This is a genomic window from Arthrobacter sp. 05T47 (assembly GCF_056395825.1).
The window spans coordinates 57672-114375 of sequence record NZ_JBFTKG010000005.1 but is presented as its reverse complement, the minus strand read 5'-3'; the positions used below and the strand labels follow the sequence as shown (position 1 = coordinate 114375).

General features: G+C 66.7%; 52 protein-coding genes and 1 tRNA gene (1 of these 53 running past the window's edge). 35 read left to right on the top strand and 18 right to left on the bottom strand.

The annotated features are described in order from the left end of the window. Window positions 1-174: 174 nt before the first annotated feature. From AC1DEY_RS06750 to AC1DEY_RS06740, 3 genes are read right to left on the bottom strand one after another with little or no spacing between them, the layout of a single operon-like run. A complete protein-coding gene (locus AC1DEY_RS06750) occupies window positions 175-918 on the bottom strand; it encodes a hypothetical protein (protein WP_476867270.1) in 744 nt (247 codons plus the stop codon). A gap of 43 nt (window positions 919-961) precedes the next feature. Next, complete coding sequence (locus AC1DEY_RS06745; RefSeq protein ID WP_476867269.1) at window positions 962-1693, bottom strand: hypothetical protein; 732 nt, start codon at window positions 1691-1693, stop codon at window positions 962-964. Next, window positions 1690-2436 carry a hypothetical protein gene (locus tag AC1DEY_RS06740; protein WP_476867268.1) on the bottom strand — a complete coding sequence of 249 codons (747 nt, stop codon included), beginning with the start codon at window positions 2434-2436 and terminating at the stop codon, window positions 1690-1692. The genes AC1DEY_RS06745 and AC1DEY_RS06740 overlap by 4 nt, the downstream gene beginning before the upstream one ends. Before the next feature lie 277 nt (window positions 2437-2713). Between AC1DEY_RS06740 and AC1DEY_RS06735 the strand changes: the two genes are divergently transcribed. Beyond that, window positions 2714-4381: an ABC-F family ATP-binding cassette domain-containing protein gene (locus tag AC1DEY_RS06735; protein ID WP_476867267.1), complete on the top strand. Its 1668-nt coding sequence runs from the start codon at window positions 2714-2716 to the stop codon at window positions 4379-4381. Next, window positions 4378-6291 (top strand): ABC transporter ATP-binding protein, encoded by a 1914-nt coding sequence (locus AC1DEY_RS06730; RefSeq protein WP_441409930.1) that lies wholly within the window; start codon window positions 4378-4380, stop codon window positions 6289-6291. The genes AC1DEY_RS06735 and AC1DEY_RS06730 overlap by 4 nt, the downstream gene beginning before the upstream one ends. Before the next feature lie 72 nt (window positions 6292-6363). Here the strand turns inward: AC1DEY_RS06730 and AC1DEY_RS06725 are convergent, their stop codons facing one another. The 3 genes from AC1DEY_RS06725 to AC1DEY_RS06715 form a co-directional block, all read right to left on the bottom strand. Then, entirely contained in the window at window positions 6364-6783 is a 420-nt protein-coding gene (locus AC1DEY_RS06725) for an NUDIX hydrolase (RefSeq protein ID WP_476867266.1), read from the bottom strand. Next, window positions 6780-7301, bottom strand: a complete 522-nt coding sequence (locus AC1DEY_RS06720) for a DUF6314 family protein (protein ID WP_476867265.1) — start codon at window positions 7299-7301, stop codon at window positions 6780-6782. The genes AC1DEY_RS06725 and AC1DEY_RS06720 overlap by 4 nt, the downstream gene beginning before the upstream one ends. A 1-nt stretch (window position 7302) precedes the next feature. Continuing rightward, window positions 7303-7375, bottom strand: a tRNA-Arg gene (locus tag AC1DEY_RS06715). An 84-nt stretch (window positions 7376-7459) separates the two neighbouring features. Here AC1DEY_RS06715 and AC1DEY_RS06710 point away from each other — a divergent pair. Then, on the top strand, window positions 7460-8281 hold the full coding sequence (locus AC1DEY_RS06710; protein WP_476867264.1) for a DUF998 domain-containing protein: 822 nt from the start codon (window positions 7460-7462) through the stop codon (window positions 8279-8281). Window positions 8282-8376: 95 nt separating this feature from the next. On the opposite strand, the gene AC1DEY_RS06705 is transcribed toward AC1DEY_RS06710, so the two are convergent. Continuing rightward, entirely contained in the window at window positions 8377-9972 is a 1596-nt protein-coding gene (locus AC1DEY_RS06705) for a chitinase (RefSeq protein ID WP_476867263.1), read from the bottom strand. 519 nt (window positions 9973-10491) lie between these two features. On the opposite strand from AC1DEY_RS06705, the gene AC1DEY_RS06700 reads away from it, so the two are divergent. From AC1DEY_RS06700 to AC1DEY_RS06690, 3 genes are read left to right on the top strand one after another with little or no spacing between them, the layout of a single operon-like run. Continuing rightward, the gene (locus tag AC1DEY_RS06700) at window positions 10492-12525 is read left to right on the top strand and encodes a glycosyltransferase family 2 protein (protein WP_476867262.1); all 2034 of its coding nucleotides are present in this window, start codon (window positions 10492-10494) and stop codon (window positions 12523-12525) included. After that, window positions 12522-13049 carry a DUF7793 family protein gene (locus tag AC1DEY_RS06695; RefSeq protein WP_476867261.1) on the top strand — a complete coding sequence of 176 codons (528 nt, stop codon included), beginning with the start codon at window positions 12522-12524 and terminating at the stop codon, window positions 13047-13049. Before AC1DEY_RS06700 ends, AC1DEY_RS06695 begins: the two co-directional genes overlap by 4 nt. Then, the gene (locus AC1DEY_RS06690; RefSeq protein WP_476867260.1) at window positions 13039-14568 is read left to right on the top strand and encodes a putative bifunctional diguanylate cyclase/phosphodiesterase; all 1530 of its coding nucleotides are present in this window, start codon (window positions 13039-13041) and stop codon (window positions 14566-14568) included. Before AC1DEY_RS06695 ends, AC1DEY_RS06690 begins: the two co-directional genes overlap by 11 nt. 163 nt (window positions 14569-14731) lie before the next feature. On the opposite strand, the gene AC1DEY_RS06685 is transcribed toward AC1DEY_RS06690, so the two are convergent. Beyond that, the gene (locus AC1DEY_RS06685; protein WP_164468567.1) at window positions 14732-14881 is read right to left on the bottom strand and encodes a hypothetical protein; all 150 of its coding nucleotides are present in this window, start codon (window positions 14879-14881) and stop codon (window positions 14732-14734) included. Between the two features lie 209 nt (window positions 14882-15090). Here AC1DEY_RS06685 and AC1DEY_RS06680 point away from each other — a divergent pair, with 209 nt between their 5' ends. Beyond that, the gene (locus tag AC1DEY_RS06680) at window positions 15091-16116 is read left to right on the top strand and encodes a hypothetical protein (RefSeq protein WP_476867259.1); all 1026 of its coding nucleotides are present in this window, start codon (window positions 15091-15093) and stop codon (window positions 16114-16116) included. A 181-nt stretch (window positions 16117-16297) separates the two neighbouring features. Here the strand turns inward: AC1DEY_RS06680 and AC1DEY_RS06675 are convergent, their stop codons facing one another. Beyond that, window positions 16298-16948, bottom strand: a complete 651-nt coding sequence (locus AC1DEY_RS06675; protein WP_476867258.1) for a hypothetical protein — start codon at window positions 16946-16948, stop codon at window positions 16298-16300. Between the two features lie 102 nt (window positions 16949-17050). On the opposite strand from AC1DEY_RS06675, the gene AC1DEY_RS06670 reads away from it, so the two are divergent. From AC1DEY_RS06670 to sucD, 4 genes are all read left to right on the top strand, one after another. Further along, window positions 17051-17905, top strand: a complete 855-nt coding sequence (locus AC1DEY_RS06670; protein WP_441409938.1) for an inositol monophosphatase family protein — start codon at window positions 17051-17053, stop codon at window positions 17903-17905. Window positions 17906-18170: 265 nt separating this feature from the next. After that, on the top strand, window positions 18171-20696 hold the full coding sequence (gene pcrA, locus AC1DEY_RS06665; protein ID WP_476867302.1) for a DNA helicase PcrA: 2526 nt from the start codon (window positions 18171-18173) through the stop codon (window positions 20694-20696). Window positions 20697-21095: 399 nt separating this feature from the next. Beyond that, entirely contained in the window at window positions 21096-22265 is a 1170-nt protein-coding gene (sucC, locus tag AC1DEY_RS06660; RefSeq protein ID WP_441409939.1) for an ADP-forming succinate--CoA ligase subunit beta, read from the top strand. 12 nt (window positions 22266-22277) lie between these two features. Then, window positions 22278-23180, top strand: a complete 903-nt coding sequence (gene sucD, locus AC1DEY_RS06655) for a succinate--CoA ligase subunit alpha (protein WP_018776033.1) — start codon at window positions 22278-22280, stop codon at window positions 23178-23180. Between the two features lie 200 nt (window positions 23181-23380). On the opposite strand, the gene AC1DEY_RS06650 is transcribed toward sucD, so the two are convergent. Both AC1DEY_RS06650 and AC1DEY_RS06645 read right to left on the bottom strand, forming a co-directional pair. Continuing rightward, on the bottom strand, window positions 23381-23863 hold the full coding sequence (locus AC1DEY_RS06650; RefSeq protein ID WP_476867257.1) for an SRPBCC family protein: 483 nt from the start codon (window positions 23861-23863) through the stop codon (window positions 23381-23383). Next, window positions 23860-24222: an ArsR/SmtB family transcription factor gene (locus AC1DEY_RS06645; RefSeq protein WP_441409941.1), complete on the bottom strand. Its 363-nt coding sequence runs from the start codon at window positions 24220-24222 to the stop codon at window positions 23860-23862. The genes AC1DEY_RS06650 and AC1DEY_RS06645 overlap by 4 nt, the downstream gene beginning before the upstream one ends. Window positions 24223-24482: 260 nt before the next feature. Here AC1DEY_RS06645 and AC1DEY_RS06640 point away from each other — a divergent pair, with 260 nt between their 5' ends. The 9 genes from AC1DEY_RS06640 (at window position 24483) to AC1DEY_RS06600 (ending at window position 35115) form a co-directional block, all read left to right on the top strand. Beyond that, window positions 24483-24887 (top strand): tautomerase family protein, encoded by a 405-nt coding sequence (locus AC1DEY_RS06640; RefSeq protein ID WP_476867256.1) that lies wholly within the window; start codon window positions 24483-24485, stop codon window positions 24885-24887. Between the two features lie 215 nt (window positions 24888-25102). Beyond that, entirely contained in the window at window positions 25103-26107 is a 1005-nt protein-coding gene (gene iolC / locus AC1DEY_RS06635) for a 5-dehydro-2-deoxygluconokinase (RefSeq protein WP_476867255.1), read from the top strand. After that, the gene (locus AC1DEY_RS06630) at window positions 26104-27114 is read left to right on the top strand and encodes a Cgl0159 family (beta/alpha)8-fold protein (protein WP_476867254.1); all 1011 of its coding nucleotides are present in this window, start codon (window positions 26104-26106) and stop codon (window positions 27112-27114) included. The genes iolC and AC1DEY_RS06630 overlap by 4 nt, the downstream gene beginning before the upstream one ends. Before the next feature lie 39 nt (window positions 27115-27153). Further along, complete coding sequence (gene iolD, locus AC1DEY_RS06625; protein ID WP_476867253.1) at window positions 27154-29082, top strand: 3D-(3,5/4)-trihydroxycyclohexane-1,2-dione acylhydrolase (decyclizing); 1929 nt, start codon at window positions 27154-27156, stop codon at window positions 29080-29082. 37 nt (window positions 29083-29119) lie between these two features. Then, window positions 29120-30652 (top strand): CoA-acylating methylmalonate-semialdehyde dehydrogenase, encoded by a 1533-nt coding sequence (locus AC1DEY_RS06620; protein WP_441409946.1) that lies wholly within the window; start codon window positions 29120-29122, stop codon window positions 30650-30652. Between the two features lie 89 nt (window positions 30653-30741). Then, entirely contained in the window at window positions 30742-31653 is a 912-nt protein-coding gene (locus AC1DEY_RS06615; protein WP_476867252.1) for a sugar phosphate isomerase/epimerase family protein, read from the top strand. Window positions 31654-31669: 16 nt separating this feature from the next. After that, a complete protein-coding gene (locus AC1DEY_RS06610) occupies window positions 31670-32683 on the top strand; it encodes a Gfo/Idh/MocA family protein (protein ID WP_476867251.1) in 1014 nt (337 codons plus the stop codon). An 81-nt stretch (window positions 32684-32764) separates the two neighbouring features. Then, window positions 32765-33640: a sugar phosphate isomerase/epimerase family protein gene (locus tag AC1DEY_RS06605; protein WP_476867250.1), complete on the top strand. Its 876-nt coding sequence runs from the start codon at window positions 32765-32767 to the stop codon at window positions 33638-33640. Then, window positions 33637-35115, top strand: a complete 1479-nt coding sequence (locus tag AC1DEY_RS06600; protein WP_476867249.1) for a sugar porter family MFS transporter — start codon at window positions 33637-33639, stop codon at window positions 35113-35115. Before AC1DEY_RS06605 ends, AC1DEY_RS06600 begins: the two co-directional genes overlap by 4 nt. Window positions 35116-35221: 106 nt before the next feature. On the opposite strand, the gene AC1DEY_RS06595 is transcribed toward AC1DEY_RS06600, so the two are convergent. Beyond that, window positions 35222-35671, bottom strand: a complete 450-nt coding sequence (locus AC1DEY_RS06595; protein ID WP_441409951.1) for a MarR family winged helix-turn-helix transcriptional regulator — start codon at window positions 35669-35671, stop codon at window positions 35222-35224. Between the two features lie 179 nt (window positions 35672-35850). Here AC1DEY_RS06595 and AC1DEY_RS06590 point away from each other — a divergent pair, with 179 nt between their 5' ends. Next, window positions 35851-37080: an MFS transporter gene (locus AC1DEY_RS06590; RefSeq protein ID WP_476867248.1), complete on the top strand. Its 1230-nt coding sequence runs from the start codon at window positions 35851-35853 to the stop codon at window positions 37078-37080. Window positions 37081-37107: 27 nt separating this feature from the next. Here AC1DEY_RS06590 and iolB read toward each other — a convergent pair whose 3' ends face one another. Beyond that, the gene (gene iolB / locus AC1DEY_RS06585) at window positions 37108-38004 is read right to left on the bottom strand and encodes a 5-deoxy-glucuronate isomerase (protein WP_476867247.1); all 897 of its coding nucleotides are present in this window, start codon (window positions 38002-38004) and stop codon (window positions 37108-37110) included. A 149-nt stretch (window positions 38005-38153) separates the two neighbouring features. Next, window positions 38154-38894 (bottom strand): GntR family transcriptional regulator, encoded by a 741-nt coding sequence (locus AC1DEY_RS06580; protein WP_476867246.1) that lies wholly within the window; start codon window positions 38892-38894, stop codon window positions 38154-38156. 346 nt (window positions 38895-39240) lie between these two features. Here AC1DEY_RS06580 and AC1DEY_RS06575 point away from each other — a divergent pair, with 346 nt between their 5' ends. Genes AC1DEY_RS06575 through AC1DEY_RS06550 form a run of 6 tightly spaced genes read left to right on the top strand, consistent with a single transcriptional unit; the run spans window position 39241 to window position 45225 of the window. Next, window positions 39241-40239, top strand: a complete 999-nt coding sequence (locus tag AC1DEY_RS06575) for a substrate-binding domain-containing protein (protein WP_441409955.1) — start codon at window positions 39241-39243, stop codon at window positions 40237-40239. Window positions 40240-40292: 53 nt separating this feature from the next. Continuing rightward, entirely contained in the window at window positions 40293-41342 is a 1050-nt protein-coding gene (locus AC1DEY_RS06570; RefSeq protein ID WP_441409956.1) for an ABC transporter permease, read from the top strand. A gap of 13 nt (window positions 41343-41355) precedes the next feature. Further along, window positions 41356-42273, top strand: coding sequence for an ATP-binding cassette domain-containing protein (locus AC1DEY_RS06565; RefSeq protein WP_441409957.1), 918 nt, complete (start codon window positions 41356-41358; stop codon window positions 42271-42273). 32 nt (window positions 42274-42305) lie between these two features. Next, the gene (locus tag AC1DEY_RS06560; RefSeq protein WP_476867245.1) at window positions 42306-43409 is read left to right on the top strand and encodes a Gfo/Idh/MocA family oxidoreductase; all 1104 of its coding nucleotides are present in this window, start codon (window positions 42306-42308) and stop codon (window positions 43407-43409) included. Beyond that, window positions 43409-44194, top strand: coding sequence for a TIM barrel protein (locus AC1DEY_RS06555; RefSeq protein ID WP_476867244.1), 786 nt, complete (start codon window positions 43409-43411; stop codon window positions 44192-44194). Before AC1DEY_RS06560 ends, AC1DEY_RS06555 begins: the two co-directional genes overlap by 1 nt. Then, entirely contained in the window at window positions 44191-45225 is a 1035-nt protein-coding gene (locus AC1DEY_RS06550; protein WP_476867243.1) for a Gfo/Idh/MocA family oxidoreductase, read from the top strand. Before AC1DEY_RS06555 ends, AC1DEY_RS06550 begins: the two co-directional genes overlap by 4 nt. A 104-nt stretch (window positions 45226-45329) precedes the next feature. Here AC1DEY_RS06550 and AC1DEY_RS06545 read toward each other — a convergent pair whose 3' ends face one another. Next, a complete protein-coding gene (locus AC1DEY_RS06545; RefSeq protein WP_476867242.1) occupies window positions 45330-46103 on the bottom strand; it encodes a gamma-glutamyl-gamma-aminobutyrate hydrolase family protein in 774 nt (257 codons plus the stop codon). 39 nt (window positions 46104-46142) lie between these two features. On the opposite strand from AC1DEY_RS06545, the gene AC1DEY_RS06540 reads away from it, so the two are divergent. The 4 genes from AC1DEY_RS06540 to AC1DEY_RS06525 all read left to right on the top strand — a co-directional run bounded on the left by AC1DEY_RS06540 (window position 46143) and on the right by AC1DEY_RS06525 (window position 49734). Next, window positions 46143-46610 carry an SRPBCC family protein gene (locus AC1DEY_RS06540; RefSeq protein WP_476867241.1) on the top strand — a complete coding sequence of 156 codons (468 nt, stop codon included), beginning with the start codon at window positions 46143-46145 and terminating at the stop codon, window positions 46608-46610. A gap of 42 nt (window positions 46611-46652) precedes the next feature. Continuing rightward, complete coding sequence (locus AC1DEY_RS06535) at window positions 46653-47360, top strand: FadR/GntR family transcriptional regulator (RefSeq protein WP_476867240.1); 708 nt, start codon at window positions 46653-46655, stop codon at window positions 47358-47360. 192 nt (window positions 47361-47552) lie between these two features. Continuing rightward, complete coding sequence (locus AC1DEY_RS06530) at window positions 47553-48929, top strand: MFS transporter (RefSeq protein ID WP_476867239.1); 1377 nt, start codon at window positions 47553-47555, stop codon at window positions 48927-48929. Window positions 48930-48957: 28 nt separating this feature from the next. After that, on the top strand, window positions 48958-49734 hold the full coding sequence (locus AC1DEY_RS06525) for an SDR family NAD(P)-dependent oxidoreductase (protein WP_476867238.1): 777 nt from the start codon (window positions 48958-48960) through the stop codon (window positions 49732-49734). Between the two features lie 121 nt (window positions 49735-49855). Here AC1DEY_RS06525 and AC1DEY_RS06520 read toward each other — a convergent pair whose 3' ends face one another. Both AC1DEY_RS06520 and AC1DEY_RS06515 read right to left on the bottom strand, forming a co-directional pair. Further along, window positions 49856-50791 carry a matrixin family metalloprotease gene (locus AC1DEY_RS06520; RefSeq protein WP_476867237.1) on the bottom strand — a complete coding sequence of 312 codons (936 nt, stop codon included), beginning with the start codon at window positions 50789-50791 and terminating at the stop codon, window positions 49856-49858. Continuing rightward, window positions 50791-51978, bottom strand: coding sequence for a VIT1/CCC1 transporter family protein (locus AC1DEY_RS06515; RefSeq protein ID WP_476867236.1), 1188 nt, complete (start codon window positions 51976-51978; stop codon window positions 50791-50793). Before AC1DEY_RS06515 ends, AC1DEY_RS06520 begins: the two co-directional genes overlap by 1 nt. 259 nt (window positions 51979-52237) lie before the next feature. Here AC1DEY_RS06515 and AC1DEY_RS06510 point away from each other — a divergent pair, with 259 nt between their 5' ends. Next, window positions 52238-52474, top strand: a complete 237-nt coding sequence (locus tag AC1DEY_RS06510; RefSeq protein ID WP_476867235.1) for a hypothetical protein — start codon at window positions 52238-52240, stop codon at window positions 52472-52474. Window positions 52475-52524: 50 nt separating this feature from the next. Here the strand turns inward: AC1DEY_RS06510 and AC1DEY_RS06505 are convergent, their stop codons facing one another. Continuing rightward, window positions 52525-54048 carry a sodium:solute symporter family protein gene (locus tag AC1DEY_RS06505; RefSeq protein ID WP_476867234.1) on the bottom strand — a complete coding sequence of 508 codons (1524 nt, stop codon included), beginning with the start codon at window positions 54046-54048 and terminating at the stop codon, window positions 52525-52527. 285 nt (window positions 54049-54333) lie between these two features. Here AC1DEY_RS06505 and AC1DEY_RS06500 point away from each other — a divergent pair, with 285 nt between their 5' ends. From AC1DEY_RS06500 to AC1DEY_RS06490, 3 genes are all read left to right on the top strand, one after another. Continuing rightward, window positions 54334-54909: a helix-turn-helix domain-containing protein gene (locus tag AC1DEY_RS06500; protein WP_028275626.1), complete on the top strand. Its 576-nt coding sequence runs from the start codon at window positions 54334-54336 to the stop codon at window positions 54907-54909. A gap of 88 nt (window positions 54910-54997) precedes the next feature. Next, on the top strand, window positions 54998-55777 hold the full coding sequence (locus tag AC1DEY_RS06495) for a hypothetical protein (RefSeq protein WP_476867233.1): 780 nt from the start codon (window positions 54998-55000) through the stop codon (window positions 55775-55777). Window positions 55778-56016: 239 nt separating this feature from the next. Further along, window positions 56017-56704, top strand: partial view of an ammonium transporter gene (locus AC1DEY_RS06490; RefSeq protein WP_476867232.1) — the 5' portion only. Its footprint extends 716 nt past the window's final position; only the first 688 of its 1404 coding nucleotides appear in the window; its start codon is at window positions 56017-56019; the stop codon falls past the right edge of the window.

The window sequence follows — 56704 nt, the reverse complement described above, 5'->3', positions numbered from 1 at the left end:
AAAACGCCGTTAAGCAGGCTGAGTGGGAGCGGTCCTTGCGGACCGCTACCACTCATCCCCCCAATGGCGCTTGGACGACTGCCTCTGCTTCGCACGGCTGACTTCCGTACACGAAGCGATTGCCGCTTTCACACATTCATGATTCTTTCACGGTCTAATGATTTTGTGAATGGCCTACCCGTTGTTCTTGCGCAATGTTGCGCGAGCGTTACCAGTTTTCTTTGCGGCGAGCCCGGAAGCCCAGAACAGTCCCAGGCCCAGGACATACCCCAGGACGGCCGAATAGTTGATGGTTTGCTGCACGAGGATCCAGTCCTCCGGGGCAAAGGAGGCGGGGAAGCTCAAGGCTGTGGCGAGGGCGCCCATGCACGTCATGACTGCCCCGGCACGCACCAGCCGCGGCAGGGGGCTTCTGGCGGTGGCCAGCAATGCCGGGAGCAGGGCCAGGGAGACGAAGGCGGGATACGTGCGGCCGGCCGCGGCGTAGAACGGCGCCAGGGCGGCGTTGTGTCCACCGTTGTCGGTGATGCCCAGCATGCCGACCGAGGACCCGCGGGTGTCCATAAGGAAGAAAATTACCGCCACTGCGGCAGCGCTGAGGGCCAGGGCCCAGCCCCCGGCCGGGCCCGCAATGAGGCGGTAGCCGCGACCGTCTGCCAGTCCTTTCGCGACGCGCAGACCGACCAGCAGGACCGCCGCGAACACGAGGAAACGCAGGAGCAGGTGGGCAAGGTTCCATCCCCCCAGAGCCGCGTCGATTGCCTCATAGGGGCCGGGGACCGAGAGCAGGCTGCACAGGGTCGCAAGGAACAGGATCCAGAAAACGGTCCTGTTCCGCCCGTGGATCGCATCCGGGACGCGGAGGAGGAACACCACGGAACAGATGATCAGCGTCCCCCATTGGAGGGTTGCAATCATTCCGGGTACCCCCACATGGCTCGCCTGCCCAGCCGAACGACTCTCAGGTCAGGCCAGCTTGCTTCTTAGTCGCCCGCATAGCAAGCGCCTTCGCCAGCCAGATCAAGGAAAGCCCAAGGACCAGGCACAGAACGGCCGAGTAGTTGAGGACGAACCGCATGAATCCGAGTGACGGGGGAATGACCGGGGACAGAAGGCTCAAGGAAATAGCCACGGTACCCAGCGCCAGCAACCCCGCGCTGAACCGCACCAGGGCCGGGAGGCCGCTGCGGAGGGTCCGCACCATCGCCGGAAACAGGGCCAGGGTTATGTACGCCGGATAAAGCCGCCCGGCGGCCCCGTAATACTCCACCAAGGCGGCATTGCGCTCATCCTTGGCGAACACCGTGACCAGCCCCGCCGAGGATCCGGCGGTGTCCATCATGAGGAAGACCGCTACCACCACAGCCGAGGCGGCTACGGCGACCGCGATGCCGACAGGGCCGGTGATCAGCCGCAGGGCGTCGTCCGCGCTGAATCCCCGGGCCACCCGGAACCCCAGGAAAAAGATGGCGGCGAAAATGACGAAGCGTAGCACGAGATTGGCGACGTTCATGCCTCCGAGGGCTCGGTCCACGGCCACATAGGGCGCCTCGATGCTGAGCAGGATCGCCAGGGTCATGAGCGCGAAGATGGAGAACAGGGACCGGTTCTGCCCACGGAGGGCGTACGGCAGGCGGGCCAGCGTGACCACGCAGCACACTGCCAGCGTGGCCCACTGCAGGATCGCGATCATCCGAGGTTCTCCCAAATTTTTTCTGTTTGTGCCTGCTCGTGCTCCTGGCGCCGCAAGGACTTTCCGAGCGCCTGGAGCCGCTCTCCGGCCAGGGCGCTAAGGTCTCCGTCGGAGAGGGAATCCAAGGCGGCCTGCTTCGCCCCCTGCGTCCAGCCGGCCTCTTCCTCGGTTATCAGGCCCGTGGCGACGAACCCGCCCGTGAATCCTACGCCCGCCGCGCGGGCTGTCGCGACCGCCAGTTCGGGGGACAGCCTGTTGGCGGTGAGCTGGGCCGAGTAATTTTGCGGCGCCACGCCGGTGGCGGCAGAAACCCGGTGACGCAACTCACCGTCGTCGATCGCGTCCACCCAGTTCCGGACTGATGTGGCATGCGGGGCGGGGGACAGTGCGCGGGTCATGGAGCTGCCGTGGTCACCATAGCCGCCGTACGCGGGGGAGGAGCGTGAAATGACGGCGCGCAGCAGATCCATGGTGGCCACCTGGCTGACGAGTTCGGCCGGGGTTGGCGGCTGCGGCGCGGTGGCCAGCTCGGCATAGTGGTCGAAGGACGCCAGTTCCGCCAGCGGACTTAGATCCAGGGCCCGGCTGATGCTGACCAGGGTGGTTTCGGCCACCTTCCCGCGCACCAGCTGCTGGGCAAATGTGGTGCGCTTGATGCCGGAAATCCTGCAGATATCGGCCGTGCTCTCCGTCGGAGCAACGCGATGAAGCCAGAGTTGGAACGCCTTAGCGGGTAATGGCATCTATGGCTTCCTGCGGAGTCGATGGGCAGTGTGGGTACTGGCACTCGGTGGGGCAGCGGCGGTCGAGGCGGGAGATGGCGGCGGTGTGGCGCAGCGGGCTGGGATTTTACGTGAGGTCCTAATTCAACTATGCTAAATGGTCGAACCCGCTGGTCCGTACACCCCCCAAGTCCGGACCGGCGGGTTCTTCTATGCCCGGCTGCTTTTCGGCCTGCCGGGACGGGCGGGTTCTGCCCGTCGGGGCGGTCCGTTTGGGCCGCAGTGAGAGGATGAACTAATGACTGCAACCCTTGTTGCCAAGGACCTTTCCGGTGGTCACGATCACCGCACCCTCTTCTCAAAGCTGTCCCTGACCGTAGCTCCCGGTGACGTAGTGGGCGTCGTCGGCGCCAACGGTGCCGGCAAGTCCACGCTGCTGCGCCTGCTCGCCGGCGTCGACGAACCTCAGGAAGGCACAGTAAGCCTGGCCCCGGCCGACGCCTTTGTGGGCTGGCTGCCGCAGGAACACGAGCGGATTGCCGGCGAAACGGTCGCCGGCTACATCGCCCGGCGCACGGGCTGCGCGCAGGCCACCCTGGAAATGGAGTCCACCGCAGAAGCACTGGGCTCCGGCGCTCCCGGCTCCGACGACGCCTACTCGCTGGCTTTCGACCGCTGGATGGCCTCCGGCGCAGCCGACCTGGAAGACCGCATCCCGCCGGTCCTGGCGGACCTTGGCCTCGATGTGGGGCCCGACGCCGGAATGACCGGCCTGTCCGGCGGCCAGGCGGCCCGCGTGGCGCTCGCCGCGCTGCTCCTGAGCCGCTTCGACGTCGTACTGCTGGACGAGCCCACCAACGACCTGGACCTCAACGGCCTGGCCAAGCTGGAGGCGTTCGTGCAGGGACTGCGCGGCGGCGTCGTCCTGGTCTCCCACGACCGCGAGTTCCTCTCCCGCTGCGTCACCACGATCGTGGAGCTGGACCTGGCGCAGAACTCGGTGGCGGTCTACGACGGCGGCTACGAGGCGTACCTGGAGGAACGCGCCGTCGCCCGCCGGCACGCCCGGGAACGCTACGAGGAGTACGCCAACACCAAGGCCGACCTCGTTTCCCGGGCCCGGACCCAGCGCGAATGGAGCTCCCAGGGCGTCCGGAACGCCATGAAAAAGAACCCGGACAATGACAAGATCCGGCGGGCGGCCAGTACCGAGTCCTCCGAAAAGCAGGGCCAGAAGGTCCGGCAGATGGAGTCCCGCATCGCCCGGCTCGAAGAAGTCGAGGAACCGCGCAAGGAATGGCAGCTGCAGTTCAGCATCGGGGCGGCCCCCCGGTCCAGCTCGGTGGTGGCCACCCTGCGGGGCGCCGTCGCGCAGCAGGGCGGGTTCACCCTGGGCCCGGTGAACCTGCAGCTGAACGCGGGCGAACGGATCGGGATTACCGGCCCCAACGGTGCCGGCAAATCCACCCTGCTCCGGCTCCTGCTCGGCGTCCAGCAGCCCGACTCCGGCGATGCCTCCATGGGTGCGTCCGTGGCCATTGGGGAGATCGACCAGGCACGCGGCCTGCTGGCCGGCGATCTGCTGCTGGGCGACGCCGTCGAGGCCGTCCTGACGGAGCAGACTCCGGCGGAAGTGCGCACCCTGCTGGCCAAGTTCGGCCTCAAGGCCGATCACACCAACCGGCCCGTCGACTCCCTGTCTCCGGGGGAGCGGACCCGGGCCGCCCTGGCGCTGCTGCAGGCCCGCGGCGTGAACCTGCTGGTGCTGGACGAACCCACCAACCACCTCGACCTGCCCGCCATTGAGCAGCTCGAGGAAGCCCTCGACAGCTACGACGGCGCGCTGCTGCTGGTCACCCACGACCGCAGGCTGCTCGAAAACGTCCGCCTGGACGCCCGCTGGAACGTCGAAAGCGGCGTCGTCACCGAACTGCACGCCGATGCCCCGAAAGGCAGCACCACATGAGCATGGACCGGGTCGCCTGGAGCTCCCTCTACAACATCACCCGCGCCTCCAGCGGGTCCAAGCCGTTCTCCAAGGAGACGCTGAAGCGCGTCTTCAGCTTCGCCCGCCCGCACCGCGGCAAGCTGATCGCCTTCGTGCTGCTGTCCATTGTGATGGCCTTCCTGGCTGTTGCCACCCCGGTCCTCGCCGGGCAGGTGGTCGACGAGATCATCGCCCATGCCGAGGCCTCCACAGTGATCTGGCTTGCTGTCCTGATCGCCATTGTGGCGGTGGCCGAGGCGGGGCTGGGCCTCGTGACCCGCTGGCTGTCCTCCACCATCGGTGAAGGCGTGATCGTGGACCTGCGCACCAAGGTCTTCGACCACGTCCAGAAAATGCCGATCGCCTTCTTCACAAGGACCCGGACCGGGGCCCTGGTCAGCCGGCTGAACAATGACGTCATAGGGGCGCAGTCGGCCTTCGCCGGCACGCTCTCGGGCGTGGTCAGCAATGTCGTGGCCCTCGCCCTGACCCTTGCGGTGATGCTCAACAAGTCCTGGCTCGTGACGGTGCTCGCCATGATCCTGCTGCCGATCTTCCTGATCCCGGCCCGCCGAATGGGCTCCAAGCTGGCCGACCTGCGGCGCGAAGCCGCCGAACACAACGCCACCATGGGAACCCAGATGACCGAGCGCTTCTCCGCGCCCGGCGCCACCCTGGTCAAGCTCTTCGGCCGCCCCGACGAGGAATCCCGCGAGTTCGCCCTGCGGGCCGGCCGGGTCCGGGACATCGGTGTCCGCACCGCCATGCTGCAGTTCACCTTCGTCACGGCGCTGACTCTGGTCTCGGCCCTGGCCCTGGCGCTGGTCTACGGCCTGGGCGGCTGGCTCGCGCTGGCCGGGCAGCTGAACGCGGGCGACGTCGTCGTGCTGGCACTGCTGCTCACCCGCCTCTACGCGCCGCTCACGGCCCTCTCGAGCGCGCGGGTGGAGGTGATGAGCGCCCTGGTCAGCTTCGAGCGTGTCTTTGAGATCCTGGACCTCAAGCCGCTCATCCAGCAGAAGCCAGACGCCGTGGCCTCCCCGCCCGGTCCGCTCTCGGTGGAGTTCGACGACGTCCGCTTCGCCTACCCCTCGGCGGACAAGGTCTCGCTGGCCTCCCTGGAGGACGTGCTGACCCTGGACACCCGCGGCGGCGAGGAAGTGCTGCACGGCATCAGCTTCCGGGTGGAGCCCGGGCAGACGGTGGCCCTGGTCGGCTCTTCCGGCGCGGGCAAGTCCACCATCGCCCAGCTCCTCTCGCGCCTGTACGACGTCGACTCCGGCGCGGTCCGCTTCGGCGGCACCACGCCCGGCACGGACGTGGACGTCCGCGACCTCACGTTCGACTCGATGCGCGCGACCCTCGGCATGGTGACGCAGGACGGCCACCTGTTCCATGAGAGCATCGCCTCCAACCTGCGCCTGGCCCGCCCCGAGGCCACCGACGAGCAGATGTGGGATGCGCTGCGGCGCGCCCGGCTCGAAGACATGATCCGGTCCCTGCCCGAGGGCCTGGACACGGTGGTGGGGGAGCGCGGCTACCGGCTCTCCGGCGGCGAGCGGCAGCGCCTGACGATCGCGCGCCTGCTCATCGCGCAGCCCCGGGTGGTCATCCTCGACGAGGCCACCGCCGCGCTGGACTCCACCAACGAGGCCGCCGTCCAGGAGGCGCTGGGCGCCGCGCTGGAAGGCCGCACCGCCGTAGTGATCGCCCACCGGCTCTCCACAATCCGGGCAGCCGACGCGATCCTGGTGGTGGAGGACGGCTCGATCGTGGAGCGCGGGACACACAAGGAACTCCTCGCCGCCGAGGGCCGCTACGCGGAGCTGTACCGCACGCAGTTCTCCGAGGCCACCGCGGTTGCCCAGGAAGCCGTGCCCGGGTACTGAGCCGCGGTACTGGGCCGGTGTACTGGGCCGGTCTACTGGGTCGCGGTACCGAGCCGCGCGACCGGGCCCCCGCTACCTGTGCTGGTGGGCTGACGGTTTGGCGGACAGCGCCGGCAGCACATGGTCTGTCAGGAGCGGGGCCAGGTCCCCGGGAAGCTCGGCGGCCAGGTCGAGCCACCGGATCTCGGCGATTTCCGCCGATGGCCGGGCACTCCACACCCCCGGCGCCGTGAAGACGGTGGCCTCGATCTGGGTGGCAGCCTCGTTGGCGGCGTCCGCCACCCAGCAACCCAGCAGGTCCAGCCGGTCCGGGGCCAGCACAATCCCCACTTCCTCCCGGAGCTCACGCGCCGCCGCCTGGGCAGCGGTTTCGCCGGCCTCCGGTTTGCCGCCGGGATGCATGAACTTGTCCGTGCCCCGTTTGCGGACGGTCAGGAGGCGTCCGGAGCGGTCGAAAACGCAGACGGCGGAGACGACAATGCGGGGGTTCATTCGACACCCCTGAGGTTTGGTCCTGCGTCTGGGCCTGCTTTCAGCCGATGCAGGACGGACTCCAGCAGCTGGTCCTTGGCGGGCCCGGTGACGTCCCAGCGGTAGCCGCAGTCGTCCGGTCCGAGGACCTGGTAGCTCACGCGGTACGTGTCGGGGTCACACCAGTGCACGTCGCGGTTGGCCTGCCCGGAGAAGCCCATGCGGTGGAAGGGGCGGCCGTCGGGGAAGTACACGTCCAGGACCTCCGGCGTGTCCGCGGACCGCAACAGGTATTCCCGGCTGGCCGGCCCGGTGAAAGGCGCGCCGCTGAAAGAGGTCCAGTGCACGGTGCCCTCTTCACGCCACACCAGGCCGCCGTCGTCGAGGTCCGTGAAGCGCACGACGCCGATGAAGGTTCCGCTGATCCCGGTGCTGCGGTCCAGCAGGGTGCGGTCGACGGACCAGGAGCCACGCAGGTAGGCGCGGAGGTCAAAGTCCGGACCCGTGTCCGGGGTTTCGTCCGGGGCAGGAATGTTCAAGTGCCCTCGATTGGAATCGAACCAACGACACCGGCTTTAGGAGAGCCGTGCTCTATCCACTGAGCTACGAGGGCGGGCGTCCGCAGCCCGGCCCAGGGCCGGTCCGGTCGGACACGGATATAAGCATACAAGGTGAGCGCGCGTACTACGCTCTTGGCATGACCGCAGGAACCACCGAGCTTTCCGCCGGCGCCCTCTACTACCCCGATGTGGCCGCGACCCGGTTTTACGTCGGGGCCCTGGCGAAGCTGAGCGTGCTGCAGTATTTCGTGGCTGAATCGGCGGTGATCGGCGCCTGGGCGGGCGCAGAACCCTACAGCCGCCGCACGGGGTACATCAGCGACCTCGGCGCCGTGTCCTGCGGGGACTTCTCTGGCCGGGACGTCTGCTCGCCGGCGCATCTGCTGATGAACGCATCGTTTGTGATCCAGGGCCTGGGCATGATCGTCGGTGCGCTCCTGCTTGGCTCGGCGCTCATGTGCTGTGCCGCGCGGGCCGGCGTGCCCGTCAGGCACGGCGGCGTGCAGGGCGGCGTGCACGGCCGGATGCACGGCCGGATGCCGGGCCGGGGGCGCTGGGGAGCGGGGGTGGTCGCCGCGGGCGCCGCCCGCCTCCTGACCGGCACCGCCGGGGCGGGAACGATCATCGTGGGCCTGGTGCCCGAAGACACGGGATCGGGCTGGCATGTCGCCGGCGCCCTGATGTACTTCGCAGCCGGGGCCCTGGCGCTGCTGGTCCTCGGCTGGCTGTGGCTCAGGCAGACGCCGCTCGGGTGGTTCATCGTGGCCTGCGGCATCGTGTCCTCGGCGGCACTCATCGCAGGCGGCCTGACAGGCATGCACGTGCCGGAACCAGGCACCCTGGAGCGGCTCATGGGCTACCCCATTACGCTTGGCGTCGCCGCGGCAGGCCTGGTCCTCGCCCAGCGGGTCCAGCACGAACGCACGCTTCGCAAGCGGGCCCGCGCCCAGACGGGCTGAGGCGGACCCGCTGAGATCGACGCCCTTAGGGCGCCGGTTTAGTGGCGTCGGTCTATTGGCGCCGGTCTATTGGCGCCGGACTATTGGCGCCGGCGCTAGGGTGCGGTCGCCGTAGGGGTCGCGCTCGCGCTGGGCACCGCCGTCGCCTTGCCCATGATCTTCAGCAGTTCCTCGTCCCGCAGCTTTGACCACGGCGACTCCGGCGATCCCTGCAGCGCAGCCTCGGGGCTGTCGGTCTGGGTCCACCATTTGGCCTCGAAGACCCGGCCCTCGAAGAGCACGCGGTCGCCCTTGCGGTAGACCGTGGCCGGCTGCCACGCCGGGGCCGTGCCGGCCGGTGCCGTCAGCTGCGGCGTCGGACGGTCTGCGGCCAGCACCGGGCCGATGATGCGCCACGGGGTCGCGGTGCCCTGCAGGACGGGGTCATCCGGGGTGTCGGCGCGGGTCCACCATTTGGCCTCGTACACGTTGGAGTGCCACACGACCCGCTCACCCGCGGCATAGGCGGTGGTCTCGGACCACACCGGGTACGGGCTGGTGGAGGGGTTGTCACTGACGGCCGGCGCCGGCGTCGATGCAGCCGCGGCGGCGGGTGAGGCCGAGGAGGTGGCCAGGACGCCCGCTCCCAGGATCGTGGCGAAGGATGAGCTGCCCTGGTCCACGCCGCTGCAGCCATCGGAGACCTTCGTGACGTCCGGGAAGTTCTGGCTGCAGGTGCGGTCACGGTTCAGGGACCACATGGAGAGACGGCCGATGCCGCGGGAACTGGCGAAGGCGCTGAGTTCCTTCGCGTCCTGGAGGGTGAAAATTTCCCCGGCGACGTCGTTCTGGCCGATCATCGGTGTCAGTCCGACTTTCCGCCAGACGGTCTCGCTGCCCAGCTCGGTGCCGGCGGCCCGGTACAGCCCGGTCAGCTGCCGGTGGGTTGCTTCCGCGGCGGACACCGCGTTCTCGTACATCGACCGGCCGGCCAGCCTGCTCCCGCCATAGTCCATGGTCATCGCGTTCACCCCGGCGAGGTCCACCCCGGCGGTGATCATCCTTGTCACGGCGTCGCTGCCCGCCGTCGTGAGGCCGTTCGGATCCGCCGGCAGCGTCAGCCAGACGCTCAGGGACTTCCCGTCGCGCTGGCGGTCCTGCTGGAGCGCGGCGACCGCCACGGAACGCCGTTCAAGGGCTGCCGGGTCCGCGAGGGCCTCGCCTTCGACGTCCAGATCGATGCTGCCGACGTCATAGCGGTCGACGACGGTCCGGTAGGCCGCCTTCAGCTTGGCCGGATCGGTGCACGTGACGGCGAGTTCCTGGTTGGCCAGACCGCCGAAGGACACCGCCACGGTGCCGCCAAGTTGCTGAAGGCGAGCCACTCGCCGGTCCAGATCCAGCGAGGATGCGGCGTCGGCGAGGGAGTAGGCGGCGCCCCAGGACGGCGTGCACGCATCCTTGGGATCAGCGACGACGAAGGACAGCACCACCTTTTCGGCTTCCTTGGAGGCCGGGGCCTCGAAGGCGTACCGGGGCGTCGCCGTGACGTCGACGTAGCCCGAGAAGACGGACGGAATGGCCTCGGCCGCCCGGACGTCCTGGAAGTTGCCCCATGCGACCACGCCGCTGGCTGCGGCAGCCGCCACGGCAGTGATCAGCACGCCCAGCCGGACAACCGATAGTTTGCGGCCTGGGAATCGTTCGGACACAGGGCCCCCCTTGTGCGTTTTTTGGTGAGCGGCCGGGCACGCGCCGGCAGCCGGTATCAGCTCGTGTAATTTCCGGGGTGTCTGATGTCCGGCAAGCGTCTGACCTTGCATTATCATAAGGGCACTCACCGGAACATTCCGGTGCGGCGTGCGGGTTTTGCCGTAGGCGCGCGCCAATATGCCGACTTTGCAGTCTTATGGGGACTAATGCCAGATCAGCTTGACTTGCCGCGCGTGGATGCCGAAAGTGTGACCACCGAACAAAAGGGCGCGGTCCGGCGCCGTCAATGGGGGTCCGAGCGTCGTTCGGAGCCACTGTCAATAGTTCACCCGCGACCGTCCAGGCGCAAAATAATCCTTGGCCGCCTGGGAATTCTCACGACGCTGGCGGCGTGGGTTTCCTACGTCATTTCCACCATTCTGAAAGAGCTTGCTGACAACCCGAACGCGGGTTTTAGGTTTCAGTTTGAGACGGTTTCCTATCTGGTCGTCGTAACATTCCTGACGTTTTCTGCACTTATGTATCTTTTGGCCAGGCAAGGGGCCCTTTATCGCTTCCGCGACCATTCACGGGTTCCGCGCGGCGAGCTGGACCGCCACTTCGCCGACTACTCCGAGGGCATCACGGTCCTGGTCCCCTCCTACGCCGAAGAACCCCAGGTGGTTCGCGCCACTCTGTGGTCCGCCGCACTGCAGGAATTTCCTGATCTCAAGGTGGTGCTGCTGCTCGATGACCCACCGCACCCCTCGGACCCGGGCGATCTTGCCCGGCTGGAAAAGACCAGGGCGCTGACCGCCGAGATTGCCGCCGAGCTCAGCGTCCCGGCCGCGCGGTTCAACGCCGCGCTCGCCGCCTACCGGCTCCGGGAAAAGGCCGGCGGGAACGGCCCGGCGGCTGAGCTGGCCCTGCTGATCTCCGAATATGAGGCCGCCGCCCAATGGCTTGAATCGATGGCCGCCGCCGAAACAGTGGAGGACCACGTCGACGAGTTCTTCGTCGACCTCGTCCTCATGGGCCTGGCCCGTGAGTTGCGGCTCGTGCTCGTGGGCCTGAACGCTGCCTTCGTGCAGCAGACCTCACCGCCGCGGTCGCGGATCGAAGAGCTGTACCTCCGGCTGACCTGGATCTTCAACGTCGCCACGGAGACGTTTGAACGCAAGAAGTACTCCAGCCTTTCCCATGAGGCGAACAAGGCCATGAACCTCAACGCCTACATTTCGCTGATGGGGCACACCTGGCACAAGGAGACCACCGCCGACGGCGTGGTCCTGCGCAAGGCGCCGGCCGGCGTCGGCCCTGACCTGGACAGCGACTTCATGGCGGTCCGTGACACGACCTACCTGTTGACGCTCGACGCCGACTCGCTGCTTCTGCGCGATTACTGCCTCCGGCTGGTCTACTTCCTGGAATCGGCCGGCAACGAGCGCGTGGCGGTCACCCAGACGCCGTATTCTTCCTTCCGCGGAGCCCCCACCCGCATCGAGCGGGTCGCCGGGGCCACCACCGACCTCCAGCACATCCTGCACCAGGGCATGACCTACTACGGTGCAACCTTCTGGGTGGGCGCCAACGCCGTCATCCGCAAGAACGCCCTGGAGGACATCGTCGAGGTCGAGAGCACCGGTGGCTTCGAGATCCGGACTTACATCCAGGACCGGACGGTCATCGAAGACACGGAATCGAGCATCGACCTCGGCCAGCACGGCTGGACACTGGTGAACTATCCGGAGCGGCTCAGCTACAGCGCCACGCCCCCGGACTTCGGCTCCCTCGTGGTCCAGCGCCGGCGCTGGGCGAACGGTGGCCTGCTGATCCTGCCCAAGCTGTGGGTCCAGCTCCGCCAGCACCGCTCCGAGCGCCGGGCGATCCTGTTCAGGGAAGTGCTGCTGCGGGTGAACTACATGGCGTCGATCGCCTGGGCCAGCTTTGGCCTCGTCTTCCTCCTGGCGTACCCCTACGACAGCCGGCTGCTGAGCCCCATCGTGTTCCTCGCGGCCCTGCCGTACTTCCTCGCCATGGGCAGCGACCTGCGTGACTGCGGGCACCGTTTCACCGACATCTTCCGGATCTACGGCTTCAACCTCGTGCTGCTGCCGGTTAACCTTGCCGGCGTGCTGAAATCGCTGCAGCAGGCCGTCACGGGCGACAAGATTCCCTTCGCCCGCACTCCCAAGGTCAAGGACCGCACCGCCGCCCCGGCCATCTACGTCCTCACGCCGTACGCGATAGTCGTGTTCTCGCTGCTGACCGTGTGGCGGGACGCCCAAATGGGCAACTGGGGCAACGTCGCTTTCGCCTCCCTCAATGCCGTGCTTGCCGCCTTCGCGATCCACGCCTACATCGGTGTCTTCAACTCCGCGGTGGATGTATTCCTCGGGGTGGTTAACTGGCTGTATGTCAGCCCCCGGCCCAAGACAGTGAAGGAGAGCCCTGTGATAGCCAAGACAGCCGAGGAAATCGACTGGGAAACGATTCTCTATCACGGTGACCGCCGGCTGAACCGTGACCTCCGGGGTTCCACGGACCGCCGCCGTCGAATTGCGGTCCGATGACGCTGGAGGCCCTGGCCGGGCCGGACGAGCGGCCGCCCGCGGACCGGTTGCAGGCGATGGCTGCGGACCGGTTGCCAGCGATGGCGGCCGGCGCAATCCTGGAGGCGGCGGCTGAAGCCGCGGTCCCGGCGGTCGATGGGGCCTTCACGAACGGCATTGCCGCCCGCGCCATCGGCGTGCGGATGATCGACGGCGGAATCATCGAGGTCCTGCTGCCTCCAAACGAAGAAATCGAAGGGCCGGAGGCCCGCGTCGCCGGCGAGGCCGTCCGTGCACTCGCCGCGGGCCGGCGGGTGCCGGTGCTCCTGGTGATTACCGGCGTCGTCGGTGTCAGCATTGAGGCGCGGCAGGTCTACAGCGGTTCCATCGCGGCGACGGCCTTCGCCCTGGTGGGCGAGAGCCCCGTGGACCGGGTCATTGCCCACTACCTCCTGCGCTCCAAAAGCGAGACGATCCCGGCGCAGTTCTTCACCTCTGAACCCGCCGCCGTCGAATGGCTAAGGCAGTATGCCCGTGAAGAATGACGCGCCGGACCCCAGGCTGCACGCCCTCGTGGAGGGCATTGTGCGGATCGCCGGCGGCGATCTGAGCACCAGGATTCCCCATTCCGGGGCCCGCGACGACGTTGCCGCCGTCATCGCGGGCATCAACCTGATGGCCGATGACCTGCAGACCATCTACCAGGAGCTGGAGGAACGGGTCGAAAGCCGCACTGCCATGCTGCGCGAGGCGCAGGTGGAACTCGAACGCATGGCCTTGACCGACCCCCTGACCCAGCTCGCCAACCGCACGGCCCTGAATTCGGTCCTGAGCCATGCCCTGGCGGAGTCCTCCCGCGGCGAGATGCCGCCGGCGCTCCTGATTCTCGACCTCGATTCCTTCAAGGGCATCAACGACACCCTGGGGCACAGCGCCGGCGACGACGTCCTGCGGGTCATCGCGCGCCGGCTCCAGGACGCGGTCCGCGAGACTGACACGGTGGCCCGCCTCGGCGGCGACGAATTCGCCATCATGCTGCCGAAGTCCAACCTGGTCCGGGCGCGCAGGGTGGCGAACAGGATCCTCGCCGCGCTCAACGAGAGCCTCGACGTCGGGGACCTGAAAATCACGTGCGGGACGAGCATCGGCCTCCGGATTGCAGAACCCGGTCAGAGCGTCGATGACCTGGTCATGGAGGCCGACACCGCCATGTACGCCGCCAAGGCGCAGCCGCACAGCAGCATCAAAGTCTTCGAGCCGGCTCTGTTGTACGCGCGCCGGCTGCAGAGCGTCATGATTACCGAAATGCGCGAAGCCATCCGGCAGGACCAGCTGACCTTGCATTACCAGCCGGTGGTGGACCTCGTCTCGGGCCGAATCGAAGGCGTCGAGGCGCTGGTCCGGTGGAACCACCCCGAGCGCGGCCTCCTCATGCCGGACCAGTTCATCCCCCTCGCCGAGGAAACCGGCATGATTGTGGACCTGGGACACTGGGTGCTGCGCAATTCCGTGCGTCAGTTGCGGGCGTGGCAGCAGGAACTGCAGGTGGACAGCACGTTCAACGTCCGCGTCAACATTTCCACCACCGAGCTGCAAAATCTCGAACTGATCGAACATGTGCGCGACATCCTCAGGGAAACCGGCGTGGATGCCTCAAACCTGATCGTGGAGCTGACGGAGTCCATGGCAGTCAATGGAGGGGACGTCGACCAGTATTCGCTCAACGGCCTGCGGCGTCTCGGCGTGCAGCTGGAGATCGACGACTTCGGAACCGGCTATTCGTCCATCAGCTACCTGCGCAAGCTGCCCGTGAACGTGGTCAAGATCGACCGGAGCCTCATCAGCGGCCTGGGCGACGACGAGCAGCAGCGGGACTTCGTGGCCGCCGTGCTGCACCTCATCCACGCCTGCGGGCTCAAAGCGCTGGCCGAGGGGATCGAGACACCGGAKCAGGCCCAGGTGCTCCGTGAGATGGGGTGCGGCAGCGGCCAGGGCTACTACTTCGGCCGGCCGGCCCCGGCGGCCGACATTGTGCAATTGATAAACCGCAATAAGTCCGAATAAACGCGCTGGCAGGGACGGCTGCGGTTGGCTCTTTGTCCTGGGCTCTTTTGTCCTGGGCGTCGCATTAGGTTGGCTGTGATGCGGGCTAAACCGTCTACCCAAATAGAAATGCGGCGGGCTCCGGACATAATGCCCGGTGCCCGCCGCAGCCGTTCCGTATCCGTTAGTTCTTCGGAGTGGAGTTCGGCCACCAGCCAACTGCTACAACAGAGCCCTGGCTCGAACCGCTGGAGGCAGAGACAGCTGCCGAGGCGGACAGGCCGGCGCCGGCGAGTGCACCGGCGACGAGGAGCGTTGCAAGGATTTTCTTCATTTGAACTCCTGATACGTAAGAGGCTGATGTGACTCATGTGATACAGGCCTAGTATAGGGGAAAAGGACACGCCACAAGGTAACAATTCATGATGAATTGTGATCAAGTGTGATATCTGCACTTATGGGGTGAATCTTGCGTGAACCCTGCGGAGGTCCTTCTTGCGTGGCTGGTTCGTTTCCGCTCCCGCGGCAACGGATAATTGAGGCATGCAACGAAACTCAGTTTCGCCTTCCTACGCCGCCGCAGAGCTGCAGGCCCGGGAATATCGAACCAGCCACGACTTCGGTCGTGCGGCCAGCAGTGCGCAGATGGCCTCGGAAATCGCGAGGAACGACGGCGATCTGACGGCTGCCTGGGGAATGAGGCTCTTTCAGGCGGAGAATCTGCTCGACGCCGGCGACTTTGAGGCCTGTGCGGTACTTGCCGCCGAGTTGGTGGTCAGCGCCCCCGGCGCCCCGGCGGAAGATGCCCGCGGCAAAGCAAATATTCTGCTCGCAAAAGCCAGGCAAGGCGCAGGCATGCTGGGGCAGGCGGCCGACGCAGCGCGAACGGCAGCGAGTCTGTCCTGGGGTGCGGGTGACGTGGAGAATAACGTCAAAGCCCGGCAGGCGCTCATCGCGGCGCTCGCCGAAAGCGGCAGCTTGGAGGAGGCCTGGAACGAGAGCCTCCTGCTGGCTGACGATATATCCAACGAGGTCGATGACCAGTTGGTCGGAAAGGCCTACTGGGTTATCGGCAATGTTGCGTTCCTCTGCAACAAAGTGAAGGAGGGGCTTGAGTATCACGAACTCGCGGCGGAAACGTTCTCTCCGGCGCGAAATCTTGATATTTGGGCCAAATTCAACAAGGCGTCGGCCGCCATGCGGCTTGCCGCCGATGTTGCGGACGCGGACACGCTGCGCTGCATCGAACGCGCTGAGTTGGCCACCGACGTCATCGGCGGCACCGAAGAAGATCACATACTGCTCAAACTAAACCGTGGCCACTGGAATTTTCTGGCTGGGGACCAAAAAGCGGCTGTCGACACTCTTGGGAGCATCTTCCCGGTCCCCGAGAAAACGTCGCCGCAGATTCTGGGCGAGGCATATCTGTTGCTGGGCCGGTCTCATGCCGCTTTGGGAAATGGGGCCGAAGCCCGGAGGCACCTGCTGGAAGCCGCGGACCACTTTGAGAAGGCGGGGGCCCCGCAGCGTGCGGAGCAGGCCCTGGAGTTCCTGACAGACGCGCACTGACCTTGCACTGAGCCGGAGCCGCGCTTGGACATGCCCTCTGGCTGCTGTAGCTCCCCGGGGGACATGCCCTTCGGCTGTGATGAGGAGTGGACATAGTGCCCCTGTGCCCAGCGTTCGCCGCTAAGACTGGACATGTCCCGCGCTCGAGGCGTGGTGCAGGGGAAATGCCCAGTGCTCGGGACTAGGACTGGACATGTCCCGCGGCGGAGGAACCATCAGCGCCCTTGCGGCCGAGGAAGACGGCCGCGGCGCCAGCGACCAGGCTCAGCGCCAGGAGCACCCAGCCAGCCACGGTGAGCGTGGACGCCAGGGCGACCTGCCCGCCGTCGAGGGTGTTCGCGGACATCATTCCATCGATTACCGTGTTGCCCCACAGCCGGACGACAGCAAAGAGCAGCGGAAGGGCCCATAGTGCCCAGCGCAGTGATTTACGGGCCACGTTGGTGCCGATCAGCAGCAGCCATGTGAAGCCAAAAATCAGCGGGAAGAGCATGCCGGCCGTCTTGTGGACGTAGCTCAGCTGGCCCCGGGCGTCGGAGTCCATGGCCGCGCGCAAGCGCTCCACGAATCCTTGGTCGAAGCCGCCGACCAACGAATCGGGCATGGCCTGGCCGCCCGACAATTGGGTGAGCTGGTCGAGGGTGAGGAGGTGCAGGTACCAGAACAGGAACAGGCTGGCCACAACGCCGGCGATCACAATCAGATTGCTGTTGCCCTGCGCCTTCTGCGGGGTCCGCGCGGTGGTCGGATTGATCACCGGGGGGAGATGGTGCTGGGGGACCGCCGCGTTAGCGCCGTGCTTCTTGATCCGCTGCGCGGGTGTCTTGGCCATGGCTCCATTATCGCCCGTCCCAAGCAGCTGCCCGCGCCGCCTCCCGCGCCGGCTGCCCGCGCCGGCTGTTCACTGCCAACGGGCGCCGATAGTCTGGGACGCGTGACCGAACTAGGAAAACACCGGCTTGGCCGGCACAGCACCGCAGATCTCGACCCGTCGCTGGATGACTATCAACTCGCCGAGGCCCTGGTCCGCGAGGCCGGAACCCTGGCGCTGCTGATGCGGCAGGCCGGCCTTGAGGGCAAGCAGAAAACGTCGGTCTCGGATGTGGTCACGGCCGCCGACCACGCCGCCGAGTCCTACGTGCTGGAACAGCTTCGGCGCTGCCGGCCCGACGACGCCGTCCTGGGCGAAGAAGGCGCCTCCGTGGCGGGCAGCAGCGGACGGACCTGGGTCATCGACCCCGTGGACGGGACCTACAACTTCCTGCACGGATCCACCTACTGGTGCTCGGCCATTGCCCTGAAGGATTCATCCGGCGCAGGCCTCGGAGCCATCTTCCAGCCCGAGGAGGACAAACTCTGGCTCGGCGGCACCTCCCGGGCGGCGACGCTCAACGGCGAAAAACTGGTCTCGTTCCTCCCCGACGCATCCGGCAAGGGGCGGTCTGACGCCCCCGTTTCTGAACTCGGCGCGGCAACGTACATCCACCCGACGTGGCTTGCCGATCCCATGTGCGCCATGCCGTGGCACGCGGCAGCGACGTCGGCGGCCTCGCTGCGCATGTTCGGGTCCGGCTCCTGCGACCTCGGCCGTGTGGCAGACGGGCAGCTCGACTGCTGGTTCCAGCACAGCTGCCCCGAGTGGGACTGGCTGCCCGGCAAGGCCATCGTCGAGGCGGCCGGCGGCGCAACCGACGTCGTGCGGGTCAACGGCCTCGACTGGTTCATAGCGGGAGGCACGACGGCGGTGCGCCAGTTGCGCGCAGCTCTCACCTCCGGCCAGGTCGGCTAGGCTCCCTGGCTGCAGGACCCGGCCGGGGGACATGCCCATTCTTCGCGGCCATGACTGGGCTTAAGGGCATTGTGTCCACTCAGCTGGGGTGGCGGGGGACATGTGCATTCCGAGCCCGTGATGTGTCCGGGGGACATGCTCATTCTTCGCGTTCAGGGCTGGGCATAAGGGGATTATGTCCACTGGGCGCGGGCAAGGGAGGGCATGTCCGGGGGCGCGGACTCCGCTGTCAGTGGCACCGCCTAGACTTGTTAACACCATGGATATGTTGTTTGACCCTTACGCCGACGGACCCTTCCAAGCTGCCCCCAGGACGGCGACAGCCACAAAATCGTCTCTCGGAACAGGCCCGGCAGCGGTGGGATCCACCCCCGGCTGGGACCCGAACAGCCACGAGGGCGGCCACGAAGGCGGCCATGAGGGGGACCGGCATGGCCCGCGGCACCCGAACGCCAGCGAACTGCTCGAGGGGCTGAACCCCGAGCAGGAAGAAGCGGTTAAACACGCCGGCAGCGCCCTGCTGATTGTTGCCGGTGCGGGATCGGGCAAGACCCGTGTGCTCAGTAACCGGATCGCCCACCTGATCGCCACAAGGCGGGCGCATCACGGCGAGATCCTGGCCATCACCTTCACCAACAAGGCCGCGGCCGAAATGCGGGAACGGATCGAGGCACTGGTCGGCGGCCGGGCCAAGACCATGTGGATCTCCACCTTCCACTCCTCCTGCGTCCGGATCCTGCGCCGTGAGGCCAAGAATGTCGGGCTCAACTCCAACTTCTCGATCTACGACTCCGCGGACTCGCTGCGCCTGATCACCCTGGTCGCCAAGAACCTGGACCTCGATCCGAAGCGCTTCGCACCCAAAGCCATCCAGCACAAGATTTCCGCGCTCAAGAACGAGCTGATCGACGCGGACAGCTACTCCTCGAGCGCCAATCACAACGACCCCTTCGAGCAGGCTGTCGCCGAGGTCTTCAAGGGCTACACCCAGCGGCTGCGGCAGGCCAACGCGATGGACTTCGATGACCTGATCGCCGAGACCGTCTACATGTTCCGGGCGTTCCCGGCGCTCGCCGACTCGTACCGGCGCCGCTTCCGGCACGTACTGGTCGATGAATACCAGGACACCAACCACGCCCAGTACGCCCTGGTGCGCGAGATCGTCGGCGAGGGCCCCGACGCCGCCGAACTGACCGTCGTCGGCGACTCAGACCAGTCCATCTACGCCTTCCGCGGCGCGGACATCCGCAACATCGTGGAGTTCGAAAAGGACTACCCGGACGCCCGCACCATCAAGCTCGAGCAGAACTACCGCTCCACCCAGACCATCCTCAGCGCCGCCAACTCGGTAATCTCCCGCAACCCCAACCGGCCGGAGAAACGGCTCTGGACGGCCGAGGGCGACGGCGAAAAGATCGTCGGCTACGTCGGCGAGAACGAGCACGACGAAGCCCAGTTCATCGCGAAGGAAATCGACCGGCTGCAGGACGAGGGCAATCTGCGCCCCGGCGACGTCGCCATTTTCTACCGCACCAACGCCCAGTCCCGCTCGATCGAAGACGTCCTGGTGCGCGTGGGCCTGCCCTACAAGGTGGTCGGCGGCACCCGCTTCTACGAGCGCAAGGAAATCAAGGACGCCCTCGCCTACCTGCGGGTTCTGGTCAACCCCGACGACGACGTCAACCTCCGCCGCATCCTCAACGAACCCAAGCGCGGGATCGGCGACCGWGCCGAGGGCGCCGTCGCCTCCCTTGCCGAGCGTGACCGGACCTCCTTCATGGCCGCCGCCAGGCGCGCCGACGAAGCCCCGGGCATGGCGACCCGCTCCGTCAACGCGGTGCTGGGCTTCGTGAAACTCCTCGACGACCTCGCCGAGGTGGCCTCCGGCTCCGGTGCTGCCGCCGCCCTGGAAGCCGTGCTCGAACAGACCGGCTACCTTGCGGCCCTGCGCTCCAGCACCGACCCCCAGGACGAATCCCGGGTGGAGAACCTCGCCGAACTGGTCGCCGTCGTCCGGGAATACGAACGCGACAACCCCGAAGGCTCGCTCGGAGCCTTCCTGGAGCAGGTCTCCCTCGTGGCCGATGCCGACCAGATCCCGGACGCCCCGGCGGGGACCGCCGATGACCTGGCGGCCGCCGTCGCCGAAGCCAAGCGGCTCGGCGTCGTCACGCTGATGACCCTGCACACCGCCAAGGGCCTGGAATTCCCGGTGGTGTTCCTCACCGGCATGGAGCACGGGCTGTTCCCGCACCAGCGCTCCGCCACGGATCCCAAGGAACTGGCCGAGGAACGCCGGCTGGCCTACGTGGGCCTGACCCGGGCCCGGAAACGGCTGTACCTGACCCGCTCCGAGGTGCGCAGCATGTGGGGCCAGAGCCAGTACAACCCGGCAAGCCAGTTCATCGAGGAGATCCCGGCCGAGCTCGTCGAGTGGAAGCGGGAAGGCGCCAGCCGCCAGGGCGGCGGCTGGGGGAGCGGCACCGCGATCGGTTCCAGCCGGTACAGCGGATCATTCTGGGGCGCCGGGACAGCCCGCGGCGCCGGCGCCAGCCCGTCCGCAGGCTTCAACGCCGACGTCCCCGCGGCAGTGGCCAAGAACAGGGTCCAGCCGCAGAAGGAAATCGTCGCCGTCAGCGTGGGCGACAAGGTGAACCACACCAGCTTCGGCAACGGCACCGTCCTGGCGGTGGAGGGCGCCGGGGACAAGACGGTCGCCAAGGTGAAGTTCGACGTCGGCGAGAAACGGCTGCTGCTGCGCTACGCCCCCCTTACGAAGCTGGACGCCTAAGGGGAGCCGGTACTGGCCGGCGCGCTGCGAGCTGCAGCGGATCCACCTGCAGTTAGACCAGTTGCTGGTGGCACAACATCCGCCGGCGCCGCCCTTTCCCGTAGGTTACGAACGCTCATCCGTGAGGGCCGCGCAGGCCTCAGGCACGCCGTCGGACGCCCCAAAAACCGCGGAATCTAGGGGTTTTTCTACGCTCCATAGAATAGTGTCCTTACTCACATAACAGGTACTCTGGGACGGGCTGGTCCGATCAAAGGACTAGAGTTCCCAGAGGAGCATTGCGCCGTGTGGCTCGTTTCCAAGCTTGTCGCAGGGTGCGTTTATTCCGCAGCCCGGTAACCGCGAGTACGTGGGGTCCGGCTGTACAGAAACTACTTCGACGTAGAAGGACACTAAACCGTGGACCTGTTTGAATATCAGGCGCGCGATATGTTCGAGGCGCACGGTGTACCCGTGCTTGCTGGCATCGTGGCGCACACCCCTGAAGAAGCAAAGGCAGCTGCCGAGAAGATCGGCGGCGTTACTGTCGTAAAGGCGCAGGTCAAGGCCGGAGGCCGCGGCAAGGCCGGCGGCGTCAAGGTCGCCAAGAGCGCCGATGAGGCGCTTGAACACTCCACCAACATCCTCGGTATGGACATCAAGGGCCACACCGTCCACCGGGTCATGATCGCCCAGGGTGCGGACATCGCCGAGGAATACTACTTCTCCGTCCTTCTGGATCGGGCCAACCGCAACTACCTGGCCATGTGCTCGGTTGAAGGCGGCATGGAAATCGAGCAGCTCGCCGTTGAGCGTCCCGAAGCCCTGGCCAAGATCTCGATCGACCCGGCCGTGGGCATCGACCAGGCCAAGGCCGACGAAATCGTCGCCGCTGCCGGCTTCGCTGAAGAACTGCGCGGCAAGGTCGCCAGCGTAATCCTGAAGCTCTGGGACGTTTTCAAGAAGGAAGACGCCACGCTCGTGGAGGTCAACCCGCTGGTCCTGACCGGCGCCGGTGACATCGTTGCCCTCGACGGCAAGGTCTCCCTCGACGAGAACGCCGACTTCCGCCACCCCAAGCACGCCCACCTTGAAGACAAGGACGCTGCTGACCCGCTCGAGGCCAAGGCCAAGGCGCAGGACCTCAACTACGTCAAGCTGGACGGCGAAGTCGGCATCATCGGTAACGGTGCCGGGCTGGTCATGTCCACCCTCGACGTCGTTGCTTACGCCGGCGAGAACCACGGCAACGTCAAGCCCGCCAACTTCCTGGACATCGGCGGTGGAGCTTCCGCCGAGGTCATGGCAGCTGGCCTCGACGTCATCCTGGGCGACCCGCAGGTCAAGTCCGTGTTCGTCAACGTCTTCGGCGGCATCACCGCCTGTGACGCCGTCGCCAAGGGCATCGTCGGTGCACTGGCCGAGCTGGGCCACTCCGCGAACAAGCCGCTGGTAGTCCGCCTCGACGGCAACAACGTCGAGGAAGGCCGCCGCATCCTGGCCGAGGCCAACCACCCGCTGGTTACCCTGGCCGCCACCATGGACGAGGGCGCCGACAAGGCTGCCGAGCTCGCCAACGCAGCGAAGTAGAGGGACCGGACTATGTCTATTTATCTGAACAAAGACTCCAAGGTCATCGTCCAGGGCATCACCGGCGGCGAAGGCACCAAGCACACCGCCCTGATGCTCAAGGCCGGCACCAACGTCGTTGGCGGCGTCAACGCCCGCAAGGCCGGCACCACGGTCCTGCATGGCGACACCGAAATCACCGTCTTCGGCACCGTCAAGGAAGCCATGGCCGAGACCGGCGCTGACGTTTCCATCGTCTTCGTGCCGCCGGCATTCACCAAGGACGCCGTCGTCGAAGCCATCGAAGCCGGCATCGGCCTCGTCGTGGTCATCACCGAAGGCGTGCCGGTCCAGGATTCGGCCGAGTTCTGGGCACTGGCCCAGTCCAAGGTCGATGCCAATGGCAAGCAGGTCACCCGTATCATCGGACCGAACTGCCCCGGCATCATCACCCCGGGCGAGGCCCTGGTCGGCATCACCCCGGCCAACATCACGGGCAAGGGCCCCATCGGCCTCGTCTCCAAGTCAGGCACCCTGACCTACCAGATGATGTACGAACTGCGCGACCTCGGCTTCTCCACTGCCATCGGCATCGGCGGCGACCCGGTCATCGGCACCACCCACATCGATGCCCTCGAGGCGTTCGAAGCTGACCCGGAGACCAAGGCGATCGTCATGATCGGCGAAATCGGCGGCGACGCCGAAGAGCGTGCGGCCGACTACATCAAGGCACACGTCACGAAGCCGGTTGTTGGCTACGTGGCCGGCTTCACCGCCCCGGAAGGCAAGACCATGGGCCACGCAGGCGCCATCGTCTCCGGTTCCGCCGGCACCGCCCAGGCCAAGAAGGAAGCCCTCGAGGCTGCCGGCGTCAAGGTCGGCAAGACGCCGTCCGAGACCGCCAAGCTCCTGCGCGAGGTCTTCGCGACCCTCTAGGTCCGCAGCACCAAGCATCACAGCACCTCAGCAAGACAGCACCACAGCAACGCGGGGTCACCTACCGCCCATTCCACTGGTTGGGATGGGCGCGAAGTGACCCCGCGTTGCTGTGTTTAACGACGACGACGACTTTGAGTTCGACGGCGGCAGGCCACCTTCCCGGTGAAGGTGGCCTGACGGCGTCGTTCTTTGTTTTCCTAGACTTTTGCCCCGGCGAGGACTTCTTCGAGCCGTTCGTAGCCTTCGGACATGCCGGTCTCCATCCCGGACTGGGCCATGCCGTCGCGGGCCTCCATGCTGGGGTAGACCGCGCGGGCCGTCAGCCGGGTGCGCCCGCCGCCCAGATCCTGGAAGGTCAGGAACTCGATGCTGACCACGTCCGGGTAGCCGTCGAACTCGAAGGTCTGGATGGCGAACTCGTTCTCGCGAACCGTGTGGAAGACCCCGCTGAAGCCGTAGCGGGCGCCGTCCGGGGCAACGTGGTGGTACAGGTAGCTCCCGCCGGTGCGGAAGTCGTAGTGGCCGATCTCCATCCGGAGCCCTCGCGGGCCGAGCCACTGGGCAACGAGTTCGGGGTCCTTGTGGGCCCGGAATACCTCGGCTAGGGGGAAGTCGAACTCCCGCTCGAATTCGATAAAGGGCAGCCCCTCGGGGACCGTCAGTTTCAGTGCATTGCTCATGATGCATCCTTTGCCTGTGTGCCGCCCCGGGCGGCGCGGGTTTCAAGCACGGCGTCAAGGTTGCGGAATTGCCCCTCGCGGACCAGCCTGTACTGGTCGATCCATGCGGTGAGCGCTTCCAGCCGTGCTGGGTTCAGGTGCACGGGCCGGCGCTGGGCGTCACGTGTGCGCGTGACAAGCTGTGCCTGCTCCAGGACCTGGATGTGTTTCGAGACCGCCTGCTTGGTGATCGCGAATGGCTCCGCCAGTTCGTTGACGGTGGCCGGACCCCGGCTGAGCCGGGCAATGATGCGGCGGCGGACAGGATCGGCGAGGGCCAGGAAGGCCGCGTCGAGCTCGCCGTCGTCGCTGGAATCCATGGGTGGGTGCCTCCTCGTTATTGCCAAGGTATTCAACACTCGAGGTATTCAACGCATTCATTGATCAACCTCTAGATTGTTTACGGTACTCCTGGCGGCCTGCCTGCGCAATACCCCAACGCGGGGTCACGTAGCGCCCATTCCGGCGTCCGGGATTGGCGCTACGTGACCCCGCGTTGCTGTGTGCCGGGCAGGACATCCTTGCATGCCTTCGAATTACTTTGTTAGTATGTCAGGACAAACTATCGAAGGAGATGCGAGTGCCCCTCGTGCGAATTGACGTCAACCAAGGCCGCACCCCGGAACAGCTCCGTGGGCTCAGTCAGGGAATCCATGCTGCGATCGTGGCCGAATTCGGCATTCCGGAGCGCGACTACTTCCATGTGCTGACGGAACATCCCGCGGGGCAAATTGTCGCCCAGGACGCAGGGCTCGGCTTCGAGCGGACGCCGGATGTGGTGATGATCCAGATCTTCACCCAGGCCGGCCGCAGCCAGCCCACCAAGCAATCCCTGTTCGCCGCCATCGCCGACCGGCTGGCGGCCGCGGGGGTTGCCGGCGAGGACGTCTTCATCGGATATGTCGAAAATACCGCGGGGGACTGGTCGTTCGGCTTTGGCCAGGCCCAGTACGTCACCGGAGAACTCGGAGTCCCCGGCAAATAGTCGAAAAGGGCGCTTCTGTGGACGCTGCGGCGCCCGCGCTGCTGAGCCTTCCAGGCCCTCCGTGTCATGTTGTAAATATGTCAGTACAAACCTTTGACAGTACATAGATTCTAAGGCAAAGTAGTGGATGTGGTCCGGCTCACGCCGACCGCCCAGCGCCGAAGCTCAGGCTGCGCAAAGGTACCGAGTTCACACCAGAAAGGTCCGCGATCACCGTGACCCACGAACTGCTCACGATCGGGCGCATCAGCGTTGATATCTACCCGAACGACATCGGGGTGGATCTGGAGGATGTCACGTCCTTCGGAAAGTACCTTGGCGGATCACCGTCCAACGTGGCAGTCGCCGCGGCCCGCCACGGCCGACGCGCGGCCGTCATCACCCGGACCGGCGACGACGCCTTTGGCAAATACCTGCACCGCGAACTTCACAAGTTCAACGTGGACGATTCCTTCGTCACCGCTGTCAAGGAATGGCCCACCGCGGTCACGTTCTGCGCCATCAAGCCGGCCACGGACGAGTTCCCGCTCTACTTCTACGGCCGGTTCCCCACCGCCCCTGACCTGCAGATCAAGGCCGAGGAGCTGGACCTGGACGCCATCCGGGACGCCGGGATCTTCTGGTCCACCGTCACCGGCCTCTGCCAGGAACCCAGCCGCAGCGCCCAGCTGGCGGCCCACGAGGCGCGGCCCCGGACCGGGCTGAAGCCGGGCCAGTTCACCATCCTGGACCTCGATTACCGGCCGATGTTCTGGTCCTCCGAGGAAGAGGCCCGGGAACAGGTCGCCAAGATCCTGCCCCACGTCACCGTGGCGATCGGCAACGACAAGGAATGTGCGGTCGCCGTCGGCGAGGGAACCCCGGACGAACAGGCCGACCGGCTGCTCGCGGCCGGCGTCGAAATCGCCGTCGTGAAGCTTGGCCCCGAAGGGGTCATGGCCAAGACCCGCACCGAGCGTGTTGTCTCCGCCCCCGTACCGGTGGAAACCGTCAACGGACTCGGCGCCGGCGACTCCTTCGGCGGGGCGTTCTGCCACGGGCTGCTCTCCGGCTGGCCGCTGGCCCAGGTCCTGGACTTCGCCAACGCCGCCGGCGCCCTGGTCGCCTCCCGCCTGTCCTGCGCCGACGCCATGCCGACGCCGGAGGAAGTCACGGGCCTGCTTGCCGAACGCGGCCGCCTGGTGCCGGGTACCTACGCCACCGAAGGAGCAACACTGTGAGTGTCCATACAGCCTCCGCCGCCCTCGCGGTGGACGATGATCCCCGCCGCTACGAGCGCCTGAGCATTATCCGGCTCGAAGACCCCGAAGCGATCGCCCGTGCCGCCAAGGCCCGGCGCCGCCACCCCGGTGTCCGGGCCCACCGGCAGAACTTCATTGTCGCGGCCGACCACCCGGCCCGCGGGGCACTCGCGGTGGGCAACGATCCCGTGGCCATGGCTGACCGACGCCAGCTCCTGGACCGCCTCCAGATTGCCCTGGCCAACCCGGACGTGGACGGTGTGCTGGCCTCGCCGGACATCATGGACGACCTCCTCCTGCTGGGCGCGCTCGAGGGCAAGTTGCTCTTCGGCTCGATGAACCGCGGCGGGCTTTCCGGACTGGTGAACGAATTCGATGACCGGTTCACCGGCCACACGGCGGCCGCACTCGAGGCCTTGGGCGCCGACGGCGGCAAGATGCTCACGCGCATCTGCCTCGGCGACCCGGACACGGTGGCGACGCTCGAAGCGACCGCGCGGGCGATCGACTCCCTCGCCGAGCGCAGGCTGATCGCCATGGTGGAACCGTTCCTCTCCGTCCGCGAGAACGGCAAGGTCCGCAACGACCTCTCCACCAACGCCGTCATCAAGTCGGTCGCCATCGCCGAAGGCCTCGGCGCGACCAGCGCCTACACCTGGATGAAGCTCCCGGTGGTGGCCGACATGGAACGCGTCATGGCGTCCACCACCATGCCCACCGTGCTCCTTGGCGGAGACCCGGAGGGCAGCCAGGACGATGTGTTCGCCAGCTGGCAGGCGGCCCTCTCCTTGCCCGGCGTCCAGGGCCTCACTGTCGGCCGGACCCTGCTCTATCCCCAGGACGGCGACGTGGCCGGAGCCGTGGCAACTGCCGCCTCCCTGCTGCACCACACCGACTCAGGCCACGCCGCCTCAGGCCGCACCGCCTCAGGCCACACCGACTCAGGCCACACCGAACCCACCCGTACCGAAGAAGCATCGGAGTAACTTCCCATGGGAATGAGAACTGCCTCAGGAACACGCAGAATGACAGTCGCCCAGGCTGTCGTGGAATACCTGTCCAAGCAGTACACCGTCGATTCGGTCGGCGGCCAGGACTTCAGGGAACGCCTGATTCCGGGCACGTTCGGCATCTTTGGCCACGGCAACGTCGCCGGCGTCGGCCAAGCGCTCAAGCAGTACCAGCAGCTCGACCCGAGAATCATGCCGTACTACCAGGGCCGCAACGAGCAGGCCCAGTCGCACCAGGCCGTCGGCTTCGCCCGGCACACCCGGCGCCGCCAGACCTTCGCGATCAGCACCTCGATCGGCCCGGGTTCCTCGAACCTGCTCACCGGTGCGGCGCTGGCCACCACCAACCGGCTGCCGGTCCTGCTGCTGCCGTCCGACACGTTCGCCACCCGCGCCGCCGACCCTGTACTGCAGCAACTCGAGCAGCCCTACGCCTACGACATCACCGTCAATGACGCCTTCCGGCCGCTGTCCAAGTTCTTCGACCGCGTCTCGCGGCCCGAGCAGCTGTTCTCCGCGTTCCACCACGGCCTCCGCGTCCTCACCGACCCGGCCGAGACGGGCGCCGTCACCATCTCGCTGCCGCAGGACGTCCAGGCCGAGGCCTTCGACGTGCCCGAGGAATTCCTCGCCGAGCGCGAATGGCGGATCCGCCGCCCGGACGCCGACGACGAGGACATCCGCCGCGCCGCCGACGCCATCCGCGCCGCCAAGCGACCGCTGATCATCGCCGGCGGCGGCGTGCTCTACGCCTACGCCAACGAGGAACTGGCCAAGTTCGCCGAGCTCACCGGAATCCCGGTCGGCAACACCCAGGCGGGCGTCGGCGTGCTGCCGTGGGACCACAAGTTCTCCCTCGGCGCGATCGGCTCCACCGGCACGACGGCGGCCAACGCCATCGCCGCCGAAGCGGACCTCATCATCGGCATCGGCACCCGCTACGAGGACTTCACCACCGCGTCCCGCACGGCGTTCCAGAACCCGGACGTGAAGTTCATCAACATCAACGTCGCCCCGATCGACGCCTACAAACACGGCACCTCCCTGCCGATCGTGGCGGACGCCCGCAAGGCCCTGGCCAAGCTGAACCAGGCCCTCGGCGGCTACCGGATCGGCGCGGACCTCGAACAGCAGATCGCGAATGAGAAGGCCCGCTGGAACGCCACCGTGGACGAAGCCTTCGACACCCGCTTCACGCCGCTGCCGGCACAGAACGAGATCATCGGCGCCACGAACCGCGCCATGGATGCCCAGGACGTCGTCATCTGCGCCGCCGGTTCCCTCCCGGGCGACCTGCACAAGATGTGGCGGGTCCGGGACCCGTTCGGCTACCACGTCGAATACGCCTACTCCTGCATGGGCTACGAAATCCCGGGCGGACTAGGCGTCAAGCGCGCAGCCCTGGCCGAAGCCGCGAAAGGCGGGACGCAGCGCGACGTCGTCGTGATGGTGGGGGACGGCTCCTACCTGATGATGCACACCGAACTCGTCACCGCCGTCGCCGAGCGGATCAAGCTGATCGTCGTCCTGATCCAGAACCACGGCTACGCCTCGATCGGCTCGCTCTCGGAGTCCCTCGGCTCCCAGCGCTTCGGCACCCAGTACCGTGCGCTGGATCAGGAACAGCACAGCTTCGACGACGGCGACCGGCTCCCGGTGGACCTGGCCCTGAACGCCGAAAGCCTGGGCGTGAAGGTCATCCGGATCGAACCGGGGGGGAAGGTCATCGCCGAGCTCGAACAGGCCATCCGCGACGCCAAGGCCGCCCCCGAAAACGGCGGACCGATCGTCATCCACGTCGAATCCGACCCGCTGCTGGACGCCCCCAGCTCCGAGTCGTGGTGGGACGTTCCGGTCTCCCAGGTCTCCGAGCTCGAGTCCACCAAGCAGGCGTTCCAGACCTATGTCGACCACAAGGGCCGCCAGCGCAAGCTGCTCGGCTGATCCCCCTTCGAACTTCAATCACTCAAGGAAGAGTCCCATGACTGCCACCACTGACCAGAGCACTCAGACCCAGAGCACCAAAACCATCCAGCACTTCATCAATGGCGCCGAAACCGCAGGCACCGGCACCCGCACCCAGCCCGTCTACAACCCCGCCACGGGCGCCGTCTCGGGCGAGCTGCGGCTGGCCAACCGGGAAGACCTCGACGCCACGGTCGCCGCCGCCCGCGCCGCCGCCGATTCCTGGGGCGACATCTCCCTGGCCAAGCGCACCGCGGTGCTCTTCAAGTTCCGCGAACTGGTCGCGGCGCACGTGGATGAGCTCGCCGAGCTGATCACTGCCGAGCACGGCAAGGTCCTTTCCGATGCCAAGGGCGAGATCGGCCGCGGCCTGGAGGTCATCGAATTCGCCTGCGGCATCCCGCAGCTGCTCAAGGGCGACTACTCGGACCAGGTCTCCACCGGCATCGACGTCTTCTCCTTCCGCGAGCCGCTCGGCGTCGTCGCCGGCATCACCCCGTTCAACTTCCCGGTCATGGTGCCGCTGTGGATGGCCCCGATGGCGATCGCGACCGGCAACGCCTTCATCCTCAAGCCCTCCGAGCGCGACCCCTCCGCCTCCATGCTCCTGGCCAAGCTCTGGAAGCAGGCCGGCCTGCCCGACGGCGTGTTCCAGGTCCTGCACGGCGACAAGGAAACCGTCGACGGCCTGCTGACGCACCCGGACGTGGACGGCATCTCCTTCGTCGGCTCCACCCCGATCGCGAAGTACGTCCACGAGACCGCCACCGCCCACGGCAAGCGCGTCCAGGCCCTCGGAGGCGCGAAGAACCACGCGATCATCCTGCCCGACGCCGACCTCGATAACGCCGCCGACCACCTCGCCGCCGCCGCCTTCGGCTCCGCCGGCGAACGCTGCATGGCGATCTCCGTCGCCGTCGCCGTCGGTGACGCCGCGGACCTGCTGGTCAAGAAGGTCGAAGAACGCGCCCTCGCCGTCAAGGTCAACAACGGCACCGCCCCCGGCGCCGACATGGGACCCGTGATCACCCCGGCGTCCAAGGAACGGATCGTGAAGATCGTCACCGAGGCCGAAACCGCGGGCGCGGCCATGGTGGTGGACGGCCGTGACCTCGTGGTCCCCGGCCACGAGGACGGATTCTGGGTCGGCCCCACCGTCCTGGACCACGTCAAGACCGAAATGACGGCCTACACCGAGGAAATCTTCGGCCCCGTCCTCGTGGTCGTCCGCGTAGAGGACCTCGACGCCGGCATCGCCCTGATCAACTCCAACCCGTACGGCAACGGCACCGCGATCTTCACCTCCTCCGGAGCCGCGGCCCGGAAGTTCCAGCGCTCCGTCACCGTGGGCATGATCGGCATCAACGTCCCGCTGCCCGTGCCGGTGGCCTACCACTCCTTCGGCGGCTGGAAGGCCTCGCTGTTCGGCGACAAGCACATCTACGGCCCCGAGGGCGTGTCCTTCTACACCCGCGGCAAGGTCGTCACCTCCCGCTGGCCCGAACCCACCCACGCCTCCGGCGCCTCCTACAACTTCCCCTCCAACTGACCCCCAACAACCATGATCGATTGCTTCGTAACTGCCGTTTTGAGCGTCCAAAAGGGCACCTGCGGAGCAATCGATGAGAAGGAATGGAAATGGCTGAGAACAAGCTGATCATCGGCACCGCGCCGGACTCCTGGGGCGTCTGGTTCCCGGATGACCCCAAGCAGACCCCGTGGGAACGCTTCCTCGACGAGGTCGCCGAATCCGGCTACAAGTGGATCGAACTCGGACCGTACGGTTACCTGCCGAACGATCCCACCCGGCTGGCCGAGGAGCTCAAGGCCCGCGACCTGAAGGTCACCGCCGGAACGGTCTTCACAGCGTTCCACCGCGGGCTGGACCAGTGGGAAACGGCGTGGGAGCCGGCCCGCAAGGTCGCCGAACTCACAGCGGCCATGGGAGGCGAACACATCGTGGTCATTCCCGCCATGTGGCGCGACGACGTCACGGGAGAGGCCGTCGAAAGCGGCAACCTTACCGAGAAGGCGTGGGGCGACTTGTTCGCCGGCCACAACCGCCTGGGCAAGACGCTGCTGGAGGACTTTGGCCTGAAGCAGCAGTTCCACTCGCACGCCGACTCCCATGTCGGTGCGCAGGAGGACATCGAGACCCTGCTCGCCGCGACGGACGCCAAGTACCTCAACCTGTGCCTGGACACTGGCCACGCCGAATACTGCGGGGCCTCCAGCCTTGAGCTGATCAAGAACTACCCGGACCGGATCGGCTACCTGCACCTCAAGCAGATCAACCCGGACATCCTGAAAAAGGTCAACGCGGAAAACATGACCTGGGCTGCCGCCAACCTGGCCGGTGTCATGACCGAGCCGCCGAACGGCCTGCCGGACTTGCGCGCCGTCATCGAAGCCGTCGAGGCGCTGAACCGGCCGATCTTTGGCATTGTGGAGCAGGACATGTACCCCGTCGCCTTCGACGTGCCCATGCCGATCGCCAAGCGCACCCGGAACTACCTGCTCTCCTGCGGCTCCCGCACGGCCGTCAACTAGAACTGAGGACAAGATCATGACCAAGACCCTCCGCGTAGCTGTCATCGGCGCCGGCCGTATGGGCGCAGACCACATCCAGCGGCTCAACACCCGCATCCACGGCGCTGAAGTCGCCGCCGTCGTCGACGTCGACCTCGCCCGCGCCCAAGCCGCGATCGAAGGCATCCCCGGCGCCGTCGCCCTCGCCGACGCCGAGGAAGCCCTCAACAACGGCGACGTCAACGCCGTGCTGATCGCCACCCCCGGGTTCCTGCACGAGGACATCCTGCTCAAGGCGATCGCCAAGGACATCCCCATCCTCTGCGAGAAGCCGCTCACCCCGGATGCCGAGTCGTCCTGGAAGGTTGTCGAGGCCGAGCAGCTGCTGGGCCACAAGCGCATCCAGGTCGGCTTCATGCGCCGCTTCGACGCCGAATACGCCGCGCTTGGCAAGATCATCCGCGACTCCGAACTCGGCGAACTGCTCATGCTGCACCACCAGCACCGCAACCCCACCACCCCGGCGGGCTTCACCAACGAGATGCTCATCAACGACTCCGTGGTGCACGAATTCGACGCCATCCGCTACTTCACCGGCGAGGAAATCACCTCGGTCCAGGTCCGCCTGGGCAAGGCCACACGGAACGCCCCGGCCGGGCAGCACGACCCGCAGCACGTGCTGATCGAAACCGAGTCCGGCGTCCTGGCCGACGTCGAGATCTACGTCAACGCGAAGTTCGGCTACGAGGTGGCCACCCAGGCCTCCTTCGAGGACGGCATCGTCAGCATCGGCGGCGACCAGGGCCCGTACACCCGCAGCAACGGCCGCTGGGGCGGCAATGTCACCCCCGGCTTCGAGGAGCGGTTCGGTGCAGCGTACGACGTCGAAATCCAGTCCTGGGTGGACGCCGCCCTCCGTGATGAGATCGGCGGCCCCACCGCCTGGGACGGTTACGCCACCGCCGCCTGCTGCGAGGCCGGCGTCGAGGCGCAGAAGAACGGCGAAAAAGTCGCCGTGAAGCTCAACGCCAAGCCCGCCCTCTACCGCTAGAACCTCTGTCGGCCGGCCGCCCTGTATTGCAGGGCAGCCGGCCGGCCGCACGCCCACCAGATCCACAATGGAGTGTCCACCGTGAAAATCGCCCTTGACCCCACGCCGTTCCACCACAGCCACGGACTCCTTGAGTTCCCTCGCGTGGTGGCCGACCTCGGCTACAAGTACATGCAGATGACCCCGCACGCCGATTTCATCCCGTTCTTCAACCACCCGAAGGCCGACGACGAGCTGGTGGGCCAGCTGAAGTCGGCCTGCAAGGACGCGGGAATCGAAATCGCCTCGGTGCTGCCCGTGCTGCGGTGGTCCGGGCCGGACGAGGACGCCCGCGAGGCCGCCGTCCGTTACTGGAAGCGCGCCATCCAGATCACTGTGGACCTCGGCGTGGGCACCATGAACACCGAGTTCAGCGGCCGGCCGGAGAAGGCCGAGGAATCCGAGCGCGCCTTTTACCGCTCCATGGAGGAGCTGCTCCCCATCATCGAGCGGGAGGGGATCGACCTGCTGATCGATCCGCATCCGGATGACTTCGTCGAGGAGGGCCTCGCCGCGATCCGGGTGATCCGCGGGCTGAACTCGAAGAACGTTGGCCTGGTCTACGTGGCCTCGCACAGCTTCCACATGAAGAACGAGCCGCTTGAGATCATGAGGGCCGCGGGGGACAAGCTTCGCCTGGTCCACGTCGCCGACACCATGAATCACCACGCCTCGCACGGGCTGCGCTACATCACCAACCCGCCCGGCAACCCGGTGCGGGTGCACCAGCATTTGAAGATCGGCGACGGCGACGTCAACTGGGACGAGTTCTTCGGCGGTCTGAAGGAAATCGGCTTCCTGGACCGCGAGGACACGGTCATGGTCTCCAGCGTCTTCGCCGAGGACGACAACGCCGCGGAGGTCTCCCGCTACCAGCTGGAGACGATGCAGCAGCGCGTCGCGAAGGCGAGCCTATGAGGGCGGGGGACAGAACGACATCCGCCACTACACAGTCGGACACAACAGAGCCCGCCTCAAGGGAGTTGACGGACCCGGCTCCGGGCGGAGCGTCCAATCCCAAGGGCTTCATGCGGCGGGTGGCGCTCTTCTCCACGTTCGGCGGTCTCCTCTTCGGCTATGACACCGGAGTGATCAACGGCGCCCTGCCGTTCATGCAGCGGGACCTCGGCCTCACCCCGCTGACCGAAGGGCTTGTAACCTCCACCTTGCTGTTCGGTGCGGCGTTCGGCGCCATCTCGGCAGGCAGGCTCTCGGACCGCTTCGGCCGGCGCAGGACCATCATGGGGCTCGCGATCATCTTCGCGGTGGCCACCATCGCCTGTTCCCTGTCGCCCAGCACCGAAATGCTCGTCGCCTCCCGCACCCTGCTCGGCCTCGCCGTCGGCGGCGCGTCGGTGATCGTTCCGGTGTACCTGGCCGAAATGTCCCCGTCAGCCCAGCGCGGGCGCATCGTGACGCAAAACGAGCTCATGATTGTCACCGGTCAGTTCCTGGCCTTCACGTTCAACGCCGTGCTGGGCAACGCTTTTCCTGAGGCCTCTCACGTGTGGCGGTGGATGCTGGTCATCGCCACGCTGCCTGCGGTCATCCTATGGCTTGGCATGCTCCTGCTGCCGGAAAGCCCGCGCTGGCTGGCCTCCGCCGGCCGCTTCGGCGAAGTCCTCGACGTGCTGCGCCGGACCCGTGCCGCGGAGGACGTGTCCACCGAGTTCGACGAGGTCCGGCAGGCCGCCCGGGAGGACTACCAATCCAAGCTCGGCACCTTCCGTGACCTCACGGTGCCGTGGATCCGGCGGATCTTCGTAGTCGGACTGGGCATGGCCGTGATCAACCAGATCAGCGGCGTCAACGCCATCATGTACTACGGCACCTCCATCCTCTCCAGCTCCGGCTTCGGAGACCAGGGCGCCCTGATTGCCAACGTCGTCAACGGCGTAACCTCGGTGGTCGCCGTCGTCGTCGGGATGTCCCTGATGTCGCGCCTTCCGCGGAAGTCCATGCTGATCGCCGGCCTGGCCGGCACGGCAACGTCCCTGCTGGCTATCGGCGTCATCTCTCTGCTCATCCCGGAAGGCATCCTCCGCGGCTACCTGGTCCTGCTGTTCATGGTCACCTTCCTCGCCTCGATGCAGGCCTGCATCGGCACCGTGACATGGCTGACCATGGCCGAAATCTTCCCGCTGCACGTCCGCGGCATCGCCATGGGCATCTGCGTGTTTGTGCTGTGGATGATCAACTTCCTGATCGGGTTCTTCTTCCCGCAGATGGTGTCCTGGATTGGCGTCTCGGCGACGTTCTTCATTTTCGTCGCGCTCCAGATGGCCGCCATCGTCTGGGTGAAGCGCGTGGTCCCGGAGACCCGGGGCAAGAGCCTGGAGGACCTGGAACACTTCTTCAAACAGGCCGCCGCCAAGCAACCCATCACCGTCTAACCGTACAAAGCGTCCAGCCGTACAAACCGAAAGCCCCGCCCCTCGGATGTCCGTGGGGCGGGGCTCTTCTGCGTTCTTACTGCGTTTCGGGCGAGGCGTGGCAGCGCTAGACGCCTACGTGCAGCCGGGGGAGGGCGTCCACCAGGGGTGCCAGTTCCGGCACTTCCTGGGCCTCGGCCAGCGCCCGCTCCAGCGTGGCGTCGTGGACCGGCCTGCTCTGCTCGAGCAGTGTGATGCCGCTGGGTGTGAGCTCGGTGTAGATCCCGCGGCGGTCATCCGCGCACAGGATCCGGGTCAGCAGCCCGCGGTCCTCGAGCCTGTTGACCAGCCGCGTGGTGGCGCTCGCGCTCAGCGCCGTGGCACGGGCCAGTTGCTGCATCCGCATATGCCAGCCGTCCTGCCGGCTGAGCGCGTCCAGCACGGTGTATTCCACCACCGAGAGCTGCGCCTCGGCCTGCAGGGAACGCTCCAGCTCGGCCTCGATCAGGCCGTGCAGGGCCGCCAGGGTCCGCCAGCCTTGTGCCCGGACCTCGACGGCGTCGTCCTTGATGCCCATCTGCTGATTCCCTTCAGCTCGCGTGCCCGGCGGGGTGGTGCCGGACACATCAAATAATAGTTGCTTGCGCGCTGTATCTGCTTGTGCAACAATTTGTTGTACATCAATAAATAACGCGTCTGCAATTACTAGCTTACGCGTCATACCCCTTTCCGTACAGCTTTGTAAGGAGCACCTCCATGCCTGTTGGCCTGATAGCCCTCGCCCTCGGCGGGTTCGGCATCGGACTCACCGAGTTCGTCATCATGGGCCTGCTGCCGCAAGTGGCCGCAGACTTCCACGTCACCGAGGCCACCGCTGGCTGGCTCATCTCCGGCTACGCGCTCGCCGTCGTGGTGGGAGCGCTTGGTCTCACCGCGGCCGTGACGCGATTCGAGCGCAAGCCGGTACTGGCCGTGCTGATGGTGCTGTTCATCGCCGGCAACCTCGTCTCGGCGCTCGCCCCCGACTACGGGCTGATGATGGCCGGCCGCATTATTGCCGCGCTGGCGCACGGGGCATTCTTCGGCATCGGTGCCGTGGTGGCCGCCAGTATGGTGGCGCCCAACAAGAAGGCCGGCGCGATCGCGATCATGTTCACCGGCCTCACGGCGGCCAATGTCCTGGGTGTCCCGTTCGGCACCATGCTGGGCCAGGCCGCGGGCTGGCGGGCCACGTTCTGGGCGATCACCGTCGTTGGCGTCGTTGCCCTGGCAGGCATCCTCGCCCTCGTTCCGAAAACCGGCTCCGGCGCCGCGGCTGACGGTTCTGCCACCGGCGGATTGCGCGGCGAGCTCCGGGCCTTCCGGTCCGGGCAGGTCTGGCTCTCCATCCTGGTCACCATCCTCGGCTACGGCGGCATGTTCGGCGCCTTCACCTACATTGCCTTCACCCTCACCGAGGTCACCGGCTTCTCCGCCACCACCGTCCCGTGGCTGCTGATCCTCTTCGGCGTCGGGCTCTTCATCGGCAACACCCTCGGCGGCAAGGCGGCCGACAAGAATGTGGACCGCACCCTGCTGGTGGTGCTCGCTGTCCTGGTGGTGGTGCTCGTGGCCTTCGCCCTGACCGCCGGCAACCAGCCGATGACCATCGCCACCATGGTCCTGCTGGGCGGCTTCGGTTTCGCCACGGTTCCCGGGCTGCAGATGCGCGTGATGAAGTACGCCAGCAGCGCTCCCACCCTGGCCTCCGGCGCCAACATTGGCGCCTTCAACGTCGGCAATGCCCTGGGGGCCTGGCTGGGCGGCGTCACAATCACCGCCGGCCTCGGCTACACCTCGCCGATCTGGGCCGGTGCCGGGATCACCCTGCTGGGCCTGGTGGTCATGGCGTTCGCGGCCGCGGCTGCCAAGAAGCACGACGCCGGCCGGCCGGCCGACGTCGACAGCTCCGAGGCTGAGGCAGAGACCGAGCTGCAGGCGGCCTAACGGCCTAACGGCCTAACAGCAGCGGGCCTATCGGCCGAACGGCAGCCGCGGGTCCAGGTCCTGGCCCTCCCAGGTCTGGCGGATCCAGCCGTGGTGCGGGTCGTCGCTTATGAGCCACTCGCGGACCGGGCCCGGTCCCGCCATGACGTTGAGGTAGTACATGTCGTAGCCGGGGGCGGCCATGGCGGGCCCGTGCCAGCCGTAGGGCACCAGGACGACATCGCCTGTCCGGACCTCGGCCGAAACGTCGATGGGCCGCTCATCGGAGGCGTAGACCCGCTGGTAGCCGATGGCGTCCTCGGCGCCCGGGCGCCGAGGCGCTCCGGGCGCCACGCGGGTTTCGAAGTAGTAGATCTCCTCGAGGCTGGTCTCGCCGTCTTTTTCCTCATCGTGCTTGTGCGGGGGATAGGAGGACCAGTTGCCGGCCGGGGTAAGGACCTCGCAGACGATGAAGCGGTCCGCTTCCAACGCCGCCGGGGTGCCGAAATTGTGGACCTGGCGGGAGCAGTTGCCCGCTCCGCGCAGTTCTACCGGCGTCTCGGCCGCGGTGACGAGGCGGACCGGGTAGGAGGCCTTGGCCGGGGCCGTGGCCACCGCCACCCGGCCGCCGTCGGCCGAGGCAATGGTCACCGCCTTGCCAGTTCCCGTGTAGAGCACATCACTGGGGCCGCTGAAGACACTGTCCCGGCCGGCCAGCGGATAGTCCTGGCCGTCCACGGTCGCCACGAAGGAGCCGTTGAGCGGGATCACGATGCGTTCCTCCGCCGCGGCCTCCAGTCCGACGGCGCCGCCGGCCGCCAGCGTGGCGACCTTCAGCCCGGTGTGCGCCCAGCCATCCACCGCCAATGCGGAATCGGACGTCCCGATCGAAATGTCCCACTTGCCTTCGGCGGCGGTGCCGAGTGGATAGACCCAATTGGCCATGGAAGCTGCCCTTTCGTTGTCGCGCCGGAGGAAGGCGCGTGTGTGCTGTCGGGATGGTTAGCGCCCGTCGTTGAGCGCTTATCCATGGGACCCGTTTCTCTAAACTCTTAGCGCTGAACGCTCACCGTTGAACGCTCACCTTTGAACTGTCACCTTTGAACCAGTGTCATTTCAAAGCTGTAGGAATCCGCACGGTAGACGTGGTGGCCGGTTTCCACCATGCGTCCCGTGTCGTCCACGGCGGTGCGCTCCATGGTGACCAGGGCAGAGCCGGGCGTGGTCTCAAGCAGCGGCGCCTGGTAGTCGTTGGCGATCATGGCGCCGATCCGCTGGGAGGCCAGGCGGAAATTCACGCCGCCGTTGCGCAGGATGGCGTAGAGGCCCTGCGAGGCCAGGCCTGCCTCGTCGATGGACGTGATGTCATCGCGCACCCAGTTCTCCATCAGGGCAAGCGGCTTGCCGCCCACCTTCCGGAGCCTGCTGAAGTGGTACACCTTGGCGCCGGCTGGAAGCTGCAGCGCCGTCCGGATCGTGGCGTCCGCCTCCTCATGCGAGAAGCTCAGCACGTCGGTAGTGGGTTTGCTGCCGTTGTTGCTGAGGTCGTCGTAGAGGCTCGAGAGCTCCAGCGGGCGGCGGACCTGGCTGGAGACCACCTGGGTGCCCACGCCGCGCTTGCGGACCAGGAGCCCGGAACGGACCAGCTCGTCCATGGCCTTGCGCATGGTGGGACGGGAAAGATTGAGCTGGGCGGCCAGGTCGATCTCATTTTCCAGCCTGCTGCCAGGCTCCAGCAGTCCCGTGTGGATCGCGGCCTCGATGCCCTGCACCACTTGGTGATACAGCGGTACGGGGGAAGAACGGTCGATCCGCAGATTTAGTTGATTCGCCACTGGGCGCGCTCCCTTGTGCTCCGCGGCGGCCGTAGTGCCGGCCTGTCCGCGCATGTCAGGCTATGTTCGCTTGATAGGACATACTGCCTTTTTCTGATAGTAGCAGGGCTGCCGTGGGCGGCCAAGGGTTGGTGTTCGACGCCGGGGGAGTAGGGGGTTGGTGGGCCCTTCCTGAATGATCGACCCCGCCAAAATGTCGACTGAATCGCGTTGCGTTACGTCAAAACATCCTAATGTCAGGACAAACTATTGACAACTGTGATCGGAGTCACCATGATCAGTGGAGAAGGCTCACGGACCGGCGTGATGAAGCGTGCGGGGTAGCCCGAATCAAAGGAGATTTATCGTGAAGAAGTTTTCCTGGCGGAAGGCGGCGCTGGTGGCCGCCGTCGTTCCGATGATGGCCCTTAGCGCCTGTTCCAGCACTGGCGGCAAGCCCGCGGACACGGGCAACGCAGCCGGCGGTGGCGGCCAGGCCGTCTCGACGCCCCGGCTCAAGGTCGCCCTCATCACCCACGCCTCGGGAGGCGATACCTTCTGGGATATCGTCCGCAAGGGCGCCGAGGAGGCATCGGCGAAGGACAACGTTGAACTCCTGTACACGTCCGATCCCGAAGCCGGCCGGCAGGCCCAGCTCGTCCAGCAGGCCATCGACCAGAAGGTTGACGGCATCGCTGTCACCCTCGCGACGCCGGACGCTCTGAAGGATGTCCTGAAGAAGGCCACCGACGCCGGCATCCCCGTCGTCAGCCTCAATGCCGGTGAAGGCGTCTCCCAGGCACTCGGCGCTTTCACCCACTTCGGTTCCAACGAGCAGCTGGCCGGCGAGGCCGTCGGCACCAGGCTCGCGGCGGAGGGCTACAAGCACCCGGTCTGCGTGATTCAGCAGCAGGGCCACGTTGGCCTTGAAGCGCGCTGCGCCGGCGTCAAGGCCAAGGTGCCCGGAACGGAAATCCTGTACGTCGACGGCAAGGACATGACCGCCGTTCAGTCCACGGCGACCGCCAAGCTCCAGGCGTCCAAGGACGCCGACGTCATCATCGGCCTCGGCGCCCCCATCACCCTCACGCTCCTCAAGTCGGTCACTGATGCCGGCAGCTCCGCCAAGGTAGCAAGCTTCGACCTGAACGCGGATCTCGCCCAGAAGATCGTTGACGGAGCTGTCCTTTTCACCGTGGACCAGCAGCCGTGGCTGCAGGGTTACAGCGCAGTTGATGCGCTGTGGCAGAACAAGCGCGGCGGATTCAAGCTGGGCGGCGGACAGTCGGTCCTCACCGGCCCGAGCATCGTAGACAAGAGCAATGCGGCTGATGTCCTGAAGTTCGCCCAGCAGGGTATCCGCTAACAGTCCGCTGGCCGGGCCGGCCCCGTGCCGGCCCGGCAGCAAGGAGAATCATCATGACCATCACCCAGACAAAGACAAAGTCGCCGGCGCCCGATGAGCGCGTCGCCAAGCGCAGTCCGTTCCAGAAACTGCTGGGACGTCCCGAGGTCGGTGCCCTGGTGGGCGCGATCGTCCTTTTCATCTTCTTCGCGTTGGTGTCCCCGACGTTCACCCAGCCCAACGCCTTCGCGACCATCCTGTACGGCTCCTCCACGATCGGGATCATGGCCGTCGGAGTGTCCTTGCTGATGATCGGCGGGGAGTTCGACCTCTCCACCGGCGTCGCGGTGATCACCTCGGCGCTGACCGCGTCGCTGTTCAGCTGGAACTTCAGCACCAACGTCTGGGTCGGCGTAGGCCTGGCCCTGGTGGTGTCCCTCTCGATCGGGTTCATCAACGGCTGGATCCTGATCAAGACCAAGCTGCCCTCCTTCATCGTGACCCTGGCGACGTTCCTGATGCTGACCGGCCTGAACCTGGGCCTGACCCGGCTGATCGGCGGCTCGGTGTCCTCACCGTCAATCTCGTCCATGGACGGCTTCGCCTCCGCCCATGCGGTCTTCGCCTCCTCGATCAGTATCGGCGGCGTCGAGGTCAAGATCACCGTGTTCATCTGGTTCGCGCTCGTCGCGGTGGCCACCTGGGTGCTGATGCGGACCCGGGTGGGGAACTGGATCTTCGCCGTCGGCGGGGACGCGAACGCGGCCCGCGCCGTGGGCGTGCCGGTCAAGGCCACCAAGATCGGCCTGTTCATGGCCGTGGGGTTCTGCGCCTGGATCCTGGGCATGCACAACCTCTTCGCCTTCGACGCCGTGCAGTCCGGTGAGGGCGTGGGCAACGAGTTCCTCTACATCATCGCCGCGGTGATCGGCGGCTGCCTCCTGACCGGCGGATACGGCTCGGCGATCGGCGGCGCGATCGGCGCGTTCATCTTCGGCATGGCCAACAAGGGCATCGTCTACGCCCAGTGGAACCCGGACTGGTTCAAGTTCTTCCTGGGCCTGATGCTGCTGCTGGCCACCATCGTCAACCTCATCGTCAAGCGCCGCGCGGAACTGAAGTAAAAGGGGCCCGGAAATGAATGCCAAAGAGATCGACCAGCAGACCCTGCTGCAGAACGAAAAAGACCCCCTCACCCACACCCCCGTGCACCTGCTCTCCTTGGACGGGGTCGCCAAGCACTACGGGAACATCATCGCCCTCTCCGATGTCACCATGGCCGTGGACAACGGCCGCGTCACCTGCGTCCTGGGCGATAACGGCGCGGGAAAGTCCACCCTGATCAAGATCATCGCCGGCCTGCACCAGCACGACGCCGGAACACTGAAAGTCATGGGCGAGGACCGGAAATTCACCTCCCCCCGCGACGCCCTGGACGTGGGCATCGCCACCGTCTACCAGGACCTCGCGGTGGTGCCCCTGATGCCGATCTGGCGGAACTTCTTCCTCGGCTCCGAACTTACGTCCGGGTTCGGCCCGTTCAAGAGCATGGACGTCGACAAGATGAAGGAGATCACGCTCAAGGAACTCGCCGCGATGGGCATCGACCTGCGCGATGTCGAGCAGCCCATCGGCCAGCTCTCCGGCGGTGAACGCCAGTGCGTCGCGATCGCCCGCGCCGTGTACTTCGGCGCGAAGGTCTTGATTCTGGACGAGCCCACCGCGGCGCTGGGCGTGAAGCAGTCCGGCGTGGTCCTGCGCTACATCCTCCAGGCCCGCGACCGCGGCCTGGGCGTCATCTTCATCACCCACAACCCGCACCACGCCTTCCCCGTCGGGGACCGGTTCCTGCTGCTCAAACGCGGCAAGTCGATCGGCTACTACGACAAGAAGGACATCACCCTGGACGAACTCACCGCCCAAATGGCCGGCGGCGCCGAACTCGCCGAACTCGCCCACGAACTCGAACAACTCGGCGGCCACGGCGACATCGTGAAAGAAGTCCAGGGCGAAGTCGCCGACGTGGCCCAGACGACCGGTAACACGTACGCGTAAGTACCGTCCCAAATCCTAGAAAGGACAGGCCTTTGGCTTACCTCAACCGCACCCCGTCCGACGCCGCGCAGCCCGTACGGATCGGGCTGATCGGCTCCGGCTGGATGGGCGCTTTCCACGCCGAGAGCATTGCCCGCCGGGTCCCGGGCGCCGTCCTGGCCGCCATCGCGGATCCCAACCTGGAATCCGCCGAGGCACTGGCCGGCACCCTGGGCACCGCGAAGGTGACCGCCGACGCCGCCGACCTCCTGGCCGACCCGGAGATCGACGCCGTCGTCATCGCCAGCCCCGCCCGGTTCCATTCCTCCCTGATCGGGCAGGCTGCGGCCGCCGGAAAGCACGTCTTCTGCGAAAAGCCCGCAGGGCTGGGGCTCCAGGAACTCGACGCCGCCCTTGCCGCCGTCGACGCCGCCGGGGTGCACTTCCAGATCGGCTTCAACCGCCGGTACGCCGACGACTTCCAGGCAGCCAAGAAGGACCTCGCCGCCGGAATTGCCGGGACGCCCCAGCTGATGCGTTCACTGACCCGGGACCCGGGCACGGGAAGCATCGGCCACGCCGCCAGGATCCCGGCGTGGACGGTCTTCCTCGAGACCCTCATCCACGACTTCGACACCCTCAACTGGTTCAACGAAGGCGCCGAACCTGTGGAGGTCTACGCAGTCGCCGACGCACTCGTGGAGCCGGGACTGCGGGACCAGGGCTTCCTGGACACCGCCGTCGTGACCATCCGCTACAGCAACGGCGCGATCGCCGTCGCCGAGGCAAACTTCAGCGCTCTCTACGGCTACGACATCCGCGGCGAGGTCTTCGGTTCCCGCGGCATGGTCCAGGCCGGACGGTCCACCGAAACCGCCGCCCGCCGGTTCACCGCCGAGGGGATGTCCGCCGACACTCCACGGCTGAACGTCGAACTCTTCCGGCAGGCCTACACCGATGAACTCGTGGACTTCGCCGACGCGGTGCGCGCCCGGCGCGACGGAACAGTGCCGCCGTCGAAGCCGTTCACCCTCACCCCGGTGGCCAATGACGCCCGGCGCGCGCTGGCCGTAGCCCTGGCCTGCATCGAGTCGGTCAAGCAGGGGGCCCCGGCAACGGTCAACACAGTGGCCGTCAACGAGAAGGCGGTCCTCTAATGCGGCTTGCCGTCTGCGCCGAGATGGTCTTCACCGACCTGCCTTTCACGGAGCGGGTGCGCCGGATCCACGAGGCGGGCTTCGACGTCGAACTCTGGGACTCGCGCTCCAAAGACATCGGCGCGCTCAAGGCCACCGGGGCGGTGTTTTCGTCCATGACCGGATACACCGCCGGCAGCCTCGTGGACCCGGACACGGCGGATGACGTGGTGCGGACAGCCGAGACCCTGATCCCCACCGCACTGGAGCTTGGCGTCAGCCGGCTGGTGGTCCACCCGGCCGAACTCGTCGACGGCCAGGCGGCACGGCCGGTCTACCGATCCAGCGGCCACATGTGGGCCACCGGCGCCCGGACCCTGGAACGGCTCGGAAAGCTCGGTGAGAAGCACGGCGTGACCTTCTGCCTCGAGAACCTCAACACCATCCTTGACCACCCCGGCATCCCGCTGGCCCGTGCCAAGGACACCCTGGCGCTGGTGCAGGCCGCCGGGCATCCGAACGCCAGACTCATGCTGGATCTATACCACGCCCAAATGGGGGAGGGGAACCTGATCGAACTCGTCCGGAGCGCCCTGCCGTACATCGGCGAAATCCAGGTGGCGGATGTTCCTGGCCGCTGTGAACCCGGGACCGGCGAGATCAACTACGCGGCCGTCGCCAGGGCACTCGCCGATGCCGGCTACGAAGGGACAGTGGGCATGGAAGCATGGGCCAGTGGAGACAGTTATGCGGCCCTGGAGGCCTTCCGCTCAGCGTTCACTGTGACCGCGAGGGCAGCGGCATGAGGGACGTCGTACTCGGCCTCGTCGGAGTTGGGCGGATCGGCGTCATGCACGCCAACAACATCGCCGCCCTCAACGAGGTCCTGAATCCGCAAGGGATCCACGTCCGGCTCCGGCTCACGGACGTCGCCGAAGTGCATGCCCGGGCCGTGGCGTCCGGTCTGGGCGCCGAATTCCTCCCGTCGGTCCAGGCCCTGCTGGGCTCCGGCCTGGACGGCATGGTCATCGCCACGGGAACCGGAACCCACCCCGAGCTCATCAAGGCCGGCGTGGACGCCGGGATCCCTGTGTTTTGCGAGAAGCCCGTGGCCCTGAACGTGGCCGACGCCCTGCCGGTGCTCGACTATGTCCGCGAGCGCCAGGGCGTGGTGCAGATCGGGCATCAGCGCCGGTTCGACGCCGGCTACCTCGAGGCGCGCCGCGCCTACCAGGCCGGCGAACTGGGCTGGATCCACTCCCTGCGCGCCGTCACGTGCGACATGACGCCGCCGCCGGTGGAGTTCCTGGCCAGCTCCGGCGGGTTGTTCCGCGACTGCTCGGTCCACGATTTCGACATCCTGCGCTGGCTCACGGGCCGCGAAATCGTCGAGGTGTACGCCAGGGGCTCCAACAACGGAGATCCGGCCATTGGCGAAGCCGGCGACGTGGACACGGCCCTCGCGCTGGTGACGTTCGACGACGGCACCGTGGGAACGGTCTCCGCCACCCGCTACAACGGGGCCGGCCATGACGTCCGGCTCGAAATCCAGGGCTCCCGGGGTTCGCTCATGGTGGGCCTGGACGACAAGACGGCGCTGGCCTCCGCCGAGGCTGGGATCACCTTCCCCGCCGGAAAGCCGCACCTGACCTTCGCCGAGCGGTTCGAGGCGGCGTACCGGTCCGAGATGGCCGCCTTCGTGGAACTGATCCTTGGCCGCCGGGAGAACCCCTGCACCCCGGAAGACGCCGTGGCGGCTTCCCGGGTGGCAGACGCCGCCCAGGAATCGCTCGCCACCGGCGTGCCGGTCCGCGTGGCCCTCAGCGTCGCCAGGTGAGCCTGGCCCTGAGCCCAGCCCCTGGGCCTGGCCCAGTGAACTGAATGCAGCTAAACGGAAACCCCGGGGCCGCGGCCCCGGGGTTTCCGGTTGGCTTGCCGGCCTTAGCGGCGGGCCCGGCACGCGTCGACGAAGGCCCGGAAGGGGGCGAGTCGCTCTCCGGCGGGGATTTCCAGCGCCTCGGGGTGCCACTGGACCGAGGCCACCCAGCGCTCCGGATCCTCCAGCGCTTCAATGGTCCCGTCCTCGGCCACGGCCGTCACCGTCAAACCCTCGGCCACCCGGGCCACGGCTTGGTGGTGGCCGGACGCGATCTTCACGCTCACGGCACCGGATTCGCTCCCGTACAAGGCAGCCACCCTGGAGCCGGCCTGCACGCCGACCTCATGCCAGGCCCACGGTCCGGCCCCGTGCACCGGCGCGGTCTCATGGTGCACGACTGTCCCCGGCGCCATGTCCTGGACCAGGGTCCCGCCATAGAGCACGTTGAGCAGTTGGTGCCCGCGGCAGATGCCGAGCACGGGCAGCCCGGCGTCGATCGCCTGCCGCGCCACCACAACGTCCAGCGCGTCCTGGGCGGGATTGACGTCGTAGCAAAGATCGGTTTGTTCCTCGCCGTAGAGGCCGGGGTCGAGGTCGCCGCCACCGGGAAGCACGACGCCGTCAAGGGTCGACAACTCCGCGGCGAGGCCGCCGTCGGACGGCTCCACAGCGGTGAGCAGCACCGGTTCGCCGCCGCCCTCCCGCAGCAGCTCCACGATGTACTCGAACAATCCGTTGGCCTCCGCCACACGCGGGTCAGGGTCGGCGGAGCTGCTGAGGCGGACAGGTACGCCGATGCGCGGCCGGGCGCCGGCGAGGTTGCGGGAAGTCTGCATGCCTCATTCTGCAACATGATCGCGGACTAGGATTGCCAGATGAACGCCCGTTATCTCGTGTCCCGCAGCCGATACATCCCGGCCGCCCCGGAAGCCATCTTCGAGGTGCTCGCCACGCCCGCCCTTCACAGCGTGATCGACGGCTCGGACACCGTGAAGGGCGCCCAGCCGCGCGGGCCCCGGCGGCTGTACCTCGGCGCCAGGTTCGGCATGCACATGAACATGCGGGTGAACTACAAAATCCTCAACCGGGTCTGCGAGTTCGAGGAAGGCCGCCGGATCGCGTGGCGGCACTTCTATGGCCACGTGTGGCGCTACCTGCTCGAGCCGTCCACCGGTGCCGACGGAACCGCCGGCACCATGGTCACAGAGCAATGGGACGCGCGGCGGGTCCACGGCAAGAGCCTTCTCCGGCTGGCGGGCTACCTGCGCCGCCATCCGGCCAACCTGGAACAGACGCTGGCCAAGCTCGAGGCGTACATGGCCGGGCCTGCGGGACTTGGGTAATGTGGATGGAAGCACAAAACGCGACTGAAGGTGGTAATCGGGATGGGCCGCAGGACTCTGGTCGACGAGCTCGTCGACGGCCTGCTGACCGAAATCCTCGATGGAAAGCTCCAGCCGCACAGTACGATTCCGCCGGAAGCCGACATCGCCAAAGCCTACGACGTCAGCAGGCTGACGGTGCGCGAAGCCCTCAAGGCACTCCGCGCCCAAAACATCCTGTACGTGAAGGCCGGCCGGGGAACCTTCGTCAACCCCACGGACAACTGGACCGGCCTGGACGCGATCTTTAAGGCGGCCTCGCACGGCAACGCGGCCGACCAGGTCTCGGTGGGACTGATCGAGATGCGCCGCATGGTGGAGACCGGCGCGGCCGCGCTCGCCGCCAAGCGCTACACCTCCGAGCACGCCGAGCAGATGCGCGAGTGCATCGCGGACATGAAGCGCTTCCACGAGTCCGGCGACCTGGACCGCTTCGTCGAGGCGGACATTGGCTTCCACGACGCCGTCCTGAGGGCCTCCGGCAACCCCTTTGTCCGGGCCCTGTTCGCCCAGCTGGGCCAGTTGCTGTACATGACCCGACGCGAGACGTCGGCCGTCGGCGTGATCCAGCAGCACGCCATCGATTACCACCAGCGGGTCCTGGACAGCATCCTGAGCGGCGACGCCGAGCGCTCGCGGCAGGCGATGGATGAGCACATGGACCAGACCAATGCGGACTACGAGCGGTACGTCCGCGGCGTCAAGTCCTGACGTCCGCCCCCAGACCCTTGACGTAATCCGAATCACATTCTAAGCTCGTGCCTAGTTCTTGAATCAGATGTCTGACATCTGACTCAAATAGACATCCTGCAACACTCGCAAACGGGCAGGATCTCCACTCCCTAATCCACCGACTTCCTCACCCGGCACAGCCGCAGGGCAGGAACTCACGTAAGAAGGTCGATGATGACTTCATTAGCCCCCAAGTCCTCCGGACTCGGCGAATTGGGCGACCGCACGCTCCGCAAGGTCCGCCGTCGCGTCATGCCCCTGATTGTCCTGCTCTACTTCGTTGCCTACCTGGACCGCAACAACGTCGGCTTCGCCAAACTCACCATGAGCGAGGACATCGGCCTGACCTCCGCCGCCTACGGTCTTGGCGCCGGCATCTTCTTCCTCGGTTACGCCCTTCTTGAAGTTCCGAGCAACGCGGGCATGTACCGGTTCGGCGCCCGCAAGTGGCTGGCCCGGATCCTGATCACGTGGGGCATCTTCGCCACCGCCATGTGCCTGGTGAACGGGGAAACCACCTACTACATCGTCCGGTTCCTGCTCGGTGCCGCCGAGGCCGGGTTCTTCCCGGCGATCCTGTTCTACCTGACGCTCTGGTTCCCCGCCGCACAGCGCGTCACCGTGCTGGGCATCTTCATCCTCGCCCAGCCCGTCTCCAACGCGCTCGGCGCCCCGGTATCCGGGCTCCTCCTGCAGATGGACGGCATCATGGGCCTGCAGGGCTGGCAGTGGCTCTACATCATCGAAGGCATCCCGGCGATCGCGCTTGGACTCCTGACCCCCATCCTCATGACGGACCGGCCGCGGGACGCCAAATGGCTCAACGTCGACGAGCGCAACTGGCTCGCCGCCACCATGGACGCTGAACTGGCAGCCAAGTCCCAGTCCGGAAAGCACAACTTCATGGCCGGGCTCAAGGACAAGCGCACCTTGGTCTACTCCGCCCTGTATTTCGGCCTGGTGTGCGGAATCTACGGCCTGGGCCTGTGGATGCCCACCATCGTCGCAGCCCTTGGCAAGTTCTCCACGGCCGAAGTTGGCTTCATCGTCTTCATCCCCTACGCCGTGGCCGCAGTATTCGTCTACTTCTGGAGCAAGCGCGCGGACCGGACCGGCAAGCGCGCCTGGCACACAGCGGTCAGCATGGTGCTCGCCGGCGTGGGACTCCTCGCCGCCGGCTACCTGCTGCCGGTCAACCCGTTCCTCGCGATGATCGGCCTGACGCTCTCGGCCATGGGGATCTACGGCGCAATCGCCCCGTTCCTCTCGATGCCCTCCGCCGCCCTGACCGGCGCTGCAGCCGCCTCCGGACTGGCCCTGGTGAACTCGCTCGGAAACCTCGGCGGCTTCATCTCCCCGTACGCCGTCGGGCTCCTCAAGGACGCTACCGGCAGCAACCAGAGCGGCCTGCTGTTCCTCTCCCTCTGCCTGTGCCTCACCGCCGCGGCCACCTACCTCTACGCCCGCAAGCGCCCCGAAGGCGACGCCGCTCTTGACCCCGCCGTCGCGGCGGCTGCCGCCGTCGTCGACCCGGCCAAAGTACCCTGATCCCGAACTCCCTGAAGGAACCTTCGCAATGACATCAATTACCCCGTTCCCCACTGAGCGCACCGTCGTCCTGACCGGCGCCGCGTCAGCCCGCGGCATCGGCCGCGCCGCCGCCGACCGCCTGGCCAGCGAGGGCTGGTCCATCGCAATCCTGGACATCAACGCCGAGGACGCCGCCGCAGCTGCCGCCGAGATCGGCTCCAACCGCGCGGTCAAGGCCAKCGGCGTCGGCGCGGACGTGTCCGACGCCGCGTCCGTAGACCGGGCCATCACGGAGATCGAGGGCTCGCTGCCTCCGATCGTGGCCCTGGCCAACCTGGCCGGCATCAGTTCCCCGACGCCGTTCATGGACACCACGGTCGAAGAATGGGACAAGGTCTTCGCCATCAACATGCGCGGATCCTTCATCGTCTCCCAGCGCGTGCTCAAGGGCATGATTGAGCGCAAGCTCGGCAGGATTGTGAGCATCTCCTCGATTTCCGCACAGCGCGGCGGCGGCACCTACTCCAAGGTCGCCTACAGCGCCTCCAAGGCCGGCATCATCGGATTCACCCGGGCCCTGGCCCGCGAAGTGGGCGAATTCGGCGTCACCGTCAACGCCATCGCCCCCGGCCCCATCGACACGGACATCATGGGCGGCACCCTGAGTGAGGACCGCAAGGCGCAGATGTCCGAAGGGATCATGATGGGCCGCGTCGGCAGCCGCGAGGAAGTGGCGGCCCTGATCGCCTTCCTGCTCGGCCCCGACGCCGGGTACATCACGGCGGCCACGTACGACATCAACGGCGGCCTCCAGGTCTCCTGACCCCCAGTCCGCCCCCCGCACCCCCGTTGCGCTATCAGCTCTAGGCCTTAAACCCCCGGAATGGCCGCCAAGAGTGATAGCGCAACCGGAGGTGTAGGGGTGTTTCTGGCGTTTCAGCCGGTCAGAGATCCTTGCGGCACTGGGCGTGGCCGAGCTCGTAGAGCCCGTTCAGGTCACCGTCGGCAAGCCCGTCCGGGGCGCCGATCTCCGGGTACATCAGCTGGACCGGGTCATCCACATGCTCCAGGCCCATCACGTGGCCGAGCTCGTGCAGAATCACGGCCGTGGCATAGGCCCCACCCTGGCCGCGGTCCAGGTCTTCGGCGATTTGCGGGGCATCCAGTTCCAGGCTGCCTGTGACAAAGCTCTTGGGACCGTCGCCGAAACTGAAGTGGGTGCTGCCGCCCGTGCCGATCACCGGGCCTTTAAGCTGCGGGGCCTGTTCCGGTGTGGTCCAGGCGATCAGCAGCGGCGCCCACCGGTCCCCGTAGGCGTCCTTCTGGTAGGGCGCCCGGGTTGGCGAGGGAGTCTCCGTGGTGGGGCCATCGCTGATGAACTTGATCCCGGTGGCCTCCGAGATCGTCCGGATGGAATCTTCAACGAGCCGTTCGGCACCCCGCGGCGCCAGGGCGGCGTTGACCACGTAGTGCAGGGGCCGGCACGGCGAGTAACCCACCGGAGAGCCGTCGTCGTTCGTTGCGAGGAACTTGTACGAGGTGCTGGCGCTCTCCGGTTTCCGGGGAGCGCCGAGGGGCCGGTCCTGCTCCTCGAGACCGGGCGGGGGAGTGTCGGCCCGGTCCCCGGTGGCAGGCACGGCAGGCTGGCCGGACTCCTGCCCGGACCGCGGCTCCGCCTGCACGTCCCGGCCGGCCGTGTGTCCCGTTCCGCGGCTGACCTCGAACAGGCCGGTGAATCGAGGATCGCCGTAGACCAGTCCGGCCGTGAGGAAGGCCCCGCCGGCGATCACGGCAGCTGCGGCAAGGTTTCTGACAACCCGCAGCGCGGTGGCGCGCCGGCTGTGCCGCGGCCCGCGGTCCCTAAATTCAGGGCCGTCCACTAACCAACCACGGCGCCAAAGACCAGGCCCAGCAGGTACGTCACGCCGGCGGCGCCCATGCCGATGGCCAGCTGTCGCAGGCCGCGGGTGGTCGGCGACGTGCCGGAGAGCAGGCCCACGACGCCGCCGGTAAGCAGCAGCGCCAAGCCGACGAGGACGGCCGAAACCACCAAGGCGGCCACACCTGTCATGCCCAGCAGGAACGGAATGATGGGCACGATCGCGCCGGAGGCGAAGAAGCAGAAGCTCGACGCCGCCGCGCCCCAGGCGGTGCCGACGGCCTCGTGCTCGTCCTCGCTTTCGGGCAGTTCCGGCCGCAGCGACAGGCTCGGATCGCAGTCGCAGTCCAGCAGGCCCATCCGCTCCGCGACGCGGTGCTCGGCGGCCTCCCGGGACATCCCGCGGGCCAGGTACACGAGCAGGAGTTCGTTGTGCTCGATATCCAGCAGCGGGGCTGCCGCCAACGTGATCTGGGTGGGGCGGGTCGCGGCGAGGAGCTCCCGCTGCGAGCGCACGGAAATAAACTCGCCGGCCCCCATGGAGAGCGCACCGGCCAGCAGGCCGGCGACGCCGCTGAGGAGCACCACCTGGCTGCCCACGCCCGACGCCGCCATGCCCATGACCAGGGACAGGTTGCTGACCAGCCCGTCGTTGGCACCGAAGACGGCGGCACGGAAGGTCCCCGCGAGGCGGTTCCGGCCCCGGGTGGCCAGTCCGCGGACTACTTCTTCATGGATCTGCTCATCGGCGACCATGGCCGGCGTGGCGAACGCTTCAGTGGAGTATGGGGAGCGGCTCTCGGCCCGCTGCGCCAGGGCCAGGACGAAGACCGAGCCGAAGTGGCGGGCCAGGAAGCCCAGGAACCGGCTGCGGAGGGAGGCATGCCGGTCCTTGCCAGCGTGGCCGCCGAGCAGCTGCAGCCAGTGCGCCTCGTGGCGTCCCTCGGCCTCGGCCAGCGCCAGCAGGATGGCACGCTCCTCGCCCGAGCGATTCTGCGCAAGATCCCGGTAGACGGCCGCCTCGGCTCGCTCGTCGGCGAGGTATTGGCGCCAGCGCTTGATGTCCGCGGGACTTGGGTCTGAATTCAGGCCGGAACGGGCTGCCGGGTCCGTGGTGCGGGCCGAAGAGGCTTGTGTCGAGTGTGGCTGCGAAGAATCGTTGCGGTTCGATTCGGTGTGCTGAGACACGAAAAACTCCTGGGTTTGGTCGGGCGTGGTCCGGCCCCATTGCGACTCCAGAGTACCGCGTATTTCCGCGTTTTTTCGGCTGGGTATCCTCAGCGGGAGGTTTAGGGAGGCCGTAACTGGATTGCCTCGACCGGGCCGCCAGCGACTGCTTTCCGGCGGCATTTGTGGGACCTTGACCGTCCGTGTCAGCGGTGTTCGAATGAAACCCAGGGCGGGCTCCCCGGGGCTTGCCGCCACCGAGTCGTACGGAGGTTGCACCATGGATATCACCGGATCACATCCCATCCAGCCGGCCCGGGAGTCCCTCGAGTCCGATCCCGCTTACGACTACGCCGAGGACGCGCCCGTGAGCGATGCCGCGGAGACCGGGGACGAGGAGCTCCTCGAAGAGGCCGACCGGCTGGTTCCCCTGGACGCGGAGGACTTCCTCGGAGACGAGAAGCCAGTGGTGCCGCTCGAAGGGGAGGAATTCCTCGAGTCCGAGGAGAATGAATGATTCACCAAAGGCTTTAAAGCCCGACGGCGGTGCCAGTAGACCAGCGGAACCTAGTGCACCGGAACCGTAATCGCTTCGTCCTCGGATGCCTCGCCGGCAACCCGCCGCTTCCAGTTCTTCATGACTGCGGGATCCGTCGGCTTGGTCAGCAGTGACACCGCGATGTAGACGACCGCGGAGGCCGCCAGGCCGTAGTAGATCGGCTCGTTCGCGTAGATGCCGTCCAGCGGAACCTCGGCGTTGATCTCCAGGATGATCATGGTCCCGAGCGTGATGACCGTGCCCACCGCCATGGACGCCGCTGCTGCGTGACCGGTGCCGCGCTTCCAGACCAGGCCGCCGAGGATGGCCACAAGGAGGCCGCCGACCAGAATGTCGTAGGCGATGGTCAGGGCGGCGACCACGTCCTTGGTGATAACGGCGATGATGATCGCCACGATGCCGAGTCCGAGGACCCACATCCGGTTGGCTTTGACGTCGTGTTCCGGGTTGTCCGTGTCGGCGGTGTTGATGTTCTTGCCGAACCAGCTGGCGACGAACGGCAGCACATCGGCGCGGGCCACGGTGGCCGCGGCGATCAGTGCGCCGGAGGCGGTGGACATCATGGCGGCGACGGCCGCGGCGAGCACCAGGCCGCCGATGCCGATCGGCAGGATCTGGGTGGCGACCTCGGCGTAGACAACGTCCTTGCCCAGGTTGGCGACGTCGATCTCCGGCAGCGCGACACGGGCGCCGAGGCCGATCAGTGCACCGGCAGCACCGTAGAGAATGCAGTAGACGCCGGCCGTGGCGCCGCCCCAGCGGGCAACTGTCGGGGTCTTGGCGGTGAAGACGCGCTGCCAGATGTCCTGGCCGATCAGCAGGCCCAGGGTGTAGACGACGAAATAGGTGATGATTGTCTGCACGCCGATGCCGTCGATCTGGAAGAAGCTGGCGTCAACACGGGCGCGTATGCCGTCGAGGCCGCCGGCGGCGTTGAGTGTGAACGGCAGCATCAGGAGGAAGATGCCGACCGTCTTGATGACGAACTGGACCTGGTCCGCCAGGGTGATGGACCACATGCCGCCGATGGTCGAGTAGATCAGCACGATCGAGCCGCCGACGGCGATGGCGAGCGCGCGGTCCCAGCCGAAGAGCACCACGAAGATGGTGGCGTACGCACTCGTGGAGGTGGCGCACAGCATCAGCGTGTAGGCGAGCATGACGATGCCCGAGGTCTGCGTGGACCTGGTGCCGTAACGCAGGGTCAGCATCTGCGAAACCGTGTAGATCTTCAGCTTCTGGATGGTGGGGGCGAAGAGCAGGCTCAGCAGCAGGACGCCGGCGCCGATCGCGACCACGAGCCACATGCCGGAGATGCCGAACTTGTAGCCCAGGCCGACGCCGCCGACAGTCGAGGCGCCGCCCAGGACGACGGCGGCCATGGTGCCGGTGTAGAGGAACGGGCCGAGGCGGCGGCCGGCGACGAGGAAGTCGCTATTGTTCTTGGTGCGGGACTTGCCCCACCAGCCGAACGCCAGCATGGCGATCAGGTACACCACCACAATGGCGATGTTGACGAAACTTGCGTCCATTTTAAGGGCTCCTTGGAGCTGGTTGGCAGCGTGTGCGGGGATTGCCGGGCCTCAACGATGCGTTCGGCAAGTCTGCTGCTGCGTGACGGGGTTGGAGGAGGATGTCCGTCGGAACCTCCGGTATTGCCCATTAGGCAACACATGTTGCCCAACAGAGTATGTTGTGACCCCGGTAACAGTCAAGATGCCCTGCGTGCCGTCGCCGCATCCGCGTCACGAAGGTCCGCTCCGGCTAGGATTGCTCCAATGAATGGGGCCAAGCGGCCGGCCGTGAAAGGTTCCTAAATGAAGGCTCTACCAGTTGAACCGAGCAACGTTCCCGTTGCCATCGGTTCGCGGATCCGCGCCGCCCGGCAGTCCCAGCGGCTCACCATTGAACAGGTCGCCGACGCCACCGGGCTCACCAAGGGATTCCTCAGCCGGGTCGAGCGGGACCTCACCTCACCCTCGGTCGCCTCCCTGGTGACGCTGTGCCAGGTCCTGTCCATCTCGATCGGCGATCTCTTCGCCGCCCCCGAAACGCACCTCACGAAGCAGAACGAAGGCCCCCGCATCTCCCTCGGCGGCGAGGGGATCGTCGAGCGGCTGCTGACTGCCCGCTCCGAGCGCCGGGTCCAGATCATCCAGGCCGTGATCGAACCACGCGGGCGCGGCGAGTCCGAGCTCTATGCCGTGGACTGCGACGTCGACGTCCTGCATGTGGTCAAGGGAAGCATCCGGCTGATCCTCACCAACGAGGAATTCGAGCTCAGCGCCGGGGACACCGTGACCTTCCCGGGCCGGGAACCCCACACCTGGGTCAATCCCACGGACGATGCCGTCGAGGTGCTCTGGGTGCTGGTGCCCGCAGCCAGCCGCTGAGGGCAGGACTGCAAGTAGCCAATCCGGGCAATCTGGAAACATAGAGGACGAGCGGAAACCGCTCGCGTCAGTTCAACTGGGGGATTCCATGAACCGCAAGAACGTCTTTCTGTCCCTGGCGCTGGCCGCCGCGCTCGCGGCCGCACTCGGCCTGAGCTCCTGCGCCGCGGCGGGCCAGCGGGCCGGCGAGACGGGCAGCGGCCCCGCCGRCTCCGCGACGACGGTCCCGGCATCGCAGGAATCCGACGCGGCACCGGCGGCTTCCTCCGCCCCGGCCGCCACACCCACCGCCAGCGCCACCTCCACTTCCGCCACGCCTACTTCCGCCACCGCCACGCCGACGGCGGGCGCCGTGGCCGGCGTGAAGGTGTTTACCTTCCCGGACGGGCACCTGTCCTTTTCGTACCCGAGCACCTGGTCGGTCCGGACGGTAGGTTCGGCCGGGAACGCCAGCAAGCTGCAGGGCGTGCAGGCCGTCATCGCCGATGCCACGGGCAACGAACTGGCGTCGATCGTCAGCAGCACCAACGCCAGCAATGCTTCCGGCCCGGTGGCCCGTACCGTATTGGACGCCGCTCCGGTGCCGGGGCTGAAGGATGTCGACGGCGAACAGCTGGCCTTCGGCTTCGCCTTTGATTCCTTCGCCGACCAGTCCGACTTCCACATGAGCGTCCGCAAGGAGCGCGACTTCGCACCGCCGGTCTCCAACTCCGGCTCCGCCTACATCAGCTTTGCCAACGGCGGAGCCGAGGCCAAGGTGCTCTTTGGCAGCCCCGCGTTCGCTTCCGTCGACTCCGCCAAGGCCTGGATGATCACCGAGCAGTACAGCCAGCTGAAGCGCCTGCTGCTCAGCCTCAAGTACAGCTGACCTGCACGGTTGGTGGCGGGACGGGCCACGGTGAGATGTACGTCACATTCCGGAAATCTGCCGGAAACGGCAAATTAATGCCCGGACCCGTCCCGTAACATCCCCGCAAGAATCGGAAAGCCTTCCTGAAACACGCCGTGGGTAGCGTCATCTGCGGGGGGACTGCAACAGTCCCAACGACTCATGGTCTCGCCGAATCGGCGCCCTCGGAGCGCCGGCACTCGAGGAAGGCTCCCGCAATGAAGTTCTCTGTTCTTGCAGTAGGAATGGAAGTGGATCCGCAGGTCCTTGACCCCGGATCGACAGCGTGGATGCTGACAGCGTCCGCCCTTGTCCTCCTAATGACCCCCGGGCTGGCCTTCTTCTACGGCGGCCTAGTCAGGATGAAGTCCGTCCTTAACATCATGATGATGAGCTTCGGCGCCATGGGCGTCGTCGCCGTCGTCTGGGCCCTTTGGGGCTACGGCCTGGCCTTCGGCCCGGACACGCTGGGCGGCTTCGTCGGCGATCCCTTCACCAACTTCGGCCTGAGCGGGCTGACCAGCACCATCGGCTCGAAGGCGCCAGGCCTGCCGGACATGATATTCATCGGCTTCCAGGCCACGTTCGCCATCATCACCGTTGCGCTGATCAGCGGTGCGGTGGCCGAGCGCGTCAGATTCGGCCCCTGGCTGCTCTTTGCCGCCCTCTGGGTCACGCTGGTCTACGCACCGATCGCGCACTGGGTCTGGGGCGGCGGGATCTTCGGGCCCACCGGCATCATCGGCAGCAAGATCTCTGCCCTCGACTTCGCCGGCGGTACTGTCGTCCACATGAACGCCGGCATTGCCGGACTGATGCTGGCGGTGGTGCTCGGCAAGCGGCTCGGATTCATGAAGGACCCCAACATCCGCCCGCACAACCTGCCGTTCGTCATGCTCGGCGCAG

Bases quoted from the DNA above. Each gene is read 5' to 3' on its own strand.
- AC1DEY_RS06750 (WP_476867270.1), bottom strand. From the start codon at position 918: ATGATTGCAACCCTCCAATGGGGGACGCTGATCATCTGTTCCGTGGTG.
- AC1DEY_RS06745 (WP_476867269.1), bottom strand. From the start codon at position 1,693: ATGATCGCGATCCTGCAGTGGGCCACGCTGGCAGTGTGCTGCGTGGTC.
- AC1DEY_RS06740 (WP_476867268.1), bottom strand. From the start codon at position 2,436: ATGCCATTACCCGCTAAGGCGTTCCAACTCTGGCTTCATCGCGTTGCT.
- AC1DEY_RS06735 (WP_476867267.1), top strand. From the start codon at position 2,714: ATGACTGCAACCCTTGTTGCCAAGGACCTTTCCGGTGGTCACGATCAC.
- AC1DEY_RS06730 (WP_441409930.1), top strand. From the start codon at position 4,378: ATGAGCATGGACCGGGTCGCCTGGAGCTCCCTCTACAACATCACCCGC.
- AC1DEY_RS06725 (WP_476867266.1), bottom strand. From the start codon at position 6,783: ATGAACCCCCGCATTGTCGTCTCCGCCGTCTGCGTTTTCGACCGCTCC.
- AC1DEY_RS06710 (WP_476867264.1), top strand. From the start codon at position 7,460: ATGACCGCAGGAACCACCGAGCTTTCCGCCGGCGCCCTCTACTACCCC.
- AC1DEY_RS06700 (WP_476867262.1), top strand. From the start codon at position 10,492: ATGTATCTTTTGGCCAGGCAAGGGGCCCTTTATCGCTTCCGCGACCAT.
- AC1DEY_RS06695 (WP_476867261.1), top strand. From the start codon at position 12,522: ATGACGCTGGAGGCCCTGGCCGGGCCGGACGAGCGGCCGCCCGCGGAC.
- AC1DEY_RS06685 (WP_164468567.1), bottom strand. From the start codon at position 14,881: ATGAAGAAAATCCTTGCAACGCTCCTCGTCGCCGGTGCACTCGCCGGC.
- AC1DEY_RS06680 (WP_476867259.1), top strand. From the start codon at position 15,091: ATGCAACGAAACTCAGTTTCGCCTTCCTACGCCGCCGCAGAGCTGCAG.
- AC1DEY_RS06675 (WP_476867258.1), bottom strand. From the start codon at position 16,948: ATGGCCAAGACACCCGCGCAGCGGATCAAGAAGCACGGCGCTAACGCG.
- sucD (WP_018776033.1), top strand. From the start codon at position 22,278: ATGTCTATTTATCTGAACAAAGACTCCAAGGTCATCGTCCAGGGCATC.
- AC1DEY_RS06650 (WP_476867257.1), bottom strand. From the start codon at position 23,863: ATGAGCAATGCACTGAAACTGACGGTCCCCGAGGGGCTGCCCTTTATC.
- AC1DEY_RS06645 (WP_441409941.1), bottom strand. From the start codon at position 24,222: ATGGATTCCAGCGACGACGGCGAGCTCGACGCGGCCTTCCTGGCCCTC.
- iolD (WP_476867253.1), top strand. From the start codon at position 27,154: ATGACAGTCGCCCAGGCTGTCGTGGAATACCTGTCCAAGCAGTACACC.
- AC1DEY_RS06620 (WP_441409946.1), top strand. From the start codon at position 29,120: ATGACTGCCACCACTGACCAGAGCACTCAGACCCAGAGCACCAAAACC.
- AC1DEY_RS06615 (WP_476867252.1), top strand. From the start codon at position 30,742: ATGGCTGAGAACAAGCTGATCATCGGCACCGCGCCGGACTCCTGGGGC.
- AC1DEY_RS06610 (WP_476867251.1), top strand. From the start codon at position 31,670: ATGACCAAGACCCTCCGCGTAGCTGTCATCGGCGCCGGCCGTATGGGC.
- AC1DEY_RS06600 (WP_476867249.1), top strand. From the start codon at position 33,637: ATGAGGGCGGGGGACAGAACGACATCCGCCACTACACAGTCGGACACA.
- AC1DEY_RS06595 (WP_441409951.1), bottom strand. From the start codon at position 35,671: ATGGGCATCAAGGACGACGCCGTCGAGGTCCGGGCACAAGGCTGGCGG.
- AC1DEY_RS06590 (WP_476867248.1), top strand. From the start codon at position 35,851: ATGCCTGTTGGCCTGATAGCCCTCGCCCTCGGCGGGTTCGGCATCGGA.
- iolB (WP_476867247.1), bottom strand. From the start codon at position 38,004: ATGGCCAATTGGGTCTATCCACTCGGCACCGCCGCCGAAGGCAAGTGG.
- AC1DEY_RS06570 (WP_441409956.1), top strand. From the start codon at position 40,293: ATGACCATCACCCAGACAAAGACAAAGTCGCCGGCGCCCGATGAGCGC.
- AC1DEY_RS06565 (WP_441409957.1), top strand. From the start codon at position 41,356: ATGAATGCCAAAGAGATCGACCAGCAGACCCTGCTGCAGAACGAAAAA.
- AC1DEY_RS06555 (WP_476867244.1), top strand. From the start codon at position 43,409: ATGCGGCTTGCCGTCTGCGCCGAGATGGTCTTCACCGACCTGCCTTTC.
- AC1DEY_RS06550 (WP_476867243.1), top strand. From the start codon at position 44,191: ATGAGGGACGTCGTACTCGGCCTCGTCGGAGTTGGGCGGATCGGCGTC.
- AC1DEY_RS06545 (WP_476867242.1), bottom strand. From the start codon at position 46,103: ATGCAGACTTCCCGCAACCTCGCCGGCGCCCGGCCGCGCATCGGCGTA.
- AC1DEY_RS06540 (WP_476867241.1), top strand. From the start codon at position 46,143: ATGAACGCCCGTTATCTCGTGTCCCGCAGCCGATACATCCCGGCCGCC.
- AC1DEY_RS06535 (WP_476867240.1), top strand. From the start codon at position 46,653: ATGGGCCGCAGGACTCTGGTCGACGAGCTCGTCGACGGCCTGCTGACC.
- AC1DEY_RS06530 (WP_476867239.1), top strand. From the start codon at position 47,553: ATGATGACTTCATTAGCCCCCAAGTCCTCCGGACTCGGCGAATTGGGC.
- AC1DEY_RS06510 (WP_476867235.1), top strand. From the start codon at position 52,238: ATGGATATCACCGGATCACATCCCATCCAGCCGGCCCGGGAGTCCCTC.
- AC1DEY_RS06505 (WP_476867234.1), bottom strand. From the start codon at position 54,048: ATGGACGCAAGTTTCGTCAACATCGCCATTGTGGTGGTGTACCTGATC.
- AC1DEY_RS06500 (WP_028275626.1), top strand. From the start codon at position 54,334: ATGAAGGCTCTACCAGTTGAACCGAGCAACGTTCCCGTTGCCATCGGT.